At 50.2% G+C, this 57,671-nt stretch carries 41 protein-coding genes (1 of these 41 running past the window's edge); 22 read left to right on the forward strand and 19 right to left on the reverse strand.

Going from position 1 to position 57,671, the window contains the following annotated elements; genetic code table 11:
* Nucleotides 1-83 precede the first annotated feature (83 nt).
* The 5 genes from COW20_06785 (at nucleotide 84) to COW20_06805 (ending at nucleotide 6,497) form a co-directional block, all read left to right on the forward strand.
* Nucleotides 84-374, forward strand: a complete 291-nt coding sequence (locus tag COW20_06785) for a hypothetical protein (GenBank protein ID PIW48823.1) — start codon at nucleotides 84-86, stop codon at nucleotides 372-374.
* Between the two features lie 58 nt (nucleotides 375-432).
* Nucleotides 433-1,635 (forward strand): hypothetical protein, encoded by a 1,203-nt coding sequence (locus tag COW20_06790; GenBank protein PIW48824.1) that lies wholly within the window; start codon nucleotides 433-435, stop codon nucleotides 1,633-1,635.
* 39 nt (nucleotides 1,636-1,674) lie between these two features.
* Nucleotides 1,675-2,268 (forward strand): hypothetical protein, encoded by a 594-nt coding sequence (locus tag COW20_06795; GenBank protein PIW48825.1) that lies wholly within the window; start codon nucleotides 1,675-1,677, stop codon nucleotides 2,266-2,268.
* 73 nt (nucleotides 2,269-2,341) lie between these two features.
* A complete protein-coding gene (locus tag COW20_06800; GenBank protein ID PIW48826.1) occupies nucleotides 2,342-4,387 on the forward strand; it encodes a hypothetical protein in 2,046 nt (681 codons plus the stop codon).
* The gene (locus COW20_06805; GenBank protein PIW48827.1) at nucleotides 4,284-6,497 is read left to right on the forward strand and encodes a hypothetical protein; all 2,214 of its coding nucleotides are present in this window, start codon (nucleotides 4,284-4,286) and stop codon (nucleotides 6,495-6,497) included. The genes COW20_06800 and COW20_06805 overlap by 104 nt, the downstream gene beginning before the upstream one ends.
* Before the next feature lie 12 nt (nucleotides 6,498-6,509).
* Here COW20_06805 and COW20_06810 read toward each other — a convergent pair whose 3' ends face one another.
* Entirely contained in the window at nucleotides 6,510-7,829 is a 1,320-nt protein-coding gene (locus COW20_06810; protein ID PIW48828.1) for a hypothetical protein, read from the reverse strand.
* On the opposite strand from COW20_06810, the gene COW20_06815 reads away from it, so the two are divergent.
* From COW20_06815 to COW20_06855, 9 genes are all read left to right on the forward strand, one after another.
* On the forward strand, nucleotides 7,815-8,864 hold the full coding sequence (locus tag COW20_06815) for a hypothetical protein (protein ID PIW48829.1): 1,050 nt from the start codon (nucleotides 7,815-7,817) through the stop codon (nucleotides 8,862-8,864). The two genes, COW20_06810 and COW20_06815, sit on opposite strands and share 15 nt — an antisense overlap.
* A 146-nt stretch (nucleotides 8,865-9,010) precedes the next feature.
* On the forward strand, nucleotides 9,011-12,052 hold the full coding sequence (locus COW20_06820; protein ID PIW48830.1) for a hypothetical protein: 3,042 nt from the start codon (nucleotides 9,011-9,013) through the stop codon (nucleotides 12,050-12,052).
* Nucleotides 12,049-13,761, forward strand: a complete 1,713-nt coding sequence (locus tag COW20_06825; protein ID PIW48831.1) for a hypothetical protein — start codon at nucleotides 12,049-12,051, stop codon at nucleotides 13,759-13,761. The genes COW20_06820 and COW20_06825 overlap by 4 nt, the downstream gene beginning before the upstream one ends.
* On the forward strand, nucleotides 13,758-17,321 hold the full coding sequence (locus tag COW20_06830) for a hypothetical protein (protein ID PIW48832.1): 3,564 nt from the start codon (nucleotides 13,758-13,760) through the stop codon (nucleotides 17,319-17,321). The genes COW20_06825 and COW20_06830 overlap by 4 nt, the downstream gene beginning before the upstream one ends.
* A gap of 259 nt (nucleotides 17,322-17,580) precedes the next feature.
* The gene (locus tag COW20_06835; protein ID PIW48833.1) at nucleotides 17,581-18,852 is read left to right on the forward strand and encodes a hypothetical protein; all 1,272 of its coding nucleotides are present in this window, start codon (nucleotides 17,581-17,583) and stop codon (nucleotides 18,850-18,852) included.
* A 16-nt stretch (nucleotides 18,853-18,868) separates the two neighbouring features.
* On the forward strand, nucleotides 18,869-21,562 hold the full coding sequence (locus COW20_06840) for a hypothetical protein (GenBank protein ID PIW48834.1): 2,694 nt from the start codon (nucleotides 18,869-18,871) through the stop codon (nucleotides 21,560-21,562).
* Between the two features lie 62 nt (nucleotides 21,563-21,624).
* Nucleotides 21,625-22,452, forward strand: coding sequence for a macrocin O-methyltransferase (locus COW20_06845; protein ID PIW48835.1), 828 nt, complete (start codon nucleotides 21,625-21,627; stop codon nucleotides 22,450-22,452).
* Nucleotides 22,452-23,717: a hypothetical protein gene (locus tag COW20_06850; GenBank protein PIW48836.1), complete on the forward strand. Its 1,266-nt coding sequence runs from the start codon at nucleotides 22,452-22,454 to the stop codon at nucleotides 23,715-23,717. The genes COW20_06845 and COW20_06850 overlap by 1 nt, the downstream gene beginning before the upstream one ends.
* Nucleotides 23,718-23,762: 45 nt before the next feature.
* Entirely contained in the window at nucleotides 23,763-24,335 is a 573-nt protein-coding gene (locus tag COW20_06855) for a hypothetical protein (GenBank protein ID PIW48837.1), read from the forward strand.
* A 112-nt stretch (nucleotides 24,336-24,447) separates the two neighbouring features.
* On the opposite strand, the gene COW20_06860 is transcribed toward COW20_06855, so the two are convergent.
* The 5 genes from COW20_06860 to COW20_06880 all read right to left on the reverse strand — a co-directional run bounded on the left by COW20_06860 (nucleotide 24,448) and on the right by COW20_06880 (nucleotide 30,510).
* Nucleotides 24,448-26,211, reverse strand: coding sequence for a hypothetical protein (locus tag COW20_06860; GenBank protein ID PIW48838.1), 1,764 nt, complete (start codon nucleotides 26,209-26,211; stop codon nucleotides 24,448-24,450).
* Nucleotides 26,208-27,401, reverse strand: a complete 1,194-nt coding sequence (locus tag COW20_06865) for a hypothetical protein (GenBank protein PIW48839.1) — start codon at nucleotides 27,399-27,401, stop codon at nucleotides 26,208-26,210. Before COW20_06865 ends, COW20_06860 begins: the two co-directional genes overlap by 4 nt.
* Nucleotides 27,402-27,461: 60 nt before the next feature.
* Entirely contained in the window at nucleotides 27,462-28,721 is a 1,260-nt protein-coding gene (locus COW20_06870) for a hypothetical protein (GenBank protein ID PIW48840.1), read from the reverse strand.
* Between the two features lie 17 nt (nucleotides 28,722-28,738).
* Complete coding sequence (locus COW20_06875) at nucleotides 28,739-29,902, reverse strand: hypothetical protein (protein PIW48841.1); 1,164 nt, start codon at nucleotides 29,900-29,902, stop codon at nucleotides 28,739-28,741.
* Nucleotides 29,903-30,057: 155 nt separating this feature from the next.
* Entirely contained in the window at nucleotides 30,058-30,510 is a 453-nt protein-coding gene (locus tag COW20_06880; GenBank protein ID PIW48842.1) for a hypothetical protein, read from the reverse strand.
* Between the two features lie 315 nt (nucleotides 30,511-30,825).
* Here COW20_06880 and hflX point away from each other — a divergent pair, with 315 nt between their 5' ends.
* Both hflX and COW20_06890 read left to right on the forward strand, forming a co-directional pair.
* Nucleotides 30,826-32,130 carry a GTPase HflX gene (hflX, locus tag COW20_06885; GenBank protein ID PIW48843.1) on the forward strand — a complete coding sequence of 435 codons (1,305 nt, stop codon included), beginning with the start codon at nucleotides 30,826-30,828 and terminating at the stop codon, nucleotides 32,128-32,130.
* Between the two features lie 28 nt (nucleotides 32,131-32,158).
* A complete protein-coding gene (locus COW20_06890) occupies nucleotides 32,159-33,559 on the forward strand; it encodes a glycosyl transferase (protein ID PIW48844.1) in 1,401 nt (466 codons plus the stop codon).
* A 4-nt stretch (nucleotides 33,560-33,563) separates the two neighbouring features.
* On the opposite strand, the gene COW20_06895 is transcribed toward COW20_06890, so the two are convergent.
* On the reverse strand, nucleotides 33,564-35,111 hold the full coding sequence (locus tag COW20_06895; protein PIW48845.1) for a hypothetical protein: 1,548 nt from the start codon (nucleotides 35,109-35,111) through the stop codon (nucleotides 33,564-33,566).
* A 52-nt stretch (nucleotides 35,112-35,163) separates the two neighbouring features.
* The gene (locus COW20_06900) at nucleotides 35,164-35,490 is read right to left on the reverse strand and encodes a hypothetical protein (protein ID PIW48846.1); all 327 of its coding nucleotides are present in this window, start codon (nucleotides 35,488-35,490) and stop codon (nucleotides 35,164-35,166) included.
* A 159-nt stretch (nucleotides 35,491-35,649) separates the two neighbouring features.
* Here COW20_06900 and COW20_06905 point away from each other — a divergent pair, with 159 nt between their 5' ends.
* Entirely contained in the window at nucleotides 35,650-38,604 is a 2,955-nt protein-coding gene (locus tag COW20_06905; GenBank protein PIW48847.1) for a hypothetical protein, read from the forward strand.
* On the forward strand, nucleotides 38,564-39,619 hold the full coding sequence (locus COW20_06910; GenBank protein ID PIW48848.1) for a hypothetical protein: 1,056 nt from the start codon (nucleotides 38,564-38,566) through the stop codon (nucleotides 39,617-39,619). The genes COW20_06905 and COW20_06910 overlap by 41 nt, the downstream gene beginning before the upstream one ends.
* 3 nt (nucleotides 39,620-39,622) lie before the next feature.
* On the opposite strand, the gene COW20_06915 is transcribed toward COW20_06910, so the two are convergent.
* Nucleotides 39,623-41,872, reverse strand: a complete 2,250-nt coding sequence (locus COW20_06915; GenBank protein PIW48849.1) for a hypothetical protein — start codon at nucleotides 41,870-41,872, stop codon at nucleotides 39,623-39,625.
* A 188-nt stretch (nucleotides 41,873-42,060) separates the two neighbouring features.
* Here COW20_06915 and cysK point away from each other — a divergent pair, with 188 nt between their 5' ends.
* Nucleotides 42,061-42,975 carry a cysteine synthase A gene (gene cysK / locus COW20_06920; protein ID PIW48850.1) on the forward strand — a complete coding sequence of 305 codons (915 nt, stop codon included), beginning with the start codon at nucleotides 42,061-42,063 and terminating at the stop codon, nucleotides 42,973-42,975.
* Here cysK and COW20_06925 read toward each other — a convergent pair.
* The 3 genes from COW20_06925 to COW20_06935 all read right to left on the reverse strand — a co-directional run bounded on the left by COW20_06925 (nucleotide 42,972) and on the right by COW20_06935 (nucleotide 47,998).
* Nucleotides 42,972-44,303: an EscN/YscN/HrcN family type III secretion system ATPase gene (locus COW20_06925; protein ID PIW49092.1), complete on the reverse strand. Its 1,332-nt coding sequence runs from the start codon at nucleotides 44,301-44,303 to the stop codon at nucleotides 42,972-42,974. The genes cysK and COW20_06925 overlap by 4 nt on opposite strands.
* Nucleotides 44,300-45,802, reverse strand: a complete 1,503-nt coding sequence (locus COW20_06930; protein ID PIW48851.1) for a hypothetical protein — start codon at nucleotides 45,800-45,802, stop codon at nucleotides 44,300-44,302. Before COW20_06930 ends, COW20_06925 begins: the two co-directional genes overlap by 4 nt.
* 132 nt (nucleotides 45,803-45,934) lie before the next feature.
* Complete coding sequence (locus tag COW20_06935; GenBank protein ID PIW48852.1) at nucleotides 45,935-47,998, reverse strand: hypothetical protein; 2,064 nt, start codon at nucleotides 47,996-47,998, stop codon at nucleotides 45,935-45,937.
* Between COW20_06935 and COW20_06940 the strand changes: the two genes are divergently transcribed.
* The 3 genes from COW20_06940 (at nucleotide 47,962) to COW20_06950 (ending at nucleotide 51,258) form a co-directional block, all read left to right on the forward strand.
* Nucleotides 47,962-49,455 (forward strand): hypothetical protein, encoded by a 1,494-nt coding sequence (locus tag COW20_06940; protein PIW48853.1) that lies wholly within the window; start codon nucleotides 47,962-47,964, stop codon nucleotides 49,453-49,455. The two genes, COW20_06935 and COW20_06940, sit on opposite strands and share 37 nt — an antisense overlap.
* 73 nt (nucleotides 49,456-49,528) lie before the next feature.
* A complete protein-coding gene (cmoB, locus tag COW20_06945) occupies nucleotides 49,529-50,488 on the forward strand; it encodes a tRNA 5-methoxyuridine(34)/uridine 5-oxyacetic acid(34) synthase CmoB (protein ID PIW48854.1) in 960 nt (319 codons plus the stop codon).
* Between the two features lie 239 nt (nucleotides 50,489-50,727).
* On the forward strand, nucleotides 50,728-51,258 hold the full coding sequence (locus tag COW20_06950; protein ID PIW48855.1) for an RNA polymerase subunit sigma-70: 531 nt from the start codon (nucleotides 50,728-50,730) through the stop codon (nucleotides 51,256-51,258).
* Nucleotides 51,259-51,344: 86 nt separating this feature from the next.
* On the opposite strand, the gene COW20_06955 is transcribed toward COW20_06950, so the two are convergent.
* From COW20_06955 to COW20_06985, 7 genes are all read right to left on the reverse strand, one after another.
* Nucleotides 51,345-51,941: a hypothetical protein gene (locus COW20_06955; protein ID PIW48856.1), complete on the reverse strand. Its 597-nt coding sequence runs from the start codon at nucleotides 51,939-51,941 to the stop codon at nucleotides 51,345-51,347.
* Nucleotides 51,942-52,162: 221 nt separating this feature from the next.
* The gene (locus tag COW20_06960; GenBank protein ID PIW48857.1) at nucleotides 52,163-52,399 is read right to left on the reverse strand and encodes a hypothetical protein; all 237 of its coding nucleotides are present in this window, start codon (nucleotides 52,397-52,399) and stop codon (nucleotides 52,163-52,165) included.
* Entirely contained in the window at nucleotides 52,396-53,736 is a 1,341-nt protein-coding gene (locus COW20_06965; GenBank protein ID PIW49093.1) for a hypothetical protein, read from the reverse strand. Before COW20_06965 ends, COW20_06960 begins: the two co-directional genes overlap by 4 nt.
* A gap of 7 nt (nucleotides 53,737-53,743) precedes the next feature.
* Complete coding sequence (locus COW20_06970; protein PIW48858.1) at nucleotides 53,744-54,736, reverse strand: alpha-ketoacid dehydrogenase subunit beta; 993 nt, start codon at nucleotides 54,734-54,736, stop codon at nucleotides 53,744-53,746.
* The gene (gene pdhA, locus COW20_06975) at nucleotides 54,733-55,713 is read right to left on the reverse strand and encodes a pyruvate dehydrogenase (acetyl-transferring) E1 component subunit alpha (protein PIW48859.1); all 981 of its coding nucleotides are present in this window, start codon (nucleotides 55,711-55,713) and stop codon (nucleotides 54,733-54,735) included. The genes COW20_06970 and pdhA overlap by 4 nt, the downstream gene beginning before the upstream one ends.
* Nucleotides 55,710-57,464 (reverse strand): acetate--CoA ligase, encoded by a 1,755-nt coding sequence (locus tag COW20_06980; GenBank protein PIW48860.1) that lies wholly within the window; start codon nucleotides 57,462-57,464, stop codon nucleotides 55,710-55,712. Before COW20_06980 ends, pdhA begins: the two co-directional genes overlap by 4 nt.
* A 151-nt stretch (nucleotides 57,465-57,615) precedes the next feature.
* Nucleotides 57,616-57,671, reverse strand: partial view of a hypothetical protein gene (locus COW20_06985; protein ID PIW48861.1) — the 3' portion only. 739 nt of this gene lie beyond the right edge of the window; 56 of the gene's 795 nt are visible here — the last part of the coding sequence; its start codon lies off the right edge, out of view — the gene reads right to left on this strand; the stop codon is at nucleotides 57,616-57,618.

Here is a 57,671-nt window from a genome sequence, read left to right on the forward strand (position 1 = left end):
TAACAGAAAGCTTTTGAACCACTGAAAATCTTTTTCTGGAAAACTCTAGTGGATTTGCTCTGTTTGAAGATGATGAAAAGCAAATGCGCATTCAATACATGAATGGGATTGCACAAGGTTCTCGCCACCATACTTTCAAAAATTCAGATTGGGTTTTGCATACGGCTACCAAAGAGAGCTCTTATTATCTGCTCGAAAAATCTGAAAAAATGGGATATATTCGTGCCGAGAAATACGAATTTGGCATCTTGCTCTATCGGTATCTCAAAGAAAATGGAGAATGGCTGGAAAATTATAAAATCACGCCAGAGTCTCCAGACTATAAAAGATTAGAACGCTATCAGATCTGGGAAAATGTGAAAATACTTTCTTAAAACCATTTTTTAAACCAGAAAATATAAACAAAAATCAGCGATTTAGGATACAAAAAAAATGAACATCAATAAACAAATTTCAGCTATCTTTGAAGATCAAGGACTCAATACACAGGAAAAATGTGGATGGGTTTTTATTGATTCTAAATTTCCTTGTCTTCGTGCGTGGATTGAAAACTTTCCCCAACAGTCTGAAAAAACGTTATTGCAATTGAATATAGAAATAAGTTTTGGGCTCCAGGAACGTATCATTCAAAATTTTGTGGGATTGGGAACAGACAAAGAATCAGCAATAGACGATGCACTGAATTATTTCAAACGGGCCAGTCTCCCTGTTTTAAACGCTGCATTTTGGCCTCATAGCGTTCATCAAGACACTATCAAACAGGAAACATGGCCATTGGCAGAAAAAAACTGGGAAGTTTGTATTGGCGATCTATCCTGTCGCGTTTTCGGAGAAGAAGAAGATTTGCTCCCTGAAGGAATCCTTCCAGCTTTAAAAAAGGGAATTCAAAACCTATCTCTAACAGGCCAAAGACATTGGGTAAATCTGCTTTATACTCATAATCAAGACGAGAATATCCATTTTGAAGTGCATTTAGATAATCAATTCTCTCCAGAACTCAAAAATGATCTCGGCAATATTGAATGGAAAAAATCAGATCAATTCTATTCTTTAAAACTTTTTCTGATTTTGAAAAATAAAGGAGCCGAACCTGAAAGAGAGATTCCCAAACCATCAACGGATATTGAAACGGCATTGCTTTGGTTTTGCAAGTCCACTCTATTTGCCTATGATTGGCCCGACGCTGAGTATATTGAAGAATTGGTGCTTATGGGGCTAGAACCAAATTTAGCCAGAGAAATTGTCTATTTCACGCCCAGTGCTTTGGCCCGAAAAATAATAGAAGCGAATAATACACAGGTTTCTCCCTATTATTTACGTCTCAATGCAGACGGAGAAGAGCTAGAAAGAGGCTTACTAAAAGAACATCCTGTATTTCAGGCTGCGCAAACCTCTTTCGAATATCTTTCCGAAGATGTGATCAAACTATTGACGCTGAAATCATCAGAGATAGGCGCGTTGAGCCAAGCGGCCCTGGACGGACGCAATCCCAGGGAACTAGAATTGGGACCCTTTGTCTATTTCGAAGAAGATCCCCTTGAAGTCGGTTTTTTAAGAGCCAAAACTTTGCTACACACCCTAATGAATAGCACAGATCATAACCGGGCCAAAAAAGCTTGGTGGAAATTTTGGTAAAACTTATCCACCCGAAGCCCAATCCGCTATACTGCCCCCATGCGCTATACCACCCTGGCCCGTGAGGCTGAAACCGAAATCATTATTCTCAAAAGCCGCTTCATTGCCAGTGGCTGCGAAGTGCAAACCGTTGAGGCTGCCGAGGCCTTTTTACACAAAACCCGCGAGCGCTGGCCCGACGCCACCCATCACTGCTATGCCTTTCGCGTAGGAGGTCCCCCACTGGTCGATCGCTATTCAGACGATGGCGAGCCTTCGGGCACCGCCGGAAAACCGATCATGACCGTGCTGGAACACAACCTCTACAATGCCATTCTTGTGGTTACTCGCTATTTCGGAGGCACCAAACTGGGCACAGGGGGCCTGGTCAAGGCCTATACCCAGGCTGCCCAAGCCCTGATTGAAACGGCAGGTCGCCTGGAAAAAGAACCCTGCCTCAGCCTGGAGTTGCATTACCCCTATGCCCTGAGTGGCACGATCGAATACCAATTGGCGCAAGCGGGCCTCAAAGCTGAATTTACCTATTCAGCCGACGTACAGGCCCAAGTCGAGGTTCCCCTCAGTCAAAAAGAGCAGCTGCTGGCCCAACTCAGCCACCCCCAACTGCTGATCCGAGAGGCCAACACTCCCTGAACAGGGGCTGCTACCTCCCATCCTGGGGCTGGGGTACAATGATAAGCACGCAGCATTTTAGACGGGCAAACAGATGCAACCAGAGGATTTCAATTTAACACCCGAGAATATGGACCCAACCGAGATTGGCACCATGTTTTCTGTTTCTGCTGTTGTCAAAAGCGAACCCCAAGCAACACCTGAAGAAGCAGGGGCAGAACTTCCGCGCTATGAACCGATCCAGGAACTGGGCCGAGGCGCAATGGGCGAAGTCTGGTTGATGCGGGACATTTACCTGCGCCGCAAAGTAGCCAGCAAACAGCTTTTGCCGCAAATGACCACGCCCGAAGTCCAGGACCAATTCCTGAGTGAAGCACAGATTACCGCCCGTCTCGAACACCCTGGCGTGATTCCGGTCTACACACTCGAAATCGATGCCGAGCAGCGCATGTCCTATGCCATGAAGGTGGTACAGGGCAAAACCCTTAAGGAAGAGATTCTGGCCCTGAAACAAGCCCAGGAAAAGAATCCCAATCTTAAAGAATGGCGCAATGAACTCTACCGCCTGCTTGAAATTTTTCTCAAGGTCTGCGATGCCATGGACTATGCCCACAGCAAGGGCATTATTCACCGCGATCTCAAACCCGCCAATATTATGATAGGCCCTTTTCGTGAAGTCTATGTGCTCGATTGGGGCATTGCCAAGGTCTGGAATACGCCCGAAGAAGAAAGTGAAACCTCTCAGAACAAGGTTATTGCAGGCACCCCCCGTTATTTATCCCCTGAGCAGGCCCGTTGCCGCAAGCTCGACCCCAAAAGCGATCAATACACCCTGGGCCTGATTCTGCAAGAGATTTTAACCCTCACACCTGCTTTTCAGGCCAAATCCATGCCCGAAATGCTGAAAAAAATCCTGACCGGAAACAGAGCCTCCTGCAGCCAGGCCTTGGGTCTGCATTCCATTCCAGCCGATCTTCAGGCCATTGTTGCCCGCTCCGTGGCCTTGAAAGCAGCAGATCGCTATGCCTCGGTGGCAGACATGGCAACGGATCTGCGCCAATATATGCAAGACAACGAAACCCAGGTTTTACCAGATAATCTGCCCCGCAGACTCTTGCGCTGGGTTCGGCACAATCCGCAACGGGCCATGCTTGGCAGTTTGCTGATGCTTTTCTGCTGCTCTCTGGCGGTGGCGGGCAGTTTATATATCTGGCAAAAAACCCTGATTCAAACCCAACGCCGCAAAGCAGTTCTTGAAGAACTTCAACTCCAGCTCACCATCGCAGGTCAAAACCTCGACAGCTATCTGGGAGGACTCGAAGCCCGTTTGGAATACCTGACCGGGGCCGCTGCTGAATCCTGGCTGCGCGGCAAAGATCTGGCCGGCCCAATGTACACCCCCTCACACTTACCCCAGCAGGCACTGCTCACACCAGAGCAAGAAGCGCCTGTTTTCTGGAGTTTTCCTGTTTGGCTGGACAACCCCTCAAGCAGTTTTGCCCGGTTGAACAGCCTCACCCCCATTTTTCAGCGTGTATTTGCTGTCGCTGCGAACCCCCAAAACAAAGTGCCTGACTGGTTGCAGTCAAAAACACACAGCAGCCCTGTGGGTTGGGCTAGTGTACAGTTTGATCAAGGCCCCCATTTGATTTATCCTGGTAGCCCCCAAGCCAGCGAAGTGCCTGAACTTTTAACCCAAGCAAAAACGCATGCCGGCTATCAAGCCCAAGGGCAAACCCGCCCCTTTTGGTTTGCCCAAGAATCCATGGGGACAGAAAGTTATTTCTCAGTTCTGGCCCCGATCAAAGGGGATCAGGGGCAAACCCTGGGAGAAGCGGCATTGCTCATTCACAGCCCCTATCTGTTGCAAGAGCTGAAAAAAATGCAGATTCAGGAAGGGCTGCTCTCCTTACAGGTTTTAAACGCCAAGGGAGAGATTCTGTTTGAAATCGTCAAGCAACCTGCCCAGTCTGATTTGCCAGCAGACATCCGGGCCGATCTCAAAGCCGGTCAAAGTGGCTTGAAAGAAACGGCTGATGGGCTTTATTTCTATCAGGCCCTGGCCACTGCCGATTGGCGTCTTTTGGCACGCTTTGACTTTCAAAAACTGCTCACCCAGGAGCCCAGCCCCCATGTCTGAGCTTTTACACGAAGAAGAAGATCCGCTTGAGCTGACCATGCACGAGTTTGGACATCTCAGCCCCACCGCTGAAATGCGTGAAACCCGTAAAAACACAGGCAATCTGGGGCGACAGCATTACGAAATTCTGCAACTTTTGGGCGAAGGCGCCATGGGAACCGTCCACCTGGTACGCGATAACCGTCTGGATCGCACCGTGGCCTATAAACAGCTGCACAAACGCATTCAAAGCGATAATCCTGAGGTTCATCAGCGTTTTTTAGGGGAGGTACAAATCACAGCCCAACTTCCCCACCCCTATATCGTGCCCGTTTACAGCCTCGAAGTGACCGAAGCCGGTGTGGGCTATACCATGAAGTGTATTCAGGGCAAAACCTTCAAGGAACTGATCCAGGAAGCCCGACAAAACAACGCTGAACCCCAAAAAATCAGCCATTTAAAAACCCTGCCCAATCTGCTTGAACATTTTATCAAAGTCTGTGAAGCCCTGGCCTTTGCCCATTTTAAAGGTGTGATTCACCGCGATCTGAAGCCCGCCAACCTGATGCTCGGCCCCCACCATGAAATCTATGTCATGGATTGGGGCATTGCCCGCCCCTTTGGAGAAGCCGCCAAAGACTACCCCTTCGAAGCCGGTGAAAAAGGGCAAATGATTGGCACTCCCCGCTATATGTCACCCGAACAGGCCCGTGGCGTGAATGACCGCCTCGATGCCCGCAGCGATTTGTTTTCTCTCGGGCTGATTCTCTATGAACTGGTCTGCCTGCAACCGGCTTATCAGGCCAGCAATACCACTGAGCTGCTCGAAAAGGTGCGCAAAGCAACACTCAATCCTGTGCGTTTTTTCAGGCCCGAACTGAAAATACCGCGCGAACTGCAGGCCATCATTGGCAAAGCCACTGCTTGGAAGCGTGCCGAACGCTATGAAAAAGTCGAAGATCTGATTCAGGATCTGCGTCGCTATCTGCGTGGAGAAGCTGTCTTGGCCGCACCCGACACCTTCTCACAAGCCGCAGGCCGCTGGTTCAAACAAAACCGTACCACTTGTCTCGGCAGTCTCATGGCCCTGATGCTGGCCAGCAGCAGTTGGACGATCTGGAATCTGCTGCAACAGCAAAGCACCTTGCAATCCGCCCTGCAGCGCGAACAGGTCATTACCCGTTTTATGGGACAGGTTCTGCACCAGGCCCAAGAGGTGGATCGCTATATGCTAGCCATTCCACGGGCACTTGAAAATCTTGCCGGCACCGGGGTTCAAGCCTTTGAACAGGGCAAGCGTTTCCCCCAGGCCCCCTATTATCTCGACGATGCCCACTGGAGCGAACGGGTCCCGAATCAAATCGACTCACCCCATTACGGTACCCGTATCAGCCCAGAATGGGCCACACTGACGATTGCCTGGGGCCTTCCCCAGGCCGAGGTTCAGGCCCTGATCGAAACCATCGCCCCCCTCAGCCTGTATTCGCGCAATCTGCTTTTGCGCAGTGGTCTGGAACAAGGCTTAAAACCCGGCAACCCTTCTAAGCAAATCGCCAAACAGGGCATGCCGCTGATGTTTATCAACCTCTCCAGCGAGCAGGGGCTGATCTCCTTTTTCCCTGGCGCCAGCTACAATACCCCAGGTTATGATCCACGCAAACGGCCCTTTTACCTGCTGGTGAAAAACAAACGCGGCATCCACTGCGGCAACCCCTATATTGACCGTCTTTCAGGTTCGCTTTTGCCCTGCAGTCTGGCGATTTATAATCCACAGGAAAAATTTCTGGGGGTGGCCTCGATAGACATGCAATTCAACTATCTGGCCCGTGAGGTGCTGAGTATTGGCAATATTCAAGGTCTGCGCAACAGTTATCTGCTCGATGAAAAAGGGCAGATCATTGTCAAGGGCAGCGATCGCAATCAAAAAATTGAACGCCGGGAAAAGATCAATACAGGTTTGAGCTTGCAAAAATTCAAAAACCCGGATTTGCTGCGGAAAATTGAATTGCAAAGTCAAAGCGGCTATCTGCGCGGAAGTGACACCACCTTGGGCTATCTGCGCTTGAATTTTCAAGGCTGGTATTTTGTAGTCGAAGCTGATACGCAAAAATTATTCGAAGAGCCAAAATAACACCCCGCGCCCTCAATCTCTTCTTAAAATCAAGGGAAACGTGTTTTGTTTCAAAACATTCCCCTTCAAATCCTGTACATCTTGCGCCTTTAATTGGTATTGGCTGCGCAGTTCCAGCAGGTTCCGCAGTTCGGAAGCGCTGACAGACCAGTGAAAGCTATTCACCCCCACCCGACCCGGCCAGACTTTGCGTTGGGTTATTTTTCCCGCAGCCTCAGACAGCAACTGAACAGGCCCAGCCTGTGCCAGCCGAAAGACAATCTCCAATTCCCGACTTGAAGAATCAACGCTTTTTCCTGAACGTGCGTCCAGAATAAAAACAGCCTGTTGCAGAGCTTTCAGACCGGGTTTGGCTTGTTTTGCCAGATCCAAAATCCCCATATGGTGTTGAAAAGATTCAGAATCCAAGACCCAGGCCTCACGCAAAGCAGGAGGATAATCATAAAGACACCAGACCATACTGCCCATTAGGTCGAGTTTTAAGGCTCCGGCTTGCAAACTGTTGAAATAATTGAATTGGTGGGCCAGGGGGTGGGGGTCCTGAGCAGCTTTTTGCCAAGTATGAAAACCAAACTCCTGAAGCAGCAAGGGTTTCTGCGTTTTTTTACGCAAGGCCGACACTCTTTGCGCAAAACGCTGTTCGTAGTCAAAATAGTGAAAGGAGACCAAATCCTGTGCCTGTAAATCTAAGGCCCGCTCAGGGTTTGACCAGCCCACCGTCAACAAAGACCGGGGAGCCAAGCGATGAAAAGCCTGGGAAAGATGCTTCAGCCAAGCTTGAACCACAGGGCGGGAATAATGGGGATAATCCAAGTCGACTTCGTTTTTTAAATCCCAGGCCAAAATGGCAGGATGCCCGGCAAAATCAGAGAGCAGACGGCTAAGATGCGCCTGACTGCTTTCAAGATCCGCATACTCTGAAAACATATCAAAAAGGGTGACAATACAAACCAAACCTTGGGCTTGGGCCTGATTCAAAAGATCTTTTAAATGCGCCATCATTACGGCTTCAGGTTTTCGCCCACCGAAAACCTGGTAAGGCACAAAAATCCGCACCGTATTAAACCCCAAACGCTTGAGGTTGCGAAAATCTTCACGCACCAAGACCGTGCTGTAACAATTCCAGAAAAGACTCCAGGGAATTTCCTGGGGATAATAGTTGACCCCATGCAGAAAAAAACGCTGATTCTGACGTAAAAGAATCTGCTTCTGCACAGAGAAAAGAGACTTGTCTGGCTGAGCTGAACAGGCAAATCTGGCAGCAAAAAACCCAAAGCCTAGCATTAAACAGGCCAGAAAAAAAATTTTAAAAAACCGATCAGACCTGTTCATGGCAGGGTTATTCCGCGTATAACACTCATATGTCAAATTATCATAGCAGTTTTTAAGAGGTCTGTTTTGCTTAAAAAACACCCAGGGCTCAAACAGGGACTTCGTTGGGGGCTGGTACTTCTGGTTTTAACAGGTCTGGGGCTTCTGCTGAAACAGAGCTTTCAGGCCCAAAGCTTTCAGAACTTGCTGCTCCAAGCCCATTACCCCTGGCTGCTCGCAAGTGCGGGCCTGGTTTTGTCTGAGCTTTTGCTCAAAGCTTTGCGCCTGCGTTTATTGGCCCAGCCCTTCGCGATTCAGCACTCTTTTCGCAATTGGTTGCGGATTCAGGTGTTGGGTATTGCCCTGGCCACGGTTACTCCAGGGCGCTTGGGCGAAGTCGCCAAAGTTTTTTTAATGGCCGAAAAAGCTCCGGATAAATGGGGCTTGTCATTATTGCTGTGTATCTTTGAGCGTTTACTGGATTTTCTACTGCTCTGCCTGCTGGGACTCTTACTCAGCCTAAGCCTTTTACCTGCTGGCCCCCTGCCCCTTCTGATGGGGCTTTTACTGGGTTTTCTGCTACTTGGACTTTTCAGTTTTTTGCGTTTTCAACATCTCTGGCAAGAACTTTTACCGCTTTTACCACTCAAAATTCAGCAGGTTCTGCGGGAATATCTTCACCACCGGGAAAAACTCTTGCCGCAACTGCTTCCGGTTTGGCTTCTGACCTGTCTGATCTGGTTGCTCAATGCCTGTTTTCAATGGTTTCTGCTTTTCAGCATTGGCAAAACCGTCTCGCTCTGGATCGTCACAGGCATCAATGCGATTTTGGCTTTGGCGGGCATTCTCGCCCTTTTGCCTTTGGGGCTTGGCACCACCGATCTGGGAGCCTTTTTTTTATACAAGCAATTACTTTCACTTTCCACAGAATCGATTCTCTTTCTAATGCTGGCCTCCAGAGCGATCGGTCTGAGTGTCCTGTTTGGGCTGGCCCTGCCCTTTGGACTAAGAGATTTACGCAAACAAGAATTCCCAGCTCCGCCTCACGAAATCTAATCGGCTGAACTTGAATTGTAAAAAAATCGTCATATTTCACCTCTATCCCGCCGAAGCGTGACAGGGATTCCCACTTTAAACACAAGTAGCAAGCTATGATAGGGACAAGTCAACTTTATTGGGTGCCATTCTTAAACTCTGAAACCATGTTAATCTCAAAATATTGGGTTTTTCTCTTCTGCTACAGCCTGCTGATACACTCTTCCACATCTTCAGCCCAGGCGCTTGCTCAAGATACCCAACAGCATCTGAATATTCATCTGGATCTTGCTCGCCTCTATCACCAGGAAAAACAAAACCAACAGGCACTTTGGCACTTGCAGGAAGCCATTCGCCTAAACCCCCAGGCACCCTTGCCCTGGATCGAATTGGGACAATTTCAGTTTGAAATGGGGCAGCCCCAAGAGGCACGCAAAGCCTGGCAAAACGCAGAACGCTGCTTAAACCAAAAACCCGATCTTCATCTGCTGCTCAACCTGGCCTCTCAATACCGAAAGCTCAGAGATTGGCCCAAAGCCCAGGGCCTTTATCACAAGGCTCTGTCCTTAAATCCTCAGCAGCCTGAAACGCTTTTACAGGCAGGTCAAGTCGCCCTGGACGCAGGCCAGAAAAAACTGGCTGCGCGTTATTTTCTCAGACTGAGCCATTTGCCTCCAAGCACTTATTCATTCAAAGATCTGATTTGGGGACTCACCCAAAGTGGCGAAATAAAAACGGCAGAAACCCTGATCCAAAAAAGTCTGGCTCAGAATCCGAAACAAGGAAATCTCTGGCTTGAACTGGCCCAAGCACGTTATCAACAGGGGCAGCCAAGTGAGCAGATACTCCCGCTGCTCTACCAGGCGGGGCAAAATTCTTTGGCTTTTCAAGAGCGAAAAAGTTTGGCCTATCTCTACCGGCAAACAGGTCAAAACCCACAAGCCAAAAGAATTTATCTGGAGTTAATGCAAACAAGCCCTCAAGATTGTGAAATCCATCTGGAGCTTGCCATTTTAGAGAGCGAAGCCCAAGCCCTCAATCAGGAAAGTGATCATTACCAAATGGCCTTTCAAGCCTGCGAACAGGCAGCCCCAGAACTGCGCCGCGCCCTGGCCGCAGAGCTGCGTTCTCACGGAGATCTGCTTAAAGCCCTGAAACTGGCAGAAGACCCCAAGGTTGGCAATGCAGCCTTTTTATTTGAAACAGGCGAGCTTTTGCTGAACACACAAAGGCCAAGACTCGCACAAACAGCCTTTGAAAAAGCCTTGGAACGTTACCCTGGCGGACAACCCGAACTGCTCAAAGGTCTGATCTATCAAGGCCACAAATTAGACAATTTTCAAATGGTGCTTCAAGCCTTTCAAATCCTGAAGCAGGAGGGGGCCGAAGATCTGCTCGATACCGCCAACTGGATCGATCTTTCCTGGGCCTGGAACATGAGCGGAACCTCCCTCAAAGCACAGGAAGCCATGGCGCGGGCCGAAAGCACAGCCCAGGATCAAGCCGAGGTTTATCTGGCGCTGATTTACCAATTCCGTCAGCTCAAGCTCCCCCAACGTGCCTTGCCCTATTTGCAGGCGCTGAGAAAACAGGCACCCGCAGATGCCGAGCTTGCTCTGTTGGAAGCCACGGTTTTAGATGAAGCAGGTTCAAAGAATAAAGCCAGCGAGGCCTTCAAAAACAGCTTTGAAAAACGCCAAAAACTTACTGCCAGCCAGCTGCATGAGTTGCTGTTTGGATTGATAAAATACGAAAACTGGTCTGAAGCGGCACAGCTCTTCGAGGATGCTCAGTTTAAACAAACCCAGGAACCCGCACTCATCCTCAAAAAAGCCTTTGTCTGGCGACAATTGCATGGCAGTGATCCAGAATGGCAAAAAAAGAGAGCGGAAAGCCTAGACCTGGCTGCAAATAAGCTGAAGAAAAACCAAGAAGCAACACTGTGGGCAGAGCTTGGCTATGAATACGCAATCCTTGAAAACTGGAAAAATGCCTGTCTGGCCTTGGAAACAGCCCTGGCACAAACCCCAGAAAATAACCATTTGAGACTGGATCTTGCTCATTTTTACCGGGCCGGTGGTCACCCCCTGCAGGCCCTGGAAAACTATCACAGGGTCTTGGCTGACAGCGCTCAGGCACCGGCAGAGGCCTGGCTGGGCCAAGCCTTGATCTATCGGGCCCAAGGCAAAAATCTCGCCGCCCGGCGCAGTCTCCAAGCAGCTCAAAACTTGACCCCAGAACAAGAAGCGACCCGCGAAAAACTCTCCCAAGCCCTTGACGATCAAGGCTGGATGGGCCCCGAGAACCAGCGCTGGCAGGTTCAAGCCAGAGGTTTGAATGACCAAATTTTTCTGCGTGGCAACTATGAGGCCTATTGGCAGGCGGGTCTCAGCCTGGTTCATGATTGGGAAGCCGATACGACTCCTGATCAGGAGGCCTGGCATTGGCAAAATGGCGCTCAATTTGATTACCGGCGCGGGCAGACACTCTTGGATCGTCAAGCCTTCCAGATTTTCAGCCGTCTGCGCAGAGATTGGTATCAAGACAAAGCCCACCAATTTCTCGAACCCTCCTTGGATCTCAACCAAGTAGAGAACGCTGGCACAAGTGCACGCTACCTGGGTCTGGGCCTACAGGGAGGAAGCACCCTGGGAGAAGGCTTTCAACTCACAGCCCAAGGACGTGTCCAGTTGCCCGAAACACGGGATCTGTCACTCGGCAGTTTTTTAAACGGCGAAGGCAACCTCAAATTGGCATGGCAAGCTTGGCCTGAATGGAATTTTTCGGCCCAGACCGGGGCTCAGAACTATGTCTTTTACGATCGTTTTTCGCGTCTGCAATCGGTCTGGAAATGGCAAAACAGCCTGCAAAATAATTTTGAAGCGGGCCCCTGGAGCTACCAAGGCCAATGGGAAATCAGCCCCATCAGAGGGGGAGAGCTCCAGGATCTCTTACTGGGCAGCCGACACCGGCTCAACTGGAAACAGAGTGAAAACCTATCTTTTCAAGCCAGTTTAGAGGGTTTCAAATACCTCTCCGATCTGCAAGCCCCGCAGTCCTATTTCTCACCCCACCTGGGGTTGAGCTGGCGTTTGCCATTGGCAGCCGAAAAACCCCTTTTTCTCAATTTTCAAGTGCGCTATCTTCAGTTTGAAGGACAAGCAGCAGGCAGCTATCTATTTGAAGCAGGAGTCCAAAATTTCAGATGAACACAAAACTCTCTGCACTCAAACACAAATTTTTCAAGCTCTCACGGCAAACCCAATGGTTTATCCTGCTCAGCTTTGTTCTGCTCTTGCTGCACAGCGTGGTCCTGCTTCTGGGCAGCCCAGATCGCAGCTATGACGCCTGGATTCACCTCTTTTTCGGCAGCCATTGGCAGCAAAGCTGGTGGAACGATTTGGAACTTCGTTGGTTTGAGGGTTTTTCGGTTTTCTCTTATCCCCCTTTTGCACATCAGCTACTGGCCCTGACAGGGTTTCTGCTGCCCTGGAAATTGGCCTATAGTTTGGTGCAAACCCTGACCTTGGCAGGGCTCTGCACCGGAATTTACCGCTATTCACGGATTTGGTTTAATCCAGAAGTTTCAGCCCTGGCCGCACTCTTGAGCCTGGCTTCAGGCTCAGTGGCCATGACCGTGCATCTCTTTGGGCAATATCCCAATACCCTCAGCCTGGCCCTGCTTTTTCACCTTTTGCCCTGGGCCTGGGCTTGGGTCCAGCAGGGTCGAAAAGGAGCGTTGGGCCGGGCTTTTTTATTGTTTATTCCCTTGGTCTGCACCAGTCTTTTTTCCAATCTTTTCGGGCTGGCTCTTTTCGCCTTGCCTGTTGTGCTCAAATCTTTTCAAAACAATGACTGGGCCACACACAAAACACACCTGCAACGCTGGGCTCTCATTATTCTCGGCCTGGCGCTGCTGGGTGGATTTTTTATGCTGCCCCTCTTTTGGTATCTTCAGCATTACCCCTTTCAACAGGTGCCGATTCCCCATGGCAGTCGCAACAACGTACTGCAATTCACAGAAACCAACTATTATTTGTTTTATGGGCTTTACGGGCCTTTTATTATCCTGATTCCAATTTTATTAGCTTCTATTGCACGCCAAAAGCAATATTTCGAATTTTTACCTACTTTTATGATCTTTTTTTTACTGGGTTTGGGCGGGGCCTTTCTCCCCAATCAATGGCTGCCTGGCCGTCTGTTTTATATTTTGACCTTTGATCGTTTCTGTTTCTGGAACAGTTTGCTGATGACGCCCCTTGCAGCCTGTTTACTGCTCAAACTCTGGGCCTGGCTTCCGCACGCAAAGCGTTTGGTGAGTGGGGTGCTGGTCGTAACGGGTGGGATTTATCTTCTCTGGTTCAGCATCAATCTGACTTCCCCTTTCTGGCGGCGTCAGGTGCCTCCTCAGGAGTTTCAGCAAACCCTGGCTTTTCTAGCACGTGAAGAAGTCAAAACAACGCGTTTTGCCAGTCTGGGCCTGGGAGCCCATAATTTTGCACGTTTAAGCACCCTGAGCAAGGCCCAGACACTGGATGGAGCCTATTATTTTGGCCGCCGAGTCACAGAAATGAACCAAGTGGCCATGGGCATGCTCGACGAAGCCAAATACTATGGCCCGGTCGCCATGAACGTTCTCACCCAAATTTTGACCGACCCCGAAAGACACCATCTGCGCTATCTCCTGGTTTTGGATCGCTACTATGATCTGGCTTTGGAAACCGCAGGCTGGATTCCCAAAGAAACCCTCGATGGGCGGATTCAGGTTTGGACACCTGCACACCCCATCTCCCCTCAGCCGACTTCAGAGCTCAAACCGGCCCCCCTGACCCTACGATTACTTTGGGGTTTAATGCCCATCAGCGCTTTCATTTTTTTGTTGGTTTTACACAAGCCCAAGGAAATGTTTGAAGGATGAATATCTCCAAACGCCAGGGATTGATCGCAGGGGGTATCGTACTGATCGGCCTGCTGCTGATTTTTCTTTTGCATTTGGGCTCCCCCCTCCAAGTTGCTCCCCCCCCTGAAAACCCCGTCTTATTGGTTCAGGACCCTGGCGAAATAAAACAGGGGAACAGCTGGAAATACAATGGGCGACCCGTCATTTATCCGGCGGCAGATCGTTTCTTTGACTTTCAGCTTGCACCCCTTCAGAATGATTTGCCGCGTTTGAAACACCTCTTGAAGGCCACCTCGCTGCGTCTGCAAATCTCAAGTTCAGAAACGCGCTGGCAGGCACTTCAAGCCACGCAAAAACTTTGCCAAAGATTTGGTTTTCGACTTGAACTCACCCTGGTTCAAAGCCCCAAAGAAAAACCTGAACAGTTGAACCACTGGCTCAAAACGCTCAAAGGCTTGGGTTGGAATCGCGCTGAAATTCTGGCCTTGCACTTTAAACCCCTGGAAAAAAGCCCTGTGGCTCACGCTTGGCTCCACAACGCCTACCAAACCGTTAAAAAACTTTGGCCCGCCACACAACGCCCCTTCATTGGACAGGTGCTCGAAAAACCTGTAGAAGCCCCCCACCCCGATCTCAAACCCGATCTCTATCTGTTTAGAAGTGCTCTGGGCCCAAATCAACTGAGCGCCAGTTTAAAACGTCTCAAGGAACGCTTGAAGGATTCCAGCGTTCAACTAGAAATTCCAAGCATGCCCGTAAATTCAGTGGAGTACGATCAAGCCTGGCATTACCGCTACAGTTTTTACTTCAGCAAAACCTATGATTTGGTCTATCCAGCGGTACATGCCCATGACCAGCAAACGGAAACAGGACGGCTTTATCCTGGCATTTTACGTAAAGATCACAGCGAGCGCAGCAGCTTTCTGCTCAGTCAGATCTATTTTCAGGTACATACCCTGGATATTAACGAAAAAGTACTTGAAACTGTTTTAACAGATGCATCGGAAATCAAAACATCTTCAACAACGCCACAAAAACCCAAAGACTGGATTCACTATTTCTTCGAAATTTATTATAACGATCGCACCCCCACAAAAATCATGGCGCTCTTTACAGAGCGATTGAAACGCTTTCCCGATGGCTATGCCCGCTATCGCACAGAAGAAAGTATTCTCAACTCTCATTTTGCGCATTTAGAAAGACTCCAGATTTTAAGTTTGAACGCGCGCAATGCCCAAGAACAGACGGCTCAAGTCAAATTGGAATTTATGACCTCTTTGGGCCCTGCTGTTTTTCTACAGAGCATCGAATTTCAAACCGAACAGGGTGAATGGCGTTTAAAAAAACTGAACCCCGCGCAAGGTTTACCAGCAAACCAAACTGGATTCTTAAGGGCCGAAACGGGGCCCCCTTTACGTCAGAAAATAACGCCTGAACTCCAATTGAAAACACACTGGCTCCCCTCCCGTTCTGAGCCTGGTCAGGGCCTGCTGCATTATCAAATTCAGAATATCAGCAAGCAAAGAGTGGATATCCAAGCTCTGCGCCTGAATCAAAACCCTCTCTTGGTCAAAACGCCCCCGCTCCCCCTCTTTCTTTCTTTGCGCTATCTTGCTCCTGGAGAAACAGCTGAGGGCTATATCCCAGAAGTGACACAACCCAGCCCTGAAAGCTGGATTGAAGCACACGATTACCCTTCCAGCTTGCTCAAGGCCAATGAGCCCCCCCTGCATTTAAAGCTCCGTTATCGCCAACAAAATGCCGACAGTCTCCTGCTTGAGGTTTGGAATCCCCATGTCGAAAGAGCACTTTTTCCTGTGATTACCTATACGCTTCAAACCAGCCGAACACAGGAAAACGGTTATTTTTTACTCGAACGTGCCCTCTTACCGCTTGAAAAAAGAAGTATTTCTCTGCCTTGGCCCTATGCAAAGCCCCCAGAACATTTTTTTCTAGAAGGCCATTTCCAAGCCATCACGGATCCGGTCTTAAATATGGATGAGGCCTTTCGTTATGCCAGCCTCGGCCAACCTGAGGCTGCCCGCGAGAAATACTTCAGACTCTGGGAACGCTTCAAGCAGACCCTGAATGCCAAACAACGCGAACAGGTTCTCTGGGCAAGGTTTGAACTGGAACTGCAAACCCAAACACCCCAGCAGGCAGAGCCTCTCGCTCGCTTGCTTTTGCTGGATACAGATTTAAAAAACAATCAAGCCGAACGGCTTTATAAAATTGCAGATGCTTTTTTAAATGCAGGCCAGGCAAAAAAATCACTTCAATTTATTTCAGAATTTGAAAATAATTTACCCTTTCATCTCAAACTCTCACTTTTAAAAGCCCACCTGCTCGAAATACAGGGAGCCTATCCAGAAGCACTGGTACTTTTAAAGAGTATTTGGAAAAAACAACCCAGTTTGGAAGTCAATCGTCAACTCTTCTATTTAGAGCGAGACCATGGCTCTGCAAATGAAGCCCTGAAATGGCTGAACAGCTTACTAAAACAAGAACCTCTGGCCTATCAGCTTTGGAAAGAAAAAGGCTTTTTACACAAACGTCTGCAGCAAACTGAAGCCGCTATCACGGCTTACCGCACCTACCTAAGCCATCTGAACAATCTTGAAGTTGAACGCGAATTGGGTTATCTGCTCTTGGAAAAAGCTCAACTCAGCGCTGCACTGCAGATATTTCAAAAAATTCTAAAAATTTGCCCCCAAACCTGTGTCAAGGAATGGGCCAGCAGCGCAGCGATCTTCAAACAGCAGGGAAAAACCCAAGAGGCTCTGCAACACTATCTTCGCCATGCACGCCTAACCGGAAATTCCAATTCCTGGTATATCGCAGGAGAACTGGCTCTCAGTAGCCAGGCCTATGAACAGGCCTATCAAGCACTTTTGCAGGTCAGGCCAAGCCCAAGGAATGCTTTTAAACTCACACGCACCCTGGCCTATCTCGCGCGTCAGACAGGGCGTCTGAAAACCGCAGAAAAGTACTATACCGCCTATCTCAAGCAAGCACCACGGGACAAAAATGCCCGCAGAGAATTGGCCTTCCTCAGCCTGAACCTGGGAAATTTTCAACTGGCCAGCAGCCATTTTGCAAGCCTTTATCAGCATGGAGATCACAGCCCAAGTCTTCAGCAAGCCCTGGCTTATGCCTATTTGAAATCGGGACAGACCATTCAAGCCCGCAAGCTGTATTCAGATTTACGCAAAAAATTCCCTCAAAACAAAGAACATCTGCGCAATTATCTCAATGCCCTTCAGCAGTTGAATCTGCTCCCAGTTGCCGAAAAAGCAGAGCTTGAAAAGCAATGCCTTCAAGACTCTCAGGCCCTGCAAAGCCTGATTGAGCTGGGCATTCAAACCCAGGCTTACGAATGGAGTCTGAATCTGGCCTTGGCGGGGCTCAAAACAGGCAAGGGAAACGCTTTGTTTCTACACCGTGCCGCAGCCCGCTGCCTTGAAAAAACAGGAGATACTGCTGGCGCAATTCAAGAATTGGAAAAAGCCCGCCGCTTGATTGAGCCCGCCCAACATCCAACGCTGCAAAGAAACAGCCGAGCAAGAATTTCAAATTAATTTTTTATAAGAATGTCAACAAAATGTCTTGCGAATATGACGTTTAGATAACATTTATTTAGACGCAAAGACTCAATTGTAAAAATGGTGTAAAACCTGATCAGATCTTGCTTTCAGACCATAGATCTCTCAGTTTTATAAATGTTAGGATTAAATTTAGAAGTAAATACCTCTATTGTGACAAAATAATTTCTTGATTGTTTTGTAAAAATAGAAACCCAGAACTGAATCCTTCTCGATTTGTTCTGAAGGAGAAAAAATGAAAGCGTCAGATGGACTTCACACGGTTTTAGTCAGCACTCTGCCTCCGGTCAATACCTCACTGAGTGAATATGGCCGCTTTCTTGTCGAAGGCTTATTAAGCTCCTCTGACGGTCTTCAATTGACTGTGCTGGCTGATTTGCAAGAGTCTGGTCCTGTACAGTCTGAAATGCACCACCCCCGTTTAAAAGTGGATCGTTGTTGGCGTTTTAACGATTGGAAAAACCCCTTGGTTGTTCTGCGCAAGCTTTGGGCCATCAAACCTGAAGTGGTTTTATTCAATCTCCAATTCGCTTCCTTCGGAGGAAAAAAAATCCCCGCCATGCTGGGCCTGATGATTCCCTTCCTGGCGCGTTTAATGGGCTTTAAGGTCGTAACCTTGTTGCACAATCTTCCCGATGCCATGGCCTTGGATCAGCCCTATTTTGCCCGCAACCCCCTGGATCGCTGGCTGATTCAGACAGGTGGTGCTGTGGCGACCCGTCTGCTCTTGCAATCTCATCGCCTGGTCGTGACCCTTGAACGCTATAAGGATATTCTTGAAACCCGCTATGGCGCTAAAAATGTCGAAATCATGCCCTTGGGCTCCTATGTCAAACCAGCACGCGTGCCCCTGGTACAAAAACGCAACACCTTCTTGACCTTTGGCAAATTCGGAACTTACAAGCGCCTGGAGTTTTTACTCGATAGCTTTGAAAAACTCAGTCAAAAGCATCCCCAGATCGAACTTGTGATCGGGGGAACCGATCACCCCAATACCCCTGGCTATCTCGAAGCTGTTCAGGCCCGTTACAGCCATTTGAAAAACGTACGCTTTCTGGGCTGGATTGAAGATGAGGCCTTGCCTGGTCTGATTCGCAATACCAAAGCCTTGATTTTAAGTTATGAAGCAACAGCAGGTAGTTCAGGCCCCTTGCATCTCGCTCTCTCTCAGGGGAAACCTGTGATTGCACCTGATTTTGGAGATTTTCGCCTGGTCGCAGAACATGAGGGCGCAGAACTGATCTTTTACCATCACCAAGACATCGCAAATTTTGAAAAAGTCTTTGAAGCTGTTATTCTCAATAAACTTGACCTCGCGAAAATGGGACGCCATAACCTCAATATCGCCAAAGTCAATTCGGCAGAAAATATTGCCCGTCGCTATCTGAATCTTTTGCTCTCGGTAAGCCATGCACCCCATGGTTTTGCCCCTGCTCTCATGCAGAAAGTATTACCTCACGCCAAAGCACAAGCAAAGGCATCGCCAGATTTTCCGCTGGCGGGTTAATGAAAGGATTAAATTTATGAAAAAGCTAGAAAAAAAGATGAGGCCCCAGGTTTGGACTCAAGGTTTCGCTGTTGCACTTATTCTTGCAATCTCTGCCTGTTCCAATCAGATCTCTTCAGGTATTTCCCCCCAGGCCCCGACACTCTCACAACCCGCAGCCCTGAGCGTCCCCGTCTCTTCTGAGATCAACCGTTTTGGGCTCTCCCCCCGCAATCAGGACATGGTCAAACTGGCCCGCCAATATATGCAAACCCCGGCTTTTTTAGAGAGCTTGCGCTTGGGAGCAGGCAGCCAATTTTCAGTGCAGAATCTGAAACAAGACTTCAGTATTCAGGCCAAGCGCGACCTAACCCCCCGTATGTACGCTGCCCTGAGCAATAATCAGCTCTATGAAATCGACCCCAGCACCTATGCGATTACGGCACTCACCACAGGTCTGGTCAACAATATGTACGGTTTGGCCCGTGATCCGATCAGCAACGATGTCTTTTATATGAAGGATACTGCTCCCTATACCTTGTACAAATGGAATCGAACCACCAATACCCATACCGCAGTCGGTGATTTGCCGGTTGCCAGTGGCAATACCCTCTATCGCCTGGGTTTTGCCCCCAGTGGAGAACTCTATCTGGCGAATAATCAAGGTCTGTTTGTGGTCGATACCAGCAACGCACAGATCATGTCAGTCATGACAGCCGCAGAAGGTGTACAGACCGGCACGGGTGGAGACTTGGCCGTCAATGCGGCCGGTAAGATTTATATGGCGATCAATAAAATCATTTATTTAATCGATCCGACGGCCAAAACCAGTACCCAAATTGGCAATTTTACGAATATGAGCGGCAATATTTCAGGCATGGGTTTTACTGCCGATGACCGTTTGCTGGTGACCAGTCTGGATTCTAAAATCTATGAAATAACCAATTACACCACCAGCCCTGCCGCGGTAGAACGAACCGTATTGAGTGGCGTTACAAATGCTGTGGATTTAAGCTCTGCAGTGGTTAACGCTTGCCCCGTCATGACAGCAGGCCGACCTGACTACCCCACCCTGCTTTTCAACGATGATTTTTCCACCATGCCCGCCAATTTTGCCAATCTGGCGGGAGAAACCAATCCCGATACCAGCAGTGGCTGGTTACAGTGGAATACCGATTATTACCCCACGGGCAAAGGCGTTCTGCCCTGGAACCCAGGCCCAGGCCAGGCGACCAGTCTGAGAAATATTCCAGGTGAATATGCCAGCACCCCTGGCGACCCCCGCCCCAATATGTTGGAAACCGCCATTTCGCGTAAGGTTCCGCTCAAATACAAAGCCGGTGATAAACTGATCGCCAAACTGAAAGTGGCCCCCACCTTTTCAGATCAGGCCAGTGATACCACCCTGATGATTACCTTCGACGACCCCTCTGAAACCGTGGCCGTAAGCAGTACCATTCGTGGCGATAAAGCCAGTGGTGGCGAATTGTATGTTGAAGCCGTCATCCCCTCCTGTGCAACCGAAGCCACCGTGATTGGCATGGCGTATCTGGGTGAAAATGAAACCTCATCCGTCACCTTTGAAAAGGCCTCTCTGGAATTTATCCCCCAGAACTACTATACCCAAACCACGCTCTTAAACGAGCCCTTTGATACCAGCACCACCCACGCCACCTATGGCACCAATTTCCCTGCCGGCATGGACGAGCAATTTGGCGCTTATGATCTGTATACAGTCGCCAATTGGCCGACCACACCCGGAGATTTGGCTGTTACAGCCGCAAACCCCAATGCGGCTTCGGGTTATGGAGGGCTGGTTAAACGGGTAAATTTACCCACGTATACCAGTACTGACAGCATCAGCGCCAAGCTTTTCACCGCCAGCACCTTTACTGACGCAGCCAGTGAAGCCTCCCTGCTGATCGATTTCTTCAATGCCGCAGACCAAAAGCTTGGCAGCCTCAATGCCACCAAAGTCACCGCCAAGCAATGGCGCTGGCTGCAAATTGATCGGGGCAGCATTCCCAGTGGGGCCACCTATGCCAAGATCGTACCGATTCTCAGCCTGGGTGCCAGCGAAACCGGCTCTCTGCTCTGGGATCGTCTGGAAATGTCACTGACCAGTACCCAGCCCCCTGCTCCACCCACCTCCCTGGTGCTCAACAGCCCCAGTTCGGGCAGCTTCACAACCGGCGACAGTATCGCTTTGAAAGCCACCCCAGATAAAGTACTCAGCGGCATGAGCGTGCTCTTTGTCGATGGCAGTGGCAATACACTGGCTACCGGTACAAAGCAGATGGATGGCAGTTTTACCGCCTCTTGGACCGCTGCAACAGCCGGCAGTTATACTGTAATCGCCCAGGCCAAGGATCTAAATGGCAATTTACTCCTGAGTTCCAGCCCAGCCAGTGTGACCGTGGTGGCCCCTTCAATCTCTATCACGGCCCCCAGCTCTGGCTGGAGTATTGTCCGCAACAGTAAAGGCGGCAGCCTGAGTCTCAGTGCTACTGCAACGGGGGTTCCCAGCGGTGGCTCGGTCAAGTTTGAAATCCAGGATTCTACAGGTACGGTGATTTCTACCCGCACCGCCACCAATACCAGTGGAAACATCTGGGATGCGACCTGGGGCAGCACCAATACCCGTGCCAATTATGATGTTTACGCTAAAATCCTGAACGCCAGCGGCACAACACTCGCCACGGCAGGCCCGATCTCAGGCTCAGTCAATTAGCACCCAAAGCGCTTGTGTGCTAGCATACAGCCAGAAATCATGTCTGGCTGTATGCTGAATTTATGCAAGAATCCCATCTTCGCCAACTCTATCTTGAGCTGCTCAAGAAAGTGCTAGGTGATTTTATCTATGATCTCGACGCAACAGGGTCTGAAAAGCCCCCCCCCTTGACCTGGGCCGACCCTCGCACAGGACGCAAATACACCTTGCAAACCATGGCCGAGTATAAATACAATGGGCTGATTTTTCCACGTCAGGCCCATACCATGATTGGTATGAAACGCCTAAATAATCTTCAATATTGCGTTGAAGAAGCACTGAAACAGAATATTCCGGGTGATCTGCTGGAAGCTGGCGTTTGGAAAGGCGGGGCCTGTATCCTGATGCGTGCCCTATTAAAAGCCTATGGCATCAACAACCGCAAGGTCTGGGTCGCCGATTCCTTTGCCGGTTTTTTACCTGAGGATTTGAAAACTTCAGGGCTCGACCCCACCAGCACAAACCAAAACAGCATTTCCCAGGAAAAAGTTAAAGCCCATTTCAAGGCCTATGATCTGCTCGATGATCAGGTCTGTTTTCTACCCGGCTATTTTCATGAGACCTTGCCAGAGGCGCCTGTCGAGAAATTGGCAGTCCTCCGGCTGGATGCTGATTTTTATAACCCCACCCAGGAAATACTGACCCACCTTTACCCACGCTTAAGTCCGGGGGGGTTTATTATTATTGATGATTACCATATCTTTGAAGAGTGTCGGCAGGCTGTTTTGGACTATCGACAGACCCATCAGATCAAAGAACCCATCCACAGAATTGACCCGGCTGCTGTTTACTGGCAAAAAAAGAAAGAGAATCTTACGGAGCCCTTGCTCCTGGAAAAGGCTGATCTATAATGAATACTATGAAAAAAATGCAGATTTTATCACTCGGACTTCTTCTCAGTGGCCTCTGGCTCAACCCGCCAGCTCAGGCTGCGGATCGTGTGACTGAATTTACCGCCACACGTGAAAAACACCGCCCAGATGGCCGTCTTTATTCACAATCCGCAAGGGCCTTTAAGTTTTATGAGCAGGGCCTGACTGCCTTGAAAGAAAAAAAAGCGGATCAAGCCATAGAGCTTTTTACCAAAGCTCTGCGCAGCTATCCCAGCTATGCAGAAGCCTTTTATGAGCGGGGCAATGCCTATCTGGTAAAAAAAGCCCCCGAACAGGCTTTGGCTGATTTTTCAAAAGTCATTGAACTACAAGCCCGTCCTCTCATGGTAGACGCCTATAATAACCGTGGGTATATCTACAATGACCTGCTCAACCAATACGAAAAAGCAGTTGTCGATTTCAGTGAAGCGATTCGCTTGAACCCCCTCTATACCCGGGCCTGGTATAACCGGGGCTTGGCCTACGACCGGCTGGGGGAACATGAAAAAGCCGTTGCCGACTATAGCAAAACCCTACAATTTCAAGCAGACTATGTAGATGCCTATAACAACCGAGGCATCAGCTATCTCGACCTCAAACAATACGACAAAGCGCTGAACGATTTTGAAAAAGCTGTCAAACTGGCTCCTGACTATGCGCTTGCCTATTATAATCTGGGCTTGATCTATTCCACCCGTAAAAACTTTGAAAAAGCGCTGGGATATTATACCCAGGCAATTGAGCGCAATCCCAATTATGTTGAGGCCTACCATAACCGGGGCTATATCTATAATGACGTGCGCAAAGACTATGACAAGGCTTTGGCTGATTTTAACAAAGCACTGCAAATCAACCCTGACTATATCAACGCCTACTATAACCGGGGCTTGACCTATTACAATAAAAAAGACTTCAGCAATGCCCTGCGTGATTTCAGCCGGGTGATTCAAGACAATCCCAAGGATGCAGACGCACTTTATTATCGCGGAGACTGCTATTATTGGCAAAATCAGCTGGACCCTGCCATTGCTGATTTCAGTGAAGTCGTCAAACTGGCACCCGAAGACGCCTCAACGCACTATCTGCTGGCCAGTCTTTACGCCCAGAAAAAGGATGCAAAAGCCGCTTTAGCAGCTTTAGCTGAAGCCATTCGCTATAACCCAGACCTGAAAGTTGCCGCTCGAAATGAACCGGCCTTGATCTTCCTGCGCAAACTGCCAGAGTTCAAAAAACTGGTAAAATAGAGGAGCAATCCTGTTTCCCACCGCCAAGACAAAAGGACGTAGCGCATGAAGTTTTTTTATGATTCCCGCACCGACTTGCTGGGTATCCAGTTCCAACCCCCACGGAACAAACCTGGCAAAGCTGGCAAAAGCACCAAAGAGGTCATGCCCGGTGTACGCATGGGGTGGGATGAACGTGGCAATTTAGACAGGATTGAAATTCGCGATGCCTCACGTCACCAACCGGAACTGAAAAACTTTATCAGTGAACTGGTCAAGGAAGTTTTAAGCCATGCCAAGGATATCCCCCAGGAAATCTTACTGGCGATCGAAGGCACGCTGCGACTCAGCCAGGAAGACACCCCCAGCTCCAAAGCCGAAGATTACAAACCCCGCCTCAGTTTTGATGCCATCAGCAATGTGCTGACGACCGAGTTTCGCCCTCCTTTTCCTGGCGAACCCATGATGACCAAACGCGAAGTCATTCCTGGGATTGTTGCCAGCTTTACGGAGCAGGGAGAACTGATCTCCATGGAGCTGCTGCAAGCGCTGCAACATTTTCCAGCCCTTCAGCAGTTTGTGCAGCAGGGCAATGAAATGCTCGCCATGCAGCACCTCTTTCGCAATATCGGCCGCTAAGCTCTCAACCTGAAAAAACACGGGCTGATCCAAGCAGCGACAAGAGCAAGCTGGTTTACAAAGAAAATCCCCCAAGTTATAAACCTTGGGGGATTTAAGCATTTCAAACCGTTTAAGGCGTATTCAACTTGAACCATGCCTCGATCAATTTGCGATATTCTGTAGCCAAAGCACTGGCATGATCTCCCAGTTCTCCTGCCAATTCCTGTTTGGCTTCATCTGCTTTGATCTCTTTTTTCATCAAAGAAGTCAAAAGCGTAATCATACGCGCATCCTTGATATTATTGAGATCCTTACCCAAAATCTCACGCAGGGTACGTGAATAGATTTCCTGCTTTTTCTCACCACTTTGGGGATCGGTATAGAGAATCGTGAGTTTCATCTTTTGATCGAGCAGGGTAGCCGCGTCTTCGGCACTGAAGCGTTCCCAGAAATACTGTGAGGTATTGTAAGAGAAATTGGTGGGCTGAACCTTGCTCTGATCCTGAGAAGACTCTTCAGCAGCAGACTGGGTATGTTTCAGCGCAGCAGGATAATCCAGACGGAACTGAACATCACGGGCGGCCACCGTCATCAGTGCCATAAAACGCTCCTGAAAGGCCCGCTCAGCATCTTTGCGGGTAATCACCGAGAAATAAGCACCCCGGCCAGCTTCGGTCAATTGGTTCATAAAGGCTTCATTGAAATCCTGCCCCAGGCCCAAACCCGAAAAATAAATCCCTTCAGAATTGTTGATCCGGGTCTGCTTTGAGAGCACACTGGGGTCTACTTCCCCGATATTGGCATAGGCATCCGTCAGCATCAGCACGCGGTTGAGTTTACCGGGCACAAAGGATTTCTGGGCCAATTGATAGGCCGTGGTAATGCCTGCATTGAGGTTGGTTCCTCCCTGGGTCTGCAAACTGCGTACCACGCTCAGAAATTTAGAGGCATCGCCCTGATAGTCAAAATTCTCAAGAGCAACGACCGCGCTGGTCGAAAAGGTGACAAGATTGATTGTATCGCCGGGCTTGAGACTTTGAACCAAAGCTTCAAGCCCCGCTTTGGCTACCTCCAAACGGCTGGGAGCAGCGCCGCCCTCTTCCACCACGGGTGTTTGCTCATTCATTGAGCCTGAAACATCTACCACCAACGTTAAGGCCAGGTTTTGACGCTCACTGGCTGAAAGGGTGGGAGCTGAAACATGCACGCCCAAATCATAGCGGTTGCCCATTTCCTGACCCGCCGTCGCCCCATGTTGCCAAAGCCCCATTGAAACCTGGAAAACACCTGTCGATTCCTGCCCCTGGCGAGCAAAATGCTCGTAATTTAAAAACTCCCAGGGCCGGGCCCAGGAAGCATTGGGAGCAAAACCATGATTGAGCGCATATTTGGTCAATTCAACCCCTGCCGTACTGGCAGAATCATCGTAGGAAAAATAGAAATAATCCGTGGCCTCTGCCTGGGGAGAAGCCGAGGGCAGGACAGAAGGATCTGCACTGGGTACGGCCGTGGGCACAGCACTGGGAGCCGAGGTCGGCTCCGCTGTGGGCTGGGGTTCAGGCATGACCATATTATTGGATTGATCTGTAGCAGGCATGCCGGCCACAGGAGCTGCCGCAGGAGCCGTCAAAACAGGAGAGGCCGTCGATTTTTCAGCTGCTGCGCGATCCAGACTGGGCGTGCTGTAACTGGTCCCAGCGCCAAGATTCAAAGGCGCATTATCAATGGGAGACAAAGGATTTTTTTGCCCCTTGGGAGCCGGGGTAATCCCTGCAGACAATCCGCCCAGATTGGCAGTAGCAGATTGCGTGCCAGGAATCATGGACTGACAGCCGCTCACCCCCAAAGACAGGGCTATCAAAGCCAAGACCAAATAATTCTGCTTTTTCATCATGCGTCTCCTTGATTGAGTATTCTGGCAAACTCGCGTGAACGGGCCGCGCGTAAAGGGTGAAGATCTGGGTCGTGAAGCGCTTCCTGCCGGGCCTGTGCACTTCCAGAATCGCAACTGAAGGCCTTTTTTAAAGCCTCCAAGCCACGATCCAGCAGGTTTTTATCTTTTTTAACGGCATAGTACAGACTGAAAAAACAGGCCTGAATATAATAAACAAGCCAATACCCCGGATTAAAACTGTCAAGCAGCCCCAGGGTCAGTTCAGCCTCTTCGAAACGCCCACTTTTGGTATAGGCATGGGCCAGAAAAGCCCCACTTTCCATCAGGGTCTGTTGCCCCAATTCCTGCTTATGGGGAGAGGTCAAAACCCGTTTAAAGTTCTGAATGGTCTGCTCCCAGTAAGGCTCAGCCTCAGCAGGCGGCATCAGAAAAGCCTGATTAAAACAGAGTCGGGCCTGTTCATCGCGCATAAACACGTCATCGGGTGCTAATTCAAGCCCCAGCTTGAATTTTTCTGCCGCACGGGCAAAATCGGCGAGGGCATCGCTACGTTCCTGTGCTTGACCGGCCTCCAGAAAACGCGCCAATGCCGCATATCCACGTAAAAAATACACAGCTCCCAAATTAAAATGCAAATCGGCGGGCTGAATATCGAGGGTTTCAGGGGCTGGGTGCATTTCATAACTGCGCAAGGCTGTTTCTTGATTGAGCAAAGCCCCTTGATAATTGCCCCGGCTGAGTTCCAAACTGGAAAGCAAAGCTTGTAACTGCACGCCTTCCTGAAAAAGCTGCAAGCCCTGCTGAATCCGCTCTTGGGCCTGCTGGGTCCGACCGGCTTTGATCAGGGCAATCACCAGGCGCAGATAGGTTTTGAAGTTCTGTGGCGCCTGGCTCAAGCTCTGCTCATAGGTCGAAATGGCATCGCGATACGCCGCGACAGCATCACTGTTCAAGGGCGCGAAACCCGCCAAAATCAAGAGTTCATCCCGGCCATTGTGATTGCCCTCAGGAAAGAGGATTTCCGCCAGTTTAAGCACCACCTCGCGTGAAGGTTGGCGCTCTCCAGCCTCCAGCAAAGAAATATAAGACTTTGAAACGGCAATAGATTTCGCCAGATTCTCCATATTCAGACCTTTTTCTTTTCTCAGAGCAGACAGACGTCTGCTAAAAGGACTCTGAATGACATCCATTTGTTTCCTTTTTGGCACCAGAAATACCTCCTTTTCTTAAAAATATGGCCAGCCCCCCCATTATTGCGGCACAGCTGTTACGGCAGGAGCAGGTTGCGTTGTCACCTCTGAGCCACTGGGAGACGCTACAGGTTGGGGTTTCAGCTCTTCAGGAGGCACAGACGGGGCAACACAGCGAACGGCTGGCACATCGTACATGGGCAGATAGAGAACGGGACGGTTCAATTGTTTGATCGCTCCTGTCTGGGCATCGATTTCGGCAGAACCCCAAACCTGCATTTTTTCAGGATAGCGGGGCATTTCTTCGGGATAGCAGCGCATATTGGCATCGGTTGTCGCTGGATCAAGCTGGGGTTTGGCACTGGCTTGCACCACAGGAGTCACCACATCAAAACCGACACTGACAAAATAACGGTTTTGGGATTGCCCCTGCTGATTCAATTGAATCTGCCACTGTGCAGTCGCAGGAATCTCGGCAATGACCTTTTGGTTCGGATCCCGTACAGTCTCGGGGTAAACCGGATAAGCGCCACTGCTATCAGGGTTGGAAAAAGCTTTGCTGGCAATTTCCTGGGCTTGGGAGCTGTCGATTTTCACCTGGCTGATATCGATCACAGGTTCTCCCCAGACCATGCGGTGTACACGCGTTTCTTGCTTCAAGAGATAGATATTCAGGGTTTCCTTGCGGGGAGTAGAGGCAAAACGGAAAAAATAAGCGGGCTGAATCTGCTCTACTTTGCCATCCTGCCCTGGCAAGCTCAGATACTCCACAAAATTGGAGTTTCCATCCACCCCAATATTGGCTCGGCTTTCAATCAAGCGGGCGCTGGAATCCCATTGTGCGAGAATGGGCTTCACCGTCTCTTCATAGGCCTTCAACAAAGTCGCGGCCTGAGAAGCAGAGAAAACACTCTCTTCAGCAAATTGAATCACATATTGATTGAATTCTCCCCCCCCAAACCAGGGGGCGATCATGCGCGAAGAAGCACCTGTGGCAATATCTGGTGCCAATTTGGATTCGCCTGAAGCGGCCTGTCCCACCGTAGGTGCTGCGACAGGGGCTCCCGCCTGAGGAGCTGGATTGGCAGCGGGTGCAGTCGCAGCACTGTCATTCGTACCCGTACTCTGGTTGGTGGTATTCAAGGGCAAAAGTCTACGGGAAAGCGCATTGGCAAAAACACCCTGGCTTGGATTCGCCACAGGTGAAGCCGTCGCAGAAGGTTGAGGCAGAAGCCCGTTAATTTGGCCTGCACTACAGGCGGAAAGGCCGAGCGAAGCACTCACAATCAAAGCCAGTGAAAAAGCTGAGGATTTAAACATTTTTTGATTTCTCCTGTTTATTTTTGTGCGGGAGCCAAAGCAATCGCTGGCTCGGTATAAGCCACACCTGTGGAACCGGGAACGGCATAGCCTACACTACCACCGCCAGAACCCGAAGCAGCATACAAAACGGGGCGGTTCAAAGAAATAATTTTACCGCTGATTGCGTCTATCTCCATAGAACCTGACCAAGACTGATTTTCAACAGGAACCGGCTGTGAAGGTGAGGGTTCACCGGGTGCAATCGTGGGCGTATTCGTTACCGTGCCATCACTGCTGACCACAGAAGTATCTGCCGCCATCATCGGAACGGGCATGGGAACCGGCACGCCTATATTCACGCCTTCTTGGCCATGAAAGAAACTGATCTGATAGCGCAATTGCTTGCTTTCCTGCTGATTGAGATGAATCTGCCAGGTCAATTTTTCAGGCAGATCATAAATCACCTGCATACCGGGCTGTCGAAGATCTTGGGCCATGGGATATACAGGATAACCAGGGCTGCTTTCGCGGTTTGAAACCGCCTTGCGTGCTATCGCCATGGCCTGATCACTGTCAATTTGCACCCGACTGATGTCGATCTGGGTTTCACCCCAGACCATGCGATGAACCCGCACTTCTTTTTCAAGCACATAGACATTTAAGGTTTGTTTCAGCGGCGAAGAAGCAAAACGATAAACATACAGCGGCATGACTTTCAGCGCTTCGCCACTGCTCCCCGGCAATTGCAGATACTCGGGATTTGGATTATTGAGCATCGCCCGGCTTTCAATCAAACGGGCACTGGCATCCCACTCTTTTAAAAGAGGCTGAACGGTCTGTTGATAAACCGTCAAAAGTGAGGAGCCCTTGGCTGCAGGATAAATATTTTCTTCAGCAGCCTGAATGCTGTATTGATTGAAATCATTGCCCCCATAATAATAGGCGGGCGCAATGGCAGGCCGGGCAATAGCGACCTGTTTCAGCGAAAAACCTTCTACACTTTCGGGCAAATAGGCAACTGGAACCCGCATGCCATCCACTTCAGCCAAATACAAAGGTCGCTTCAGCAGAGCTGACTGAAAAAAGACAGCCGGAGAGAGCTCAGAAGAAGGGGTCAAGACGGCATTCTGACCCGCATGAAAAGGAGCTGGCAAAACGGCTGAACAAGCGCTTAAGGACAAAATCAGAGGAAGAATCATTGCGTGTTTCATAACTAAAATACTCCAAACTGGTTCAGAATAATTTTACTTTAGCAAACTTGTTTACATATTGTCAACAACAAAACTGAAAGTAAACAAATTTCAGACAAAACAAAACCGGGACCCCATTCGAAGCCCCGGTTTGGAAAACAAATTTACTCAATTCGAGCAGAAGTCTTATCCGTATCCTTATTGTAAAGCAGAGTTACACGATTGATCTCGTCAAGATTGAGCCCGATCCAATAGACATATTCCTGACTGCCTTCTCCCTCTTCCATTTGCCAATCAGCACGCATATCCCATTTTGTGGCGGTAGCATCGGGAGAAAATTGAATTTGCACAGAATCACCATCTCCCAAAGCTTCATTCAAGATATTTTCTTCCCAGGACTCTTCACCTGTCGGACTGAGATAGAGCCCCTTAATGATATAGCCTGTATTATTGACCAATTCAAAATCCAGGGTTTTATTCTGAACGGGACGGATCTGCAAACCATTGGGAAGTGTGATGGTTGTCTGACGGGGAGCGCTGAAAGCAGAGCTGGAACCCATCAAAATAACGCACGTGGCTAAAAGCACGGTTTTCAAAAACTTGGTACGCGTAATCATAAGAATTAAAACTCCTTAAATTTAAAATGCAATTTGTTTGATTTCGCAACCTAAAAATAACACGACTTAATTTACAATGAGAATCGTCTTATTATCAAAAAATCAAAAAATAGACCACAAACAATTGATTATTACTATAATATAAGTGAATACAGCACAATATTTTACTCATATAAATTAGGAACTCAGCTTTCTTGTCGGCTGGGCAGGCGTTTGTTCAGACCTCTGTTCACTCTGCTATTTTTAAGAACGCTTAACGGCTGGGAAGCGGGAATGCTAGAATTAACTTAAAAAGAAAAGACTGGTTGACTCACTTTGTTCGATACTCAATTGCCTGTTGAAAAAGCCATCCTGGTGGGCGTTCAGCTCCCAGACACCCCTGATTGGGAAGTCAATTACTCTCTCGATGAGCTGGCTTCTTTGGCGGATACCGCAGGGATTCGCAGCTTGGGGCGCTGCAGCCAGAACCGCCACCACCCCGATCCTGCCACCTATATTGGTCGCGGAAAAGTCGAAGAAGTGCAGGCCCTGGTTGAAGCCCACCAAGCCGATGTTGTCATCTTTGATCCAGAACTCTCCCCGGCACAAATCAGCAACCTTGAAAAACGCTTGAATGTCAGGGTCATGGATCGCGGAGACGTCATTCTGATGATCTTCGCGGAACGGGCCCAAACCCGTGAAGCCAAGCTGCAGGTAGATCTGGCCCGCATGAAATATTTTCTGCCCCGTCTGAAACGCCAATGGACCCACCTGGAAAGACAGGTCGGGGGGGTCGGGGTACGTGCTGGGATGGGCGAAAAGCAGATTGAGGTCGACCGCCGCCTGATCCGGAAAAAAATTGAACGCTACGAAGCCGATCTGAAAGAAATTGAAAAACAGCGCAAACTGCGTAAAAACAAACGCAGAGAAACCTTCAGTCTGGCCCTGATTGGCTATACCAATGTGGGCAAATCCACATTGTTTAACCGCTTAACCCAAGCCGATGTACTGGTCGAAAACCGTCTTTTTGCCACACTTGATTCAACGGTGCGCAAAATAGAAATTGGCGCCCACGAATTCGTACTGACCGACACGGTTGGCTTTATTCGCAAATTGCCTCACCATCTGGTCGCCTCTTTCCGCAGCACCCTGGAAGAAGCTTGTGATGCAGATGTACTTCTGCATGTCGTGGATGTCACCTCACCTGTACTGGGCGAACAGATGGCAGCCGTGAATGAAGTACTGAAACAGCTTGAAATTGAAGACAAGCCCATTGTCTATGTGCTGAACAAAGCAGATCTGTTGCCACAAAATGAAGAACTGCATGTCTGGAAACATATTCCCCCGGAAGCGCCCTGTGTCTCTGTTTCCGCACATACGGGTGAAAATATGGACCTGCTCAAGGAACTGATCCTTGAGACCTTCTCTGAACAATTCCGGGAAGCGATCTTCGTGCTCCCGCTCAGCCAATCGGGTTTTGTTGCACAGCTCTATACGATTGCAACGATTCTCGAAGAAGAATATTTAGAGGGCAACCGGGTCAAACTGCGCTGCCGCGCACCGGCCAAAGATCTGGAGCGTTTCCGTAAAAGCTGGAAAGCCGTCGCGGATGCCGGCGAGGAGCAACTTTTATCGAGCTGATCAACAGAACGCCAGGAAACTATAGACAATGACCTCACTGTCTTTTAGCTGGGGAATTCAAGCTGTGGTTTGGGGCATCATGCTCTATCTTTTGGCTGGGCATACTCTGGCCTTAGGCGCTTGCCTGATTTCATTCCGCGCTCTGCGCCATTATGCCCGCCGCTTAAAATCTATCAATATTGAATCCTTGCTGCAGGCCGCAGGAGCCCCCCCGATCAGTATTTTGGTGCCCGTACACAATGCCCCGGAAGAAAGCCTGAAATGCATTGAGCAATTGCTCAAACTTCGCTATCCTGAACTGGATATCATGATTATCAATGATGGCTCCAATGATCATACCCTCGAAACCCTGCAAAAACAGCTCCAATTACAGCCCACACCACGCTTTCCTGTTTCAGAACTGCCTTCTCAGCCCGTTAAAACCGTATACCAAAGCCAAAAACATGCCCGACTCTGGGTCATCGACAAAGAACGGGGCGGCATGGCCGACGCCTTGAATGCCGGTTTGAATTTTTGCCAGACGCCCCTTTTCTGCAGTACCTATGTCACGATGTTATTGGAACGGAATGCCCTGCTCAGGGCGGTTCGCCCCTTTCTTGAAAATGCAGCTACAGCCGCAGTCAGTGGGATTGTAAGGGTACGCAATGGCTGTCTGATGGATCAAGGCGATGTCAAAGAAGTCCTGCTCCCCCCTCAGCACTTGGTCAGAATGCAAATTTTAGAACATCTTCGCTTTTTTTTAGTCAGTTATACCGCAGGCAGCAGTATTCGCAGTCTATTGCTGGTCTCAGGTGCTTTCGCTGTCTTCAGGCGTGCATTGGTGGTTGAGGCCGGAGGGTACGATGCCCGTTTTCAGGGAGAAACACCTGAATTGCTTTTGCGCCTTCACCGCTTCTGTCGGGAAAGCGGCAAAGCCTACCATGTCGATTTTATTCCCGACCCCATGGCCTGGCATGAATGCCCCAATGATTTGGCAGAAGTACGTGAAAACCGCATGAGATGGCAACAGGCTGTCAGCAAAGCCCTGCTCCATCACCGGGCCTTGCTCTGGAGCAAGGGCAGTGGTCGAATAGGCTGGCTGATTTACCCCATGCTCCTGTTTACAGAGTTTTGGGAACCCTTTCTCGAATTGGGTGGCTATTTTTTAGTTCTTCTGGGAACTTTGCTGGGGTGGGTGCCCCCTCTGCTGGCCCTGGCTTTTTTCCTGGTGGCATTGCTGATGGGAAGTGCTCCTTCCGCTTTGGCTGTTGCCCTGGGTGAACTGACCCCCCGCCGCTACCAGGACGAAGATTTACGCCAATTGCTGCGCACGGCCTGGCTTGAATATCTGGGCTACCACCAATTGCGTACCCTGTGGAGAATACAAGCTATTTGGGGCGTTTTCTCAAAAAACAAACAGGAAAACCGGCATCAATCGCTTGAGTTTTAAAGTCTCAAACCATCATGCGCCGGGCCAAGGCCAAAGCCAGCTTGTCTTGCAATTCACGGGTCTGGCTTCCAGCACTGGGTTCTTCCTGCAATTGATTGTAGATACGACTTAAAAATTCAAAACTCTCAATACTGTCGAGCGCACCCAAGGTATCAATAATTTCAAGGCGTTCAGCCCAGCCCAATTTCGCATAAAGCTGCATCAGGGTAGGTACGGCCTCGGCATTGCCAAAACTTCTCAAAGCCCGAATCAAAGAACGGCCATCCGGAAAACTTCCCATCAGCAAACAACTGAGGGTTTGATAAAAAAATTGATAATCTTTAAATTTTTCAAGCTCCGTAGCCATTTCATAGCGCACCTCAGGGGAGGTATTCGGATCAAAAAAGAGACGGGTCACCAAAGCGCGCACCTGCTGGGAATCATTTTTTTTCAATTGCTGAAAAAGTCGGCCAATATGCGGTGCAAAGCCAGGATCCTTGATCGATTTCTCAACAAATTCCAGTGAATTGAATTCCCCTAAAATCTGGCTGGCCAGTTCTGAACGCGGATGTGCGGTTAAATCCATTTCTTGAAGCACCTGATGATGCCCCGTCATTTTTAAGGACTGTGCGGCCTCCATGGCCACCCAGGGAGAGGGGTCATCCAGGGCCTGACGAAAAGTGGTAGGGTCTTTTTCACTGCCCAAAAGTGCCAAGGCTCGAATGGCATGCAAACGCACGGGAAAAGAATTGGAATTGTAACGCTGACGAATCAAGGGAATATGTTCACTGCCCCCCATCAGTGCAAGCAATTGAATCGCCGCGATTTGTAAATTAATATCTTTTTCCTGGCGTAAAATATCAACGGCCAGCGGAGTAGCCAAGGGATCTCGCAGCTCGGTCAAGGCTTTCAAGGCAATGGTACGAATCCAGGGGGAATGTTTGGGTTCACGCAGACTGCCACGCAGAGCTGGGGCCACACTTTTTCCCAAAGAAGAAAGCAGAGAGGCCAAAACATTGGGATTCCAAGCCTCAAAGCGTGACAGCGCCGGTAAAAGATGCTCTGCCACGACGGGCTCTCCCCAATTGGCAAGGGCACGGGCCGCCAAAAGCGCAACCAGGGGTGATTTATCCTCAAGCGCTTTGACATAAACAGGCAAGAATTGACGCTCTCCCAAAACAGAAAGCGTCAAAACCGCGCGGGCGCGCTGTTCCTGATCTCCGGTTTCTATTCTGACAGCAAGCGCCCCCAAATAGGGGGCGGCCAAGTCACGGTAATGGCTATTCTGCTCAGCAGGCGCTTTCATATTGCGACGCATCAAAAGATCCACAAAATACAGCTCTTCTTCAGGTTTGACCATGGAGCGCATCACATCAGCCACACGCCGACCACTGACAACCTCATCCAGAACGGGTTCCCAGCGAGCTTCCAACTCATCCCAAAAACTGGCTTTGCGTAAATTGCGCTGCCGCATTGTAAAGGTCAGACGAGAAGCCCAAAGCGTAACCAACACAAATAATCCGGCATAGCCACAAACGCCCAGTAAAAGCAGCGTGTATTCTGAATGGGTCATGGATATCGTTTTTCTCTCATGTTGGTTAGATCATAGCCAAAGATCCGAGTTTTCACAAGCCTGCCTCTGCATGATCGTGCTCGGGCAAGGGATTTGATTCTGAGGGGGGATCTCCCCACATCACTGCGCCTAAGACCAGGGCATTGATCAGTAAAAGCCAGATCCAGGCGCGGTTCAAGCGTCTGGAAAAACGCAAGCTCACACCCCCCACAACAAAGGCTCCACCCAGCGCGAGTATCGCTGCTGTCACAAAAAAAGCGTTGCGACTGCCAAACAGCATCAAACTGTCTGGCCAGGCTGTCACCGTACTGCTCAGGCCCAAATAGACATAAAGAGCCGTTCCCAAAGCCCCGAGCACAGGTGTAAATTTATCAGACATGCCAGCCCCTTGTCTCCATCGGATTCACAACTCAAGTTTAGCTGAATTTAAGGCCCTCCCCGCAATGCACATGCAAGTTTCTGATCAGAAAAGACAAAAAAGGGCTATAATTCATGACGAAACCCCGGCTCAAAGCATGATCATTACAGCGTAAATGAAGTGAAGAATTATCTAAAAAAGCGTTTATCAACCTCTATTTTTACCTACCTATGTATTCTGGGGCTTGTTTTTACTGGTTTAAGCGCCGAAGCCCGGGGTCAAACCTTCAGTCTTTTACATACCGCAGGAGTACGTGGTTTGGCCTCTAATTATCACTATGGCATCAATACTCCCTATTTGCTGATTCATGATTATGCCCGAGAACCACTCAACGCCGTACGTGAACTGCGCACCGCAGGCGCATCGATTTACTTTTACCATCAAGGGCTGTATATCTGGGGCGAAAAGATGGGGGTTCAAGATTTTCATCTGTTTCTGAAGCAACTCCAGCAGATGAAACCCTTGCAGAAAAAGCCCATTCAAGTCTTGGATACCCCTGACAGTATTGTTTTAGAAGCCGCAGACCAGCATGCTCTGGTGAAAAGCTTGGCCCTGCTTGCTCAAAGCCGTAAATACGACCAAACGGGTATTGAACGCAAAGAAGCAATCCTGGAAACTTACCCCGGCCCTTTTTACCTCTTGCGCTTACCAGAAGCCCCACTCCAGGCCAGTTCCTTGCCAGAAGAATGGGAAATGCTGCTCGGACTGCAGATGGATCTCAAAAAAACACCCCCCCTGCCAGCGCATCAACTGCTGCTGATTGGCAAGCCAGAAGGCGAAGGGGCCAGACGCAGCGCCCTCTTAAAAGAACTCAAAGGGGAGCATCAATTGCTAGTAGACAGCGGCAATCTGTTGGAAGGATTGAGTTCCATCCATACTGCCAGCCTTTCGCTGCAACGCAGCAACAGCCTTCATGTTATTTTACAAACGGGTTATTTTGCCTTGAATATCGGCGCTGAAGAGTTGCAGGGCGGGCTCGACAATCTCTTAAGAGAAAGCGATCAATTTCACCTGCCCTGGATCTCATCAAGCATCAGACAGGCCGGTAAAGCTGTTTTTCCAGCCTACCGTCTGGCCCGATCTGGGCAAAAAGTGTTGGCCTTGATCGGGATTGGCAATCCCGATGAACTGAGCCCCCTGCAAGAAGCAGGCTTACTCGGCAAGGGCCTTGAAATTCTCCAGCCTCAGGAAGCACTGAAAACAGCCCTTGAAGAAATCAAACTATCGCTTGGGCGTGAAGCCGATGCCGTGATTTTGCTGACCACCCTGGAAGGACGGGCACTTGAGGATCTGGTAGAAACAAGCCAAGGCATTGACGTGGTCTTGGGCGATACCGGGGCGCCTTTGCAAGCCAGCAGGGAAAGTATAGAAGCCCCACGGGATCGTGAAAGACTGCCGTTTAAAGCACGCAACAACCCCCATGCTTTAGGGCTTTTACAACTCGATCTCTTGCCCCAACGCGTCAAAATTGAAAATGAGGTTTTGCCGATCTCTTTTGATGCCGCGCCCGATCCTCAGGTTCTGGCAGAAATTATGCGGATTCGTCAAAAAGCCTATCTCAATGCTCTGGATATCCTGCTTCCTGACCTGGGACCTACCCTCTTGGAAACCCCCGCCCTGCGCCAGATTTTTTTACAAAGCACGAAAACACGCAATGCCCGCAAACGTTTGGAAGGACTCACGTCACTTTCTGATCAGGATTTTTTACGTCTTTACCCCCCCCGCATGACCGCCGAAATCTGGTCGATCCTGACCAGCAATCTCCTTTTGGAGAATTTCAACTGCGAAGTTGTTCTGCTGAAAAGCCCTGAAGATGCCGTTTATATGCCCGGAGCCTGGCCACGTCTCTTGGCCTATGAGCTGCTCAAACAAGACGATACGGTTGCGCTCTATGACCTCAGTGGCACCCAATTAGCTGCCCTGCTGAAATTGGCTGACGCATCCTGGATTAAGGGGGGGCTCAGCCATGACAACAGCAAAGTCTGGAACCGTCCCCTTCAGAAAAACGCCTATTATCGCACCCTGATCTCAAGCAGCTTGTCCAACCGCTCTGATTTCAGCCCCATTTTAAAGGGAAGCAAAAAGCGTGAGGAGCTTAAAAACCCTTTTTCAGAGACACCCAACAAACGCGAAATTTTGTATTTACGCAATATTCTCCTGGGTTTCCTTGAGAAAAAGCAAAGCAAAGGCAAGCTCTCGAAAGAAATTGAAGAACGACTCTTACCCCATTGGGAAAAAAAACAATCTCTGCTCAGTCTGAAAATCAGCGATCTGCAACTGACTTTCAGTGGCTACAATGCCTTAAACAACCAAACCTATAGCGCCGTACGTGAAACCCGTGTCACCTCCCCCAACAATCTGACCTATGGTGGACGCACCAAGCTTTCCCTGATATTTGACAATGAGCCACTTACCTTTACAAACTCAGTACAAGCCAAATTTGAAGGGCTCTCACTGCTCGATGAAAGCAGCAAACAGACCAAATTTACAGAGAGTCAGGATGATCTGGTTTTCTCAAGTGAAATGCAATTGCATCTGTTTGAATTCCCTATGTTTGGAAAAGAGATTCAATTGATTCCCTATCTTGAAGGAATATACGATACTGAATTTACGCCCACCGTCAAACCCGATACCCAAACCACCAACCCACGCCAGGCTGAACTCAGTGGCGTCGCGGGCCTGACGATTCCTGCAGGCCCTGTTTTAAAGGCCTTTAAAACAGGGCTTGCTTTACGCAGGGATTTCAATGTCCCCAACAATATTGAACTGGGCCTGAATTTCAAGTTGGATCATGATTATCCCTTGACCTCAGCCCTGCGTTGGAACAATACCCTGGATTTTAAATACTATTTACCGTCACCCAACGACAACAGTTCAAGCCTGGGTCTGATTACCCAATGGGTTTCAGCCATGAAAGTCTCCCTGACAGACAACCTCTCCCTGCGAATTTTTGCGGATGCTTATCTCTTTCAGGGCAAGCTTCCCAGCACGTCTCAATTGGGTGCAAGCGTAATCCTGGGCGTGGGACTGGCCTATGACAGGCTTTGGAAACCTGGTTATGAAAGCATTTTCTGATTCTCACACATCTGCTTCAGAAGCCGGGCTGGCCACCCTGCTAAAGGCGGAGAAGATCAAAGAAATCCTCGCTTGGACAGGGTTTTCGGATTTTATTACCTTTGAGCAAACTTTGCTGACACTTTTAAACAGCCACGGGCCCAGTGAGGTCAAAGCATTTCAGGCTGTGCATGGTCAGCGACAAAATGCATGGGTAATTGAATTTAAGTGTGGAGCTTTGGAAATGCTGCATCTTTATCCCCCTGAGATGAACCAAGCTCAGTTGATGGCCATTCTGCAAATTCAAAAAATAGTCCATGCCCAAAAATACCCCTGCCCCTTGCCGCTTTCTCCGCCCTTACAGCTCGGAAAAACCCTGATCAGCCTGGAGCAATTTCTGCATGGAGAGCGCTCTCTTTCCGCCCATCACGAACAGGATATTCGAATGATGGCTTTCAGTTTGGCACAATTGCATCAAGCGACTTGCAGCTTTCGCTTTTTACCCCACTTACCCGCAAATCAGCTCAGCTTTAATTCAAAAGAATTTTCAAAAAGCACGCTCAAGCCCTTTCCTCCTGATTGCGAATGGCTGCTCAGTCTGACCCACCCTTTACGCCGACGTCTGAAGCAAAAAGTTGGCAGAGAAGTTCTCAGTCCCAGTGAATGGTATCCAGAAGATTTCTGCTTTCAGCATGCAAAAATTTGTGGTGTTTTTGGTTGGAAAACACTTTCACGGGAATCGGAACTTTGGGTGGTTTCACAGAGCGTGACCCATTTCACACATGCAAAATACGCATCGCATAAAGCTCCCCCCAACCCTGTCGAGATCAAACGTTTTGTCGCAGCCTTTGAAGAAGCCCGTGGCGTTCCCTTTGACACAAAAGAACGACGTTACCTCGAAGCCTCTATCACCTGGTGCATGGCACGTACAGCCTTAAAAGAACAATTGGAAGATCCCAAGGCTCTGAACTGGAAAGGCAGCTACCGCGAAGCTTTAACCCAACAGAAAAGCCCCTATTTCCTCTCTCTGCTTTGAGACTCAGTCTGAATTTGCCTCAGCTTTCAACCAAAGCTGAGGCAAAGCTTCAAACAATTCATTGATGCACAAAATATCAAACTGAAGCAGGGCTGACTCAAGCGCTTTTCCTTTGCCTGTTAATTCTTCGCAGCCAAAACGTTCACCCAATTCCAGACAGGCCTGAGCCAAACCCTTCATGCGGTTGAGATTGCGATTTTTCTTGAGGTCTTGATACAAAGGCTCAAGCCTCCCCTGCACATACAAGCGCTGTTCTTCAGAAAAACGCTGCCCCGCAACCTTAAGCCGTGGCAGAGCTTCCTCTACAGCCAAAATCTCCTGTTCAGCGGCAGATTGTTCCTCAGTCACTGGAAAACACAGCGAAAAGGTACTTCCTTTCCCCAACTGGCTGCTCAGTTCTATGCGCCCCCCCATTAAACCAGCCAAACGCCTGCATATCGCCAGCCCCAACCCCGTACCCCCATATTTTCGCGTACTTTGACCATCCTGTTGGCGAAAGGGTTCAAAAATCAAGGATTGAGCATCAGGCCCGATCCCAATTCCAGTATCGGAGACAGAGATGCAAATTTCACGCGATTCTCCCTTCATTCTTGCCACAGATAATATGATACATCCTGATTCTGTAAATTTAATTGCATTTCCTATCAAATTAAGCAAAATTTGTCGCATTCTCAATTCATCTATTTTGATCAATGCCGGGACTTCAGGACTGAATTCCATGCGCCATTCCAATCCTTTTTTTTGTAAAGGCAAAGAAAACATGCGCCCCATTTCATAACAAAGTCCCTGAAGATCCGTCCACTGTAATTCCAATTGCATTTGACCGGATTCAATTTTGGAAAGATCCAGGAGATCATTTAAAAGGCCAAGAAGCGATTTTCCACCTGAACGAATGGCTTCCAGATAATGCCGGTGCTGTGGGTCCGTCAAATCCTCTTCGAGCAATTCAGCAAATCCCAAAACCGCATTGAGAGGGGTGCGAATCTCATGGGAAAGATTGGCTAAAAATTGGGTTTTCAATTGATTGGCGGCCTCTGCCGCTTCTTTCGCCAAACGCAGCTCTTTTTGCGCAGCAAGCGAAAGCTGAAGTTCTGCAGCCACCCACAGTTGATGGTGATAAATTTTCCAAAAACGCCCAAGCAGCACCAAAAACAAAGAAAAAACGAACATAAAACTGCCCCAGGGATACAGTTGAATTCCCCAAGGCAAAACCCGAATGGCGACCAACATATCATACAAAGCAGCCCCAATAAATACCAACATGCCCATGGCCACCAAATGCGCAGAAGTCTGTAAATGTTTCCAGGCATTCAAAACCAAAAATCCCAAAAACAGCAAAGAAATCAAACTCAGAATTTGAAAAGGAAAAACGGTCTGCATCAGGGGAAGCCCCAAGAGAACACTTCCTCCACTCAGCCCGACAAAGACCAGATGGACAATCGCCAAAAATTGCAGAGGACGGTTCAGGCTCTCAATCGCTGAAAGTCTTTGCAGAAAAAGATAGATCCAGATCGGCATCAGGTAAAGACTGAAAAGACTGAAAGTGGTAAGCAGCAGGGGCTGGTAAAACCACAACCCCGTCAGGTCAGACTCGCACAGAATATAGCAGCCCTGAAAGAGGCAAAACAATCCCAAACTGAGAGAGAGAGGGCGTTCCGGCAAAAACAAAGCCAGGCACAAGGCAACGGCAGCAGCCAAAAGATAAAAACCGCCCAGCATAAAAGTTCCCAGGTTTTCAAAAATCAAACGCCTGATCAACTGGCCTCGAGAACCAAATTGAACATCACCAATCATCCCGATAAAACGATGTTCAGAATGTATACGAATAAACAGGGTCTTGACCACATTGTCTGTGGGCAGGGAAATCATATGCCAGAGATAGCCATTAAAACGCGCAGGAGCATGTGCCAAATCTCCAAAATGGTAAATTTGCTGAGGCCCCAATTTCACTTCAAAATTTTGGTTGATACGTCGGACAAACAGGGTGGGATCTCGCAATTCATGCGCTGGCAAGGTGGTTCTTAACCACAAATCCTTGCCCACAAGTGCCGTTGAAAACTGCAGTTTCTTGGCAGGTTTCCAATCAGAAGCAGCTGGCACCGTCGCTGTCGTTGCATACTCCCATTGATGCGCGGGCAAAACAAAGAACTGACGTTCTTCAAAACGTTGAAAAAGAAACGTCAGGAGGCCCAAAAGAGTCACCGAAACCAACAGAACCAACAAATATATCCGAGGCAATGAAAAGCGCGGCATCGTTCCTCTCTTTAAGCCCTATTTTGAAAGTATACCAGTATCGTTCGTGATTCCATCCTGTCAGAATCCAATCCCCATAAAAGCAAGCCAAACGATGTTCTGCTGATGAATCCTTGCTCTAAAACACAAAACTATGTTCTATTGAAATTATAATTTACCTGCCCATGAAACCTGATCAAGGAGAAACTATGAAATACAATAATGTGCTTGAAACGATTGGAAAAACACCCGTGGTACGTTTAAACCGCCTGTTTGCTGAAAGTCAGGCCGAAGTCTGGCTCAAGCTTGAGCGCGCCAATCCCGGTGGAAGTATCAAAGACCGCATTGCCCTTGCCATGATTGAAGATGCCGAACGCCAGGGGCTTTTGGGGCCCGACGCCCTGATTATCGAGCCCACCTCAGGCAATACAGGCATTGGACTGGCCATGGTTGCCGCCGTCAAAGGCTATCGCCTATTGCTGGTCATGCCAGAATCCATGTCATTGGAGCGCCGACGGCTGATGGCAGCCTACGGCGCAAAACTGGAGCTGACCCCACGTGAAAAAGGAATGAAAGGCGCGATTGAGCGGGCCCGTGAAATTGCAGCCGATCATCCCAAAGCCTGGATTCCTTCACAATTTGAAAACCCTGCCAATGTCGAGATTCATCGTCAGACCACAGCCCAGGAAATTCTTGCCGATTTTCCTGAGGGCCTCGATATTCTGATTACAGGCGTTGGCACAGGGGGTCATCTCAGCGGAGTGGGCCAAATTCTCAAACAAACCTGGCCTGAACTCCAGGTTTATGCTGTAGAACCGGCTGCCTCTCCCGTGATCAGTGGCGGTTCTCCGGGCCCCCACCCCTTGCAGGGCATTGGCGCAGGCTTTATCCCTGCCAATCTGGATCGCTCGGTTTTAAATGGCGTCATTCAGGTTGAAAAAGAGGAAGCCTATGCTGCCGCCCGCAGAGCAGTGCGCGAAGAAGGGATTTTTCTGGGGGTCTCCTCTGGGGCTTCGCTTGCAGCCGTCGCCAAAAAGCTGCCAGAATTAAAGACAGACGCGCGTATTCTGACTTTCTGCTACGATACCGGCGAACGCTATCTTTCTGTCGAAGATCTGTTCTAGGCCCTTTTCGGCTTGGGGGTGAATTCCTTTACCAAGGTATTCAGCGTTTCGGTATAGGAATACCCCTGGTCAATCGGCTGTTTGAGGAAATCAAGGATATCCTCATAACGTGCAATCGCCGCGTCAATTCGGGGACTGCTGCCCTGACTGTAGGCCCCAATGCTGATCAGATCCTCTGCCTCCCGCCAGGTAGACAATAATTCACGCAAATAGGCTGCCGCTTGTTTCTGTTCGGGGGTCGCCAATTCCAAAGCCAGGCGGCTGATACTCTGTAAAACATCAATCGCTGGGTATTGATTGCGGCTGGCAATCTCACGCGAAAGCACCACATGGCCATCCAAAATCCCGCGAACGGTATCGGCAATGGGCTCGTTGGGGTCATCCCCTTCTACCAGAACAGAATAAAGCGCCGTAATCGTACCCCGGTCAGAAGTGCCTGAACGCTCCAGTAGACGGGGTAAAAGACCATAAACAGAAGGCGGATAGCCTCGGGTGGCTGGGGGTTCCCCAATCGCCAGCCCAATCTCACGACGGGCCATGGCAAAGCGGGTAATCGAGTCCATCATCAAGACCACATCCTGGCCCTGATCGCGAAAATATTCAGCAATTGCAGTCGCGGCAAAGGCCCCTTTGATACGCAAAAGGGCGGGTTGATCAGAAGTCACAACCACCACCACAGAGCGCTTGAGACCCGCTTCCCCCAAATCGTTTTCGATAAAATCACGTACCTCACGGCCTCTTTCGCCAATCAGACCGATCACATTTACATCAGCTGTGGTATAGCGGGCGACCATGCCCAAAAGCGTACTTTTGCCCACCCCAGACCCCGAAAAAATCCCCAGACGTTGGCCTTTACCACAGGTCAAGAGGCCATCAATCGCTTTGATTCCCAAAGACAAGGGTTCAGTAATCCGCTGACGGGTCATGGGATTGGGGGGATTGGCATCCAAAAGATAGCGGTGATGGGTCATGGGAGGGGGCCCTCCATCGAGCGGATTTCCCAAAGGGTCAATCACCCGCCCCAACAGTTCAGGCCCCACAGGAACCATCTGGGGAATGCCTGTGGCAATCACTTCACTGCCCGCACGTATGCCCTGCACCTCATCCAAGGGCATCAGCAAAACCGTATTGCCCCGAAAACCCACCACTTCCGCCCGAATCTGCTGATCTCCAGACTGAACCCGACACAATTCGCCCAAATGCACGGCGGGCCCTTCGGCCTCCATGACCGGCCCAATCACCTGTGAAACCCATCCCTTGTGCAAGATCGGTTCTACCTGTTCCAGCAGGTGACGATAGGGTTCAAGATTCAGCTTTTGCGTCATCAGGGAGATTTCAGACTGGACACAAGCACCTCCAGAGCTGAAGCGTCTGCAGCATGGGGAGAAGCTTTTAAATAGCGCTGCAAAGCCAAACGGGCAAAATCCAGCTTGCGTTGCTGTAACCATGCCAAACCAAAATACTTATCCAGTTCTGGTAAATTGGGCTTGAGTTTACGCGCCTGATCAAGCCAAAGCAGAGCCTGAGCAGGCTGATGCTCCTGTAAGGCCAACTGAGCACCCAAAACCAGCGCGGACAGATCTTTGCCAGTGTGTTGAAGATAAGCTTTCAGACCTGTTAAAGCCTGAGCAGCATGCCCTGTCTGACTTTGCCATTCAGCGACTTCAGGTTGCGCCAGAAGCGGCACCTTCGGACTCTGGTTAAAAGCCTGAGAAAATCTCTCTTGGGCAAGGTCTTTCTGCCCTTCCTGCCACTCCAATTTGCCAACAAGATACAAATCCTGAGCAGAAGCAGAATGGGTCTCGATCAGCGGCAATAAAAAAGCTTTGACAGCTGAACGGTTCCCTGCCTTGATCTGCCATTCTACCCATTGCAAGCGGCTTTCCTGATCCTCAGGGTGTAGGCGCAACCAGTCATCCAAAAATTGCAGGGCCTCGCTTTTCGCACCTCGGGCAATCAAAAGCTGAAGCAATAAAGCGCGGGCCGGTGCATAGTCAGGTTGGAGATAAAGGACCTGGCCCAAATCGGTTTCAGCTTCGCTCAATCGTTTTGCACTGATGCGCAGACGGGCCCGTTCAAACAGAGCAGCCGGATATTCGGGTTCTTGGTTCAAAACAGCGTCAAAAGCCATTTGCGCAGCAGGGTATTCTTTCTCTGCCAACAAGAGACGGGCCAGACGAAAACGGGCAGGCACACAGTCAGGCCAGGTCTTGAGCAAGGCCTGAAATGCCTTGAGTGCAGCCTGATTTTTTCCCCGTTCTTCAAGGCTGACCGCTTGACGATAGGCGGCAAGGGCAGCCGCAGGTGCAAAGGGTGATGCAGAAGCCTGCGGCAATTGTTCAAAGCGGGCTTTCAAAGTGGAATCGTCTTTTAAGAGCAAAGCCTTTTTCCAAGCCTCCCGAGCGGCATCCAAGTGGGCACTTTGCAATTCAAGCTCCCCCAGATTGCGCCAAAGCACGCGCGCCAGCGGACGCCGTCTGAGGGTTTCCAGATAGAGTTGCCGGGCAGCTTCAGGTTCCTGCAGAGCCTGATAAGCCAAACCAAGATGGTTGACCGCCTCCACCCAATCCGGTTGAAGCTCAAGTGCTTTTTGAAGATGGCTGCGCGCCAGCAAAGGCTCGGCATTGAGCAGCGCCAGTGTACCCACCCGGTAATGCAGGTCGGAACTATCAGGTTGTGCATTCAAAAGCTCAAGGTGCAAGGTCAAGGCACGGGCATAGTCCTGATGCTGATAAGCCTCACTGGCGGCTTCTTCCAGGGTCAGGGAGAAAACAGGCTGAGACAGGCTCAGACTCAGACAGAAAAGGGCTAAGATAGTTTTTCGCATAGGGTATTTTCCTTGCTCCTATCTTACCATGCACACCCAAAATTCCTGAGTATTCTGAAACGCAAGAATACCGTCAAAGCAATCTTCTCGCTCATGGTGGGCCACCTTAGACAAAGCGCTGCAGCAACGGCCTCAGTTTGTCTGCACTTCATAGAGTGGGCTGAGGCTGGTATTGCCCTGATAATCCTGGGCCTGAAAGAAATAGGCTTTGCTGGCGTTGATTTGAGCAAAATCCCAAACCGGCGTCTGGCCAAAGCGGAGCTGGCTGCCCTTTTTCCAGACCAACACCTGGGCCTGGGTATCATAGACCTGATAAAAAAACTGCAGGCTGTCACCCGCCGCGATATTGAGCTGAGTCCGAGACAAAATAACACGGCCGTCCTGACTGACGGAATAGGGAATGGCCCATTGACTCACCACCCGGTTATTCGCATCCATCTCCAAATAAAACACGACTTTTTCATCGTTCAGCAAAGCCTCTGAAGAATAAATGCGGTGACCCTGAGTGGTCAAAGCTTCAAAATAAGCTGGCGGAAAAAGACTTAAACCTGTCTGACAATTGCCATCGCAGAGCAACAACCATTCGCCATTCCAAACAGGTGCAAAATACTGACTGTTCTGCTCAAGCGGATGCAAAACCTCACTGCCAATCAGAAAGAGATAACGGCTGTCCGCTTTGAGGGCAAAGACCTGTTCCGCTTCACGAATGCCCAGATTGTCCTGAATTTTAAGACAATGCCCCTGACGCCCCTGATACGAACAGAGTTTTGCTGCGTTTTGCTGCAGGCTGAAATTTTCAGTTGAAATCACGGGTTTTTCCTGATCATGGCTGCCTGTGCTGACAAAGGTTCCGGCAAAATTCAGCCAGGGCTCAGAGACGGCCTGCTCCAGACCATACTGGGGTTTCATATTTTTGTTCAGCGAATAAATCGAAACGCCATTGGCATTGGGTTTGGAATCATCGTGGCGGGCATAGACCACCAGAGACTGAAGCCGGCTCAGGGCCTGTTCTGCAGCAACAGAAGCCTCAGGCTGCTTCTGTTTCAGGTTTTGCAACCAGTCTTTGAGATCAATCGAATAGGAGATATCGCTTTGAGGTTCTTTGCCAAAATGCTGGCTGTTTTCAACCGCCTGTAAAAGCGGTTCGAACTTCTGAAAGTTGATCTGAGCCGTTAAACCCGTCAAGGCAGCAATCAGGGGGCTGACCTGTTCTAAATCCAAAAGGGAAAGCGTTTTGTATTTGTTTTTAGAGCGGTTATGCTGGGGAGTATCCAGATAGGAGTCCACCAGTTTTTTACCCAAGGCAGCCATATCCAGATGCGCGTTTTGAGCAAATAGAGTGAGCACATCGGTATAGTACCAGCCATGCCCAGGCTCCAATTCTTCAGAAGCCAGCATATAACGGGCATAGGGATAAATAACACGGGCCACTTCAAGACTGGCCATCAGACAGGCATCAAAAGCCATCAGGTCAAAATGCACCCCAGAAGCAGAGAAAGCCGATTTCATCTCGGTCAGGGTAATGAAATCATCGCTGCTGGGCGCTGTACTGTCTTGGCCCACGCCCAGATAAGAGAGCCCGTGATCCCAAAAAATCAGGGCTTTGCGTTCAGCCTGGCTGAGCGAAGGTTTGAGAAATTTCAGAAAGGCAGCCAGGCTCTCGCTGCTGGACATATTGTTATTCTCAATCTGCTGCTGGTAACAGTGATCATTGCCAAAATACTGATCCTGGCTGTCTTGCACCAAGCAGGCCATATCGGCGTATTTGGTGCCTTTCCAACCCGCTTTGCGCGCTCCCCCAAAAGCAACATGAATATCCAGCGCCTCTTTTTGAACCGAAGAAAGGGTCTGGTAAGCAGCAACCATCTCCTTGAGATCGTCCGTACCTGCGCCCTTCAGGCTGGGGCCCTCCATTTCCTGTTCATCGGGAATACCATTGCGCGGTTTGGCGTCATCTTCCAGATTGCCGCCCACCATATAAACCGCGATCAATGTCTTGGGCAAAGGAGCAGAAACAGACTCCGAAAGCGCGTTGACAGACTCCGCCGCATGGCAGGAAGTCAGAAACAGCACCCCAATTAAAAACCTAAAAATGACTGGACAATACTTCATTCTTTGTATTATAACAAGGGTTAATCTTGGGATCAGGAATAATTTGAATGAAGCTGAATCAATTGCGAAGTCTCTCACTGACATGCTCGCTTACCTTGAGCATGATCGGTTGTTCACCCGGTACGCCCCCCTCAGCCAGCAGTCAAAGCCCAGCCCCCACAGCTTCAAGTCAGGCCAGCCAAGCAGAAGAAAACAACTTCAAACGAACAGCCGTCGCCATTACTGCCACCCATCAGGCCAGCGCGAACGGCGTGGACAGCCTCTCAGAATACCGTTTGCCCAAAGGGGTCAACCTGGATCAGGTCAAAATCGTCAAAGCCAATCTCGATGGCCGGGAGATCGACGCCTCAGAAATAACGCTGGGGAGCGACGCAGATAAAAACCTCAATTTCTTTATCAGCCAAACTGTTTTTGATCAAACATTTACAGGCAGCAGTGTCACAGAATCCCCCAGTATTCACAGCTCAGAAACCTTTAAGCAAAAGAAACAGGAATTGCGCACAGAATTACTTGAAAAATACCAAGATCAAGTCAAAGAAAATATTGAAGAACAAATTCCCACCCCTGAATTTTTGGCGGTACAGGTAAGGGGCGAAAGCCTCAGCCGCCAAAAGGTCGCAGAATTGAAAAAAGACAGCGCCAAACTGACCAAAGAAGGGGTTTTTCTCGATCGCAGTTTTTATGTGATTCTCGAGGTTGAGAATCAGCAGTTTAAGGTCGCTCAAACCACCAGCCAACAATGGGTCACCAAACTGGGCATTTCGGGAGAACAGGTCAAAAAACTGGCTACCGCCATCCGTGAAAAAAGCAGTGCCGATGAAGTGTTGCGCCTGCCCGCCATTGCCGAAAAAGTGGCAGCTCAGGACAAGCAGTTTTTCAGTACCGTTGCCAATCTGGATGAAGCCAATCAGGTGATTGAAATCGAAGAAATCGAAGAGGATCTCGAAACCGAACTGGGAGCTGAACTGGCTCCCAAAGGCGTGCCTTTTTACGAGTTCGAATTGCCCCTGGATTTACGCGATCTGCACCGGCTGGAGCAAGCCAAACCAGCTTTGGCCAAACCGGCCCTGGCAGATGCCCAAGACGACAGCCAAGAAGATTTACAGACCCGTTTAAAACGTGCAGCTCAACAAGCCCAACTGCTTGAGCAGGATTTTCAACGCATTGGCCGCAAACCGATTCCCGATCAGCGCCTGTTTGACCCCCGACGCCGTCCCCCGGATCGCTTTGCGCAACAGCCTCTGGGCCTGCCGCCGGATCACTTCCAGATTCTGCCCCAGCATCTGCCCCCACCCCGACCGGGAGAAGGCCCCCCAGCAGGAGCCCTCACCAGCAGCAGTTCTCCGCCGCCTGGCGCACCCCTGCCAGGAAATAGCTCCATGCCCCCCCCTGAAGGAACTGTGCTCCCCCGCCCTGACAGTACACCACCGCCCACCCCGGGTTCAAGTTTACCTCCGCCACCGGATAGCTCCCTACCGCCGCCGGGAAGCGGCCCCCTGCCTCCACCTCCAGGGAATAGCCCGCTGCCTCCACCTCCCTGAGGCTGCCTCAAAAACGCTGTAGCAGACAAGATCGCCATGCTATACTGGGGCAAATTTTTCTGAGGAGTCACGCATGTTTCGCCCCTTTTACAGCACCCTGAGCCAGGGCTCCCTGGCCCCCTGGCTGGAAAGCCTGCCGGCCCGTCTGGCACGCTGGGAACGCGAAGAGGTGAGCCAACGCGATCGCAACTGGCTGCAACTGATTCCCTCTCTGCCGCATATTCAACCCTCCGAGATTGATCTGCAAAATACCGTGCGCATTGGGCAGGCCAGCGATCTGGCCCCCGGCCAGGAGCAACAGCTCTATCAACTCTTGCAAAGACTCAAACCCTGGCGCAAAGGCCCGTTTGAACTCTTTGACCTGAAAATTGAAACCGAATGGCGCTCCGATTGGAAATGGGAGCGCCTGCTGCCCCATATTGCTCCCCTGAAGGGCAAAAATGTACTGGATATTGGCTGTGGCAATGGCTACCATCTCTGGCGTATACGGGGAGCAGGCGCAGAAACCGTGATCGGGATAGACCCGTCTCCTCTTTTTCTGGCCCAATTCCAGGTTTTTCAACATTTTCACCCCGATCCTCAGGTTCATCTGCTGCCCCTCGGTGTGGATGATTTGCCCGCAAAGCCCCTCTTTGACACGGTTTTTTCGATGGGGGTGCTCTACCATCGCCGTTCCCCGATTGATTTTCTCAATCAGCTCAAGGCCCAATTGCGCCCCGGCGGGCAACTGGTACTTGAAACCCTGGTGATTGAGGGCGATGCTCAAACCGTGCTCGTGCCTGAGGAACGCTATGCAAAAATGCGCAATGTCTGGTTTATTCCCTCAACCGAAATGCTCTTGCTCTGGCTGCGCCGGACAGGCTTCAAAAATCCCCGCCTGGTCAATCTCAACCGCACAAGCCTGCAAGAGCAGCAGCGCACAGACTGGATGGATTGGGAGTCTCTTGAGGATTTTCTCAACCCCACAGATTCCAACCGAACTGTCGAAGGCTATCCTGCTCCTTTACGCGCCACCCTTGTGGCAGAAGTCTGAAGCTTGGAATTCATCTGCTAAAAAGTGTAAGATTTTAGCATCTGCTGCGTCTTAAGAATACACAGAACAAGTTTCTGAAATTCTAAACCCAAGGAGATTGACCCATGTCAGAGGATTGCTGTAAGGATTGCCAATGTGGAGCCCCTGCTCTTGATGGCGGGTGCTGCTGTGGCAGCGAATGCAAATGTGGATCCACTTGCACCTGCCCACCGGAATGCAATTGCCCAGGTGCTTAGACCATGAAAACGGGAGAGTCTGAACTGAAAGAGGCTTTGGTAGCCCTCAGCCCGGAGATGTTGAGCTGGGTACTTCAGCGCACAGGCTCTCCCGATTTGGCTGAAGAAGTCGTTCAGGAAGCCCTGATCAAAGGCCTTGAGAAATTATCCCGACTTGAAAATCCCCGGCATTTAAAAGCTTGGTTTCGCACCATTGTACGCAATACCCTGATCGATGAACTGCGCTACCAACAACGCCAAGAGCCGCTGGAAAACCTGGCAGCTCCCGAAACACCTGAATTACCTGATGAGGAAGAAGGCTGCGCCTGTATCCTGGAGATCATGAAACAGGTGCGCCCAGGTTATGCCCAGTTGCTTCAGGCCGTAGATATTGACGAAAAACCGGTTCAGACCGTCGCTCGCGAACAGGGGTTGAGCCCCAACAATGCATCGGTACGTTTACACCGGGCCCGCCAGGCCTTGCGCCGTCAATTGGCCCAAACCTGTGGAACCGATTCCCTGCAAGCCTGCCTCAATTGCAGTTGCCCGGCCTAAAATTCTGGCCCCCCACAGTCTAGCGGAAGACTTTCTCTAAGCAAAAAGCCCTGCTTCTGGCAGGGCTTTTGAATAGAAACAAATGTTTAGAACTGGGGCAAGGTCTGCTGTTTTTCAGAGGTTTGCTGGAAAAAAGGCAAAATTTCCATATAGGCATCTTCAAATTCACTGAAGGTGATCACGCCATCACTGTTCAGATCGCCGCCTTTGAGTTTGGGCCAGGGGCTGAAAAAGAGCTTGAGTTTGGCATTTTCATTCTGGGTAATCAGGCGGTTGCCATCCAGATCATGCTTGCTGAAGAGTTCATCCAGTTTGGGACGAATCACACCCATCCAGAACTGAATCGTGTCTTCGCGCAGAAACTCTTCGAGGTAGATCTTGCCATCTCCATTGCTATCGTAATCTTTGAAACCCGTGATCACACCGGGCAAAGCCATCTGTTCATCACTGACTTCGTCGGGCGTTAAAAACCCGCTTATATTCGTATCCCATTTCTGAAAACGCACTTTGCGCAGCTCAACCACTCCCTTGCGCAGGCCCTCATCGGAGCGAACCGTGGATTGACGGCTGAGTTGGCTGACAGGAGCAGTCATTCGGGGCTGAGTAACCAGGGGCAGGGTCTGGGAAGCGCAGCTTGTAAAGAGGGCTGAAGTGGCGACAGCTGCCAGAAGGAAACGTTTCATGGGGGTAGCTCCTAAACTTAATCTGATGTTAATATAATTTTAACTTTTACAAGCCAAAAGATCAAGCCTCAGACTTAAAATAGGGCACAAAGAATTATATCCTCTGTATTTCAACCCCAATCAACCTATTCCCTGCTCTGGTACGAAATCAAGCGGTAGAGCACTGGCCGATCTTTAACAGGGCTGGACTTTTCCGGTGCCTGTCTCCCCTAGGATTCCGCTTAATTAGAAAAATAGGCGAGACAGCCTTCCAGACTTGCCAGTTTGGGGGTGTCACGGGGAGGCACTTCACGCCCCAAAGCCTTGCCCAGGGCCGTGACAAAATTGAGAAAATCCATCGAGTCGAAATCAAACTGATCGCGAAAATTCTCATCGGCCTCGATTTCATCCAGGTCCACATTGGGAGCCACGCTCACCAGGGTTTTCAAAATAAGCTCTTTCAATTCTGCTTGCGTCATAAGAGTTTCTCCGGTTTATGCAATAGTTTTTCGATCCGCGCCAAAAACATCGCCCCCCGGTGGCCATCGCTGACACGGTGATCACCCGCCAGACTGACCTGAATCACCCTTCGCGGCAGAATCTGCCCCTCGATGACCCAAGGGCGCTCCAAAACAGTTCCAAAGCCCACCATTGCCACCTGGGGTGGGTAAATCACAGGGAAAACGCTCTCCACTCCCTGCTCTCCCAGATTGGTCACGGTAATTGTCCCGCCGCGCATTTCAGAAGCCCGCAATTGCCCCCCACGGGAGCGATTGACCAAATCACGGAATTCAGCCATCAGGGTTTTGAGGTTTTTTTGATCGGTTTGCTTGAGTGCGGGGGCCACCAGGCCTCCGGTGCGCAATGAAATCGCCAGACCGATATCGATCTGCTCAAGAGGCACAAACGCCCCCTCCTGCCAAAACCCATTCATTTCTGGGAATTTTTTCAGGGCCAAAGCAACGGCTTTGACCAAAAGCACGGCATAGACCAGGCGTTCTTCCATCGGCAGGGTCTCGTTCAGCGCTTCCAGCCAGCTCAGAGCAGGTTCAAAATCAAAGCTGTGCGCCAAATAATAATGCGGAATTTCACGTTTGGAGCGACTCATGGCCGCCGCAATCGCGGCCCGCATGGGGTTCTGAACAGGTTTTTCAAGCGCATGTTGAGAAACCACTCGCTCAACATCTTCTGCCGTAGTCAAGCCATGGGGGCCCGACCCTTGTACCTTTTGCAAATCAACGCCCAACTCCAGGGCCTTTTGCCGGGCCGAAGGGCTGGCATGGGGAGCAAGCGGCGAGACCCCAGGCGGAGTTTGCGCGGCTTTTTCAATATCCCGCAGACAGAGTGCCCCTTGTGGGCCCGTGCCTGTGAGCTGGGCCAGAACAGCCTCACTCAAGCCCAATTCGCGTGCCCGTTGCCGGGCCAGGGGGCTGATCCGCAGCCGCTCAGCACTTGCTGAATGCTGGGCCAAAGCAGCGGCAGGAACTTCCAGTTCAGCAGCTCGGATTGAGACTGTGTCAGACACAGCAGAAGCAGGCGCTTCAGGGAGTGTCGGAGCAGACTCTGCTACCGCTTCAGAGCGCAGAACAGGTGCATCAGAGGCACTCAAGCGAGCCAGTACGGTTCCGACAGGTACTTCGGTCCCCGGCACAATCTCCAAGCTCTGAATCTGCCCGTCTTCAAAAATTTCAATCTCAATTGCTCCCTTCTGGGTTTCGACCACAGCCACAATTTGACCGCGTTCCACCCGATCTCCGGGCTTGACCAGCCATTCCATCAAGACCCCGGCCTCCATATCGGCGCCCAAAGAGGGCATCAAAAAATCAGACATTTTGGCCCAAGACCTCCCGGGCGGCGGTCAAAATCCGCCCAACCTGCGGCAAGGCAGCATCTTCAAGATGCTTGGGATAGGGGATGGGAACCTCAACCGAGCAGACCCGAGCAGGGGGAGCATCCAAATCATAAAAGGCCTTTTCACTGATGCGGGCGATCACTTCAGCGGCAATCCCGACACTGTACCAGCCCTCATCGACCACCAGCGCACGGTGGGTTTTGCGCACAGAGGCCAGAATCGTAGTTTGATCCAAAGGGCGCAGACTGCGCAGATCCACCACCTCCGCAGAGATGCCCTCCTGGGCCAGTTGTTCGGCAGCTTCGAGACACTTAAACAGACTGCCTCCGTAAGTAAAAATCGAGAGGTCATGACCTTCACGCCGCACCTTGGCACGGTCAATATCCACAGGCCCAGCGTCTTCAGCAATTTCACCTGTATTGTTATAAAAGCCGGCATATTCAAAAATAATCACAGGGTCAGGGTCTTGCAGGGCTGTCCAAAGCATGCCGCGCGCATCTTCCAGCGTGGCTGGAAAAATCGCCTTTAAACCGGGGATATGGGCGTAGAGATTTTCAAGGCTGTGCGAATGTTGGGCCGCCAATTGTCGGCCCGCCCCTGTGGCCATGCGAATCACAATTGGCACCGAAAACTGCCCCCCCGACATATGTCGGATCGTGGCCGCATTGTTGAGGATCTGATCGAGGGCCAGCAAACTGAAATTAACCGTCATGACCTCGACAATCGGGCGCATGCCGCCCAGGGCAGCGCCAATTCCGGCCCCCACAAAGCCCGATTCACTCAAAGGGGTATCGCGGATCCGTTCCGGGCCAAACTCCTCTAAAAGCCCTTTGCTGACAGCATAACAACCGCCATAATGGGCCACATCTTCCCCCATCAGAAAGACACGGGAATCTTGTTGAAGCGCTTCACGAATTGCGGTTTTGATCGCTTCACGGTAGGTGGTTTGAATCATCGCACTCATAGGGGGCCTCCGACTGGGGTATAAACATCACGGGCCAGGTCTTCGAGGGGTTCCCAAGACCCTGCTTCAGCAAAATCAACGGCGGCCTGAAGCTCGGTTTCTATCTGCTGCTCAATGGCTGCCAAAGTCTCATCACTGAGCCAGCCCTGCTCACGCAGCCACTGGCTGAAGCTTTCAATTGGGTCCTGTTTTTTCCAATTTTCAACCTCTGCCTTCTCACGGTAAAGCCCGGCATCAAACATCGAATGGGGGCGAAAACGGTAGGTACGCAACTCCAGAAAATAGGGGGCCCCCGTTTCACGAATCGCCGCCACGGCACGGTGTGCCGCTTCTGACACGGCTTTGACATCCATGCCATCAACCACTTCAGCGGGAATCCGGTAACTTTCGGCCTTGCGGTGAATATCTGTTTCAGATTCGGTATATTTCAGGGCCGTGCCCATGGCATAGAGATTGTTTTCACAGCAGAAGAGCACAGGCAGCTTCCAAAGGGCTGCCAGATTCAGGGATTCATGAAACTCCCCTTCAGCGACCGCCCCTTCACCAAAGAAACAGGCTGTTACATTTTTCCGCCCTTGCATCTGATCAGCCAGACCCAGGCCCACGGCCAGCGGCAAGCCCCCACCAACAATCGCGTTGCCGCCATAAAAACGGGTCGCAGCATCGTAAACATGCATCGAACCTCCCCGCCCCCGACTGCAGCCTTCTTGTTTGCCATACATTTCGGCCATCAATGGTGGCATCTCAATGCCCCTTGCCAGAGCCTGCCCGTGTTCACGGTAGGTAGCAACCACAGCATCTTCAGCGGCCAAAGCGCTCATCACACCCACAGCCACAGCTTCTTCCCCAATATAGAGGTGCAGAAAACCGCGAATTTTCGTGGCACTGTAGAGTTCCGCACATTTTTCTTCAAAACGGCGGATTCGTTTCATCTGGCGCAGAAATTCAAGCGCCTGTGTGCGTTCAGGATGTGTCATTTTTCATCACTCTCCAGGGTTGAGATATCGCCCTCAGGCAAGCCCAATTCACGGGCCTTGAGCAACCGTCGCATGATCTTGCCACTGCGGGTTTTGGGCAGATTGAGACGGAATTCGATTTCGCGGGGGGCCACAGCTGCCCCCAGGCGTTTGCGGGCAAAGCCCATCAATTCCATTTGCAGCGCTTCAGAAGCTTCAAAACCAGGTTTGAGTGCGACAAAGGCTTTGACAATCTCCATCGCGACAGGATCGGGTTTGCCAATCACACCCACTTCGGCCACCGCTGGGTGCTCCATCAAAGCAGATTCCACCTCAAAAGGCCCGATTAAATGCCCTGCCGATTTGATCACATCGTCGGCCCGGCCCACAAACCAGAAATAGCCATCGGCGTCGCGCTTGGCCAAATCTCCACTGAGATACCAGCCATCGCTGAAACACTTCTGGTATCGGGCTTCTTCGTTCAGATAGCCCCGAAACATCGAGGGCCAACCGGGACGCAGTGCCAATTCCCCTTCGGTATCAGGGGTTTGAATTTCTTCAACCTGCCCATTTTCGAGATGGCGCACAATGCCAGCCTCAATGCCTGGTAAAGGACGCCCCATAGAGCCGGGCTTGACATCAGCGCTGACATAATTGGCAACCATGATCGCACCGGTTTCAGTCTGCCACCAATTGTCATGAAACGGCATGCCAAAAGCCTCTTGCCCCCAAACCACACCTTCGGGATTGAGCGGCTCACCGACACTGCCCATAAAACGCAGCGCCGGGAACTGGTATTGGCGGGTCAGCTCTGCCCCCAGCTTCATCAACATACGCACAGCGGTAGGTGCGGTATACCAGACACTGACTTTTTGTTCCTGCAGAATAGAATACCAGCGCTCCGCATTGAATTCGGCTTCATCGACAATCAAGGTCACACCATTGCTGAGCGGTGAAAGCATGCCATAGGAAATACCCGTCACCCAGCCTGGATCTGCCGTACACCAGAAAATATCCTCAGGGTGCAAATCAAGGGCCAGTTTGCCAGTCGCATAATGGGCAAGAATGGCCTCATGCACATGAATCGCCCCCTTGGGTTTGCCCGTGGTGCCGCTGGTAAAATGCAGCAGCGCCATATCTTCGGGCTCGGTGGGACACAGTGTAAATTCAGGGCTGGCTTCAGCCATCAGTTCAGTAAAATTCAGCGTACCTTCAGGGGTTTTATCTCCCACCACAATCACGTGTTCAAGGGTGGTCAGTTCCGCCCGGATCGGAGCCACTTTGCGTTTATAGAGCATCGGGGTGGTCACCAAAACCTTGGCACTGCCAATCTGCATACGGGCTTTAATTGGCTCAGGGCCAAAGGCTGAAAAAAGCGGGCAAAAAACACTGCCATTTTTGAGAGTACCCAGAACAGCCTGATAGAGTTCAGGAATTCGGCCGGTCAGCCCAAAAACCCGTTCTCCTTTGCTGACCCCCAGTTTTTCTAAAACATGGGCAAAGCGGTTGCTCAGTGCTTTGAGATCCGCATAGCTGAAGTCCTGAATAGGCCCGGCCTCTGAAAGCCAACGCAGCGCTGTTTTATTGGCATGCGGGCCCTTGGCATGGCGATCGACCGCATTGTGGGCAATATTCCAACCCCCACTGGGAGTGGCTTCAAGTTCGGCACGCAGGGCCTCCCAAGAAAACTGTGAACGCAGCGCTTGATAGTCTTCAAGATTCGGTTTACAAGGTAAGCTTTCTGAGTTTTTATGAATCATTTGCCAAGACATAGTCAGACTCCCTTAGACAGAGCTTTACGTCTATAGTTTATATTTCAACGCGCTAAACCCAAAATTATCTGAAATAAGGAATTAATTGATATAAATCAATGACAGACAATCCCCTCGCCATATTCGCAGGGAGGAACTCCGCCAAAATCCGCTAAGAGACAGGCAAAACCACAAGAGCATCTAAAACAGCGCCCCAAGATCCGCCAC

Source organism: bacterium (Candidatus Blackallbacteria) CG13_big_fil_rev_8_21_14_2_50_49_14 (assembly GCA_002783405.1).
In the GTDB taxonomy this organism is placed as follows: domain Bacteria; phylum Cyanobacteriota; class Sericytochromatia; order UBA7694; family UBA7694.

Bases quoted from the DNA above. Each gene is read 5' to 3' on its own strand.
- COW20_06785 (PIW48823.1), top strand. From the start codon at position 84: ATGCGCATTCAATACATGAATGGGATTGCACAAGGTTCTCGCCACCAT.
- COW20_06790 (PIW48824.1), top strand. From the start codon at position 433: ATGAACATCAATAAACAAATTTCAGCTATCTTTGAAGATCAAGGACTC.
- COW20_06795 (PIW48825.1), top strand. From the start codon at position 1,675: ATGCGCTATACCACCCTGGCCCGTGAGGCTGAAACCGAAATCATTATT.
- COW20_06800 (PIW48826.1), top strand. From the start codon at position 2,342: ATGCAACCAGAGGATTTCAATTTAACACCCGAGAATATGGACCCAACC.
- COW20_06805 (PIW48827.1), top strand. From the start codon at position 4,284: ATGGGCTTTATTTCTATCAGGCCCTGGCCACTGCCGATTGGCGTCTTT.
- COW20_06810 (PIW48828.1), bottom strand. From the start codon at position 7,829: ATGAACAGGTCTGATCGGTTTTTTAAAATTTTTTTTCTGGCCTGTTTA.
- COW20_06820 (PIW48830.1), top strand. From the start codon at position 9,011: ATGTTAATCTCAAAATATTGGGTTTTTCTCTTCTGCTACAGCCTGCTG.
- COW20_06825 (PIW48831.1), top strand. From the start codon at position 12,049: ATGAACACAAAACTCTCTGCACTCAAACACAAATTTTTCAAGCTCTCA.
- COW20_06830 (PIW48832.1), top strand. From the start codon at position 13,758: ATGAATATCTCCAAACGCCAGGGATTGATCGCAGGGGGTATCGTACTG.
- COW20_06835 (PIW48833.1), top strand. From the start codon at position 17,581: ATGAAAGCGTCAGATGGACTTCACACGGTTTTAGTCAGCACTCTGCCT.
- COW20_06840 (PIW48834.1), top strand. From the start codon at position 18,869: ATGAAAAAGCTAGAAAAAAAGATGAGGCCCCAGGTTTGGACTCAAGGT.
- COW20_06845 (PIW48835.1), top strand. From the start codon at position 21,625: ATGCAAGAATCCCATCTTCGCCAACTCTATCTTGAGCTGCTCAAGAAA.
- COW20_06850 (PIW48836.1), top strand. From the start codon at position 22,452: ATGAATACTATGAAAAAAATGCAGATTTTATCACTCGGACTTCTTCTC.
- COW20_06855 (PIW48837.1), top strand. From the start codon at position 23,763: ATGAAGTTTTTTTATGATTCCCGCACCGACTTGCTGGGTATCCAGTTC.
- COW20_06860 (PIW48838.1), bottom strand. From the start codon at position 26,211: ATGATGAAAAAGCAGAATTATTTGGTCTTGGCTTTGATAGCCCTGTCT.
- COW20_06865 (PIW48839.1), bottom strand. From the start codon at position 27,401: ATGGATGTCATTCAGAGTCCTTTTAGCAGACGTCTGTCTGCTCTGAGA.
- COW20_06870 (PIW48840.1), bottom strand. From the start codon at position 28,721: ATGTTTAAATCCTCAGCTTTTTCACTGGCTTTGATTGTGAGTGCTTCG.
- COW20_06875 (PIW48841.1), bottom strand. From the start codon at position 29,902: ATGATTCTTCCTCTGATTTTGTCCTTAAGCGCTTGTTCAGCCGTTTTG.
- COW20_06880 (PIW48842.1), bottom strand. From the start codon at position 30,510: ATGATTACGCGTACCAAGTTTTTGAAAACCGTGCTTTTAGCCACGTGC.
- COW20_06890 (PIW48844.1), top strand. From the start codon at position 32,159: ATGACCTCACTGTCTTTTAGCTGGGGAATTCAAGCTGTGGTTTGGGGC.
- COW20_06895 (PIW48845.1), bottom strand. From the start codon at position 35,111: ATGACCCATTCAGAATACACGCTGCTTTTACTGGGCGTTTGTGGCTAT.
- COW20_06900 (PIW48846.1), bottom strand. From the start codon at position 35,490: ATGTCTGATAAATTTACACCTGTGCTCGGGGCTTTGGGAACGGCTCTT.
- COW20_06910 (PIW48848.1), top strand. From the start codon at position 38,564: ATGACAGGCTTTGGAAACCTGGTTATGAAAGCATTTTCTGATTCTCAC.
- COW20_06915 (PIW48849.1), bottom strand. From the start codon at position 41,872: ATGCCGCGCTTTTCATTGCCTCGGATATATTTGTTGGTTCTGTTGGTT.
- cysK (PIW48850.1), top strand. From the start codon at position 42,061: ATGAAATACAATAATGTGCTTGAAACGATTGGAAAAACACCCGTGGTA.
- COW20_06930 (PIW48851.1), bottom strand. From the start codon at position 45,802: ATGCGAAAAACTATCTTAGCCCTTTTCTGTCTGAGTCTGAGCCTGTCT.
- COW20_06940 (PIW48853.1), top strand. From the start codon at position 47,962: ATGAAGCTGAATCAATTGCGAAGTCTCTCACTGACATGCTCGCTTACC.
- COW20_06935 (PIW48852.1), bottom strand. From the start codon at position 47,998: ATGTCAGTGAGAGACTTCGCAATTGATTCAGCTTCATTCAAATTATTC.
- cmoB (PIW48854.1), top strand. From the start codon at position 49,529: ATGTTTCGCCCCTTTTACAGCACCCTGAGCCAGGGCTCCCTGGCCCCC.
- COW20_06950 (PIW48855.1), top strand. From the start codon at position 50,728: ATGAAAACGGGAGAGTCTGAACTGAAAGAGGCTTTGGTAGCCCTCAGC.
- COW20_06955 (PIW48856.1), bottom strand. From the start codon at position 51,941: ATGAAACGTTTCCTTCTGGCAGCTGTCGCCACTTCAGCCCTCTTTACA.
- COW20_06960 (PIW48857.1), bottom strand. From the start codon at position 52,399: ATGACGCAAGCAGAATTGAAAGAGCTTATTTTGAAAACCCTGGTGAGC.
- COW20_06965 (PIW49093.1), bottom strand. From the start codon at position 53,736: ATGCCCTCTTTGGGCGCCGATATGGAGGCCGGGGTCTTGATGGAATGG.
- COW20_06970 (PIW48858.1), bottom strand. From the start codon at position 54,736: ATGAGTGCGATGATTCAAACCACCTACCGTGAAGCGATCAAAACCGCA.
- pdhA (PIW48859.1), bottom strand. From the start codon at position 55,713: ATGACACATCCTGAACGCACACAGGCGCTTGAATTTCTGCGCCAGATG.
- COW20_06980 (PIW48860.1), bottom strand. From the start codon at position 57,464: ATGTCTTGGCAAATGATTCATAAAAACTCAGAAAGCTTACCTTGTAAA.